The organism is Leptospira broomii serovar Hurstbridge str. 5399 (genome assembly GCF_000243715.2).
Taxonomy (GTDB): domain Bacteria; phylum Spirochaetota; class Leptospiria; order Leptospirales; family Leptospiraceae; genus Leptospira_B; species Leptospira_B broomii.
The window spans coordinates 348,529-406,199 of sequence record NZ_AHMO02000004.1 but is presented as its reverse complement, the minus strand read 5'-3'; the positions used below and the strand labels follow the sequence as shown (position 1 = coordinate 406,199).

Annotated in this window: 55 protein-coding genes (2 of these 55 only partly in view); 10 read left to right on the top strand and 45 right to left on the bottom strand. The window is 42.0% G+C overall.

What is annotated here, in order from left to right; all coding sequences use genetic code 11:
- Together LEP1GSC050_RS02035 and LEP1GSC050_RS02030 are read right to left on the bottom strand one after the other, a co-directional pair.
- Window positions 1-1,054, bottom strand: the 5' portion of a protein-coding gene (locus LEP1GSC050_RS02035) for a hypothetical protein (protein ID WP_020986923.1). The gene continues 29 nt to the left of window position 1, outside the view; the window shows 1,054 of its 1,083 coding nt (coding positions 1-1,054); its start codon is at window positions 1,052-1,054; its stop codon lies beyond the left edge, outside the window.
- Window positions 1,047-1,619 carry a gamma carbonic anhydrase family protein gene (locus LEP1GSC050_RS02030; protein ID WP_010569403.1) on the bottom strand — a complete coding sequence of 191 codons (573 nt, stop codon included), beginning with the start codon at window positions 1,617-1,619 and terminating at the stop codon, window positions 1,047-1,049. The genes LEP1GSC050_RS02035 and LEP1GSC050_RS02030 overlap by 8 nt, the downstream gene beginning before the upstream one ends.
- A 107-nt stretch (window positions 1,620-1,726) precedes the next feature.
- Between LEP1GSC050_RS02030 and lepB the strand changes: the two genes are divergently transcribed.
- Window positions 1,727-2,284: a signal peptidase I gene (gene lepB, locus LEP1GSC050_RS02025; RefSeq protein WP_010569402.1), complete on the top strand. Its 558-nt coding sequence runs from the start codon at window positions 1,727-1,729 to the stop codon at window positions 2,282-2,284.
- Here the strand turns inward: lepB and LEP1GSC050_RS02020 are convergent.
- Window positions 2,279-3,952: a hypothetical protein gene (locus tag LEP1GSC050_RS02020; protein WP_010569401.1), complete on the bottom strand. Its 1,674-nt coding sequence runs from the start codon at window positions 3,950-3,952 to the stop codon at window positions 2,279-2,281. The two genes, lepB and LEP1GSC050_RS02020, sit on opposite strands and share 6 nt — an antisense overlap.
- Window positions 3,953-4,137: 185 nt before the next feature.
- Here LEP1GSC050_RS02020 and gap point away from each other — a divergent pair, with 185 nt between their 5' ends.
- The 7 genes from gap to LEP1GSC050_RS01985 all read left to right on the top strand — a co-directional run bounded on the left by gap (window position 4,138) and on the right by LEP1GSC050_RS01985 (window position 10,519).
- A complete protein-coding gene (gene gap / locus LEP1GSC050_RS02015; protein ID WP_010569400.1) occupies window positions 4,138-5,145 on the top strand; it encodes a type I glyceraldehyde-3-phosphate dehydrogenase in 1,008 nt (335 codons plus the stop codon).
- A gap of 2 nt (window positions 5,146-5,147) precedes the next feature.
- The gene (locus LEP1GSC050_RS02010; RefSeq protein WP_040910921.1) at window positions 5,148-6,338 is read left to right on the top strand and encodes a phosphoglycerate kinase; all 1,191 of its coding nucleotides are present in this window, start codon (window positions 5,148-5,150) and stop codon (window positions 6,336-6,338) included.
- Between the two features lie 38 nt (window positions 6,339-6,376).
- A complete protein-coding gene (gene tpiA, locus LEP1GSC050_RS02005; RefSeq protein ID WP_010569398.1) occupies window positions 6,377-7,129 on the top strand; it encodes a triose-phosphate isomerase in 753 nt (250 codons plus the stop codon).
- A 172-nt stretch (window positions 7,130-7,301) separates the two neighbouring features.
- Window positions 7,302-7,688: a preprotein translocase subunit SecG gene (secG, locus tag LEP1GSC050_RS02000; protein WP_010569397.1), complete on the top strand. Its 387-nt coding sequence runs from the start codon at window positions 7,302-7,304 to the stop codon at window positions 7,686-7,688.
- Window positions 7,689-7,704: 16 nt separating this feature from the next.
- On the top strand, window positions 7,705-8,394 hold the full coding sequence (gene lenA / locus LEP1GSC050_RS01995) for an endostatin-like outer membrane lipoprotein LenA (protein ID WP_010569396.1): 690 nt from the start codon (window positions 7,705-7,707) through the stop codon (window positions 8,392-8,394).
- 5 nt (window positions 8,395-8,399) lie between these two features.
- Window positions 8,400-9,524, top strand: a complete 1,125-nt coding sequence (locus tag LEP1GSC050_RS01990) for an LIC_12097 family sensor histidine kinase (RefSeq protein ID WP_040910839.1) — start codon at window positions 8,400-8,402, stop codon at window positions 9,522-9,524.
- A 2-nt stretch (window positions 9,525-9,526) separates the two neighbouring features.
- On the top strand, window positions 9,527-10,519 hold the full coding sequence (locus LEP1GSC050_RS01985; protein ID WP_010569394.1) for a response regulator transcription factor: 993 nt from the start codon (window positions 9,527-9,529) through the stop codon (window positions 10,517-10,519).
- An 11-nt stretch (window positions 10,520-10,530) separates the two neighbouring features.
- On the opposite strand, the gene LEP1GSC050_RS01980 is transcribed toward LEP1GSC050_RS01985, so the two are convergent.
- The 17 genes from LEP1GSC050_RS01980 to LEP1GSC050_RS01900 all read right to left on the bottom strand — a co-directional run bounded on the left by LEP1GSC050_RS01980 (window position 10,531) and on the right by LEP1GSC050_RS01900 (window position 28,136).
- A complete protein-coding gene (locus LEP1GSC050_RS01980) occupies window positions 10,531-11,619 on the bottom strand; it encodes a WD40 repeat domain-containing protein (protein WP_010569393.1) in 1,089 nt (362 codons plus the stop codon).
- Window positions 11,616-12,872, bottom strand: a complete 1,257-nt coding sequence (locus LEP1GSC050_RS01975) for a CinA family nicotinamide mononucleotide deamidase-related protein (RefSeq protein WP_010569392.1) — start codon at window positions 12,870-12,872, stop codon at window positions 11,616-11,618. The genes LEP1GSC050_RS01980 and LEP1GSC050_RS01975 overlap by 4 nt, the downstream gene beginning before the upstream one ends.
- Window positions 12,869-14,632 carry an arginine--tRNA ligase gene (gene argS / locus LEP1GSC050_RS01970; protein WP_010569391.1) on the bottom strand — a complete coding sequence of 588 codons (1,764 nt, stop codon included), beginning with the start codon at window positions 14,630-14,632 and terminating at the stop codon, window positions 12,869-12,871. Before argS ends, LEP1GSC050_RS01975 begins: the two co-directional genes overlap by 4 nt.
- Before the next feature lie 19 nt (window positions 14,633-14,651).
- Complete coding sequence (locus LEP1GSC050_RS01965; protein ID WP_010569390.1) at window positions 14,652-14,909, bottom strand: hypothetical protein; 258 nt, start codon at window positions 14,907-14,909, stop codon at window positions 14,652-14,654.
- Window positions 14,902-15,675, bottom strand: a complete 774-nt coding sequence (gene recO, locus LEP1GSC050_RS01960) for a DNA repair protein RecO (protein WP_010569389.1) — start codon at window positions 15,673-15,675, stop codon at window positions 14,902-14,904. The genes LEP1GSC050_RS01965 and recO overlap by 8 nt, the downstream gene beginning before the upstream one ends.
- Complete coding sequence (ybeY, locus tag LEP1GSC050_RS01955) at window positions 15,648-16,058, bottom strand: rRNA maturation RNase YbeY (RefSeq protein ID WP_198012829.1); 411 nt, start codon at window positions 16,056-16,058, stop codon at window positions 15,648-15,650. The genes recO and ybeY overlap by 28 nt, the downstream gene beginning before the upstream one ends.
- A gap of 83 nt (window positions 16,059-16,141) precedes the next feature.
- Entirely contained in the window at window positions 16,142-18,550 is a 2,409-nt protein-coding gene (locus LEP1GSC050_RS01950) for an HD family phosphohydrolase (protein WP_010569387.1), read from the bottom strand.
- Window positions 18,551-18,554: 4 nt separating this feature from the next.
- Window positions 18,555-19,523, bottom strand: a complete 969-nt coding sequence (locus LEP1GSC050_RS01945; RefSeq protein WP_040910837.1) for a PhoH family protein — start codon at window positions 19,521-19,523, stop codon at window positions 18,555-18,557.
- Window positions 19,524-19,528: 5 nt separating this feature from the next.
- Window positions 19,529-21,334: an aspartate--tRNA ligase gene (gene aspS / locus LEP1GSC050_RS01940; protein WP_040910919.1), complete on the bottom strand. Its 1,806-nt coding sequence runs from the start codon at window positions 21,332-21,334 to the stop codon at window positions 19,529-19,531.
- A gap of 75 nt (window positions 21,335-21,409) precedes the next feature.
- Window positions 21,410-22,732, bottom strand: coding sequence for a replicative DNA helicase (dnaB, locus tag LEP1GSC050_RS01935; RefSeq protein WP_010418544.1), 1,323 nt, complete (start codon window positions 22,730-22,732; stop codon window positions 21,410-21,412).
- 10 nt (window positions 22,733-22,742) lie between these two features.
- Window positions 22,743-23,207: a 50S ribosomal protein L9 gene (gene rplI / locus LEP1GSC050_RS01930; RefSeq protein ID WP_010569384.1), complete on the bottom strand. Its 465-nt coding sequence runs from the start codon at window positions 23,205-23,207 to the stop codon at window positions 22,743-22,745.
- Window positions 23,208-23,218: 11 nt separating this feature from the next.
- Complete coding sequence (rpsR, locus tag LEP1GSC050_RS01925) at window positions 23,219-23,539, bottom strand: 30S ribosomal protein S18 (protein WP_010569383.1); 321 nt, start codon at window positions 23,537-23,539, stop codon at window positions 23,219-23,221.
- A gap of 15 nt (window positions 23,540-23,554) precedes the next feature.
- Window positions 23,555-23,995, bottom strand: a complete 441-nt coding sequence (locus LEP1GSC050_RS01920) for a single-stranded DNA-binding protein (RefSeq protein WP_010569382.1) — start codon at window positions 23,993-23,995, stop codon at window positions 23,555-23,557.
- Complete coding sequence (gene rpsF / locus LEP1GSC050_RS01915; RefSeq protein ID WP_010418535.1) at window positions 23,988-24,263, bottom strand: 30S ribosomal protein S6; 276 nt, start codon at window positions 24,261-24,263, stop codon at window positions 23,988-23,990. Before rpsF ends, LEP1GSC050_RS01920 begins: the two co-directional genes overlap by 8 nt.
- 161 nt (window positions 24,264-24,424) lie before the next feature.
- Window positions 24,425-25,699, bottom strand: coding sequence for a CapA family protein (locus LEP1GSC050_RS01910; protein ID WP_010569381.1), 1,275 nt, complete (start codon window positions 25,697-25,699; stop codon window positions 24,425-24,427).
- A 91-nt stretch (window positions 25,700-25,790) separates the two neighbouring features.
- The gene (locus LEP1GSC050_RS01905) at window positions 25,791-26,720 is read right to left on the bottom strand and encodes an NAD-dependent epimerase/dehydratase family protein (protein ID WP_232225635.1); all 930 of its coding nucleotides are present in this window, start codon (window positions 26,718-26,720) and stop codon (window positions 25,791-25,793) included.
- 6 nt (window positions 26,721-26,726) lie between these two features.
- Window positions 26,727-28,136: an SLC13 family permease gene (locus LEP1GSC050_RS01900; RefSeq protein WP_010569379.1), complete on the bottom strand. Its 1,410-nt coding sequence runs from the start codon at window positions 28,134-28,136 to the stop codon at window positions 26,727-26,729.
- A gap of 178 nt (window positions 28,137-28,314) precedes the next feature.
- Between LEP1GSC050_RS01900 and LEP1GSC050_RS01895 the strand changes: the two genes are divergently transcribed.
- Window positions 28,315-29,085 carry a glycosyltransferase family 2 protein gene (locus LEP1GSC050_RS01895; RefSeq protein WP_010569378.1) on the top strand — a complete coding sequence of 257 codons (771 nt, stop codon included), beginning with the start codon at window positions 28,315-28,317 and terminating at the stop codon, window positions 29,083-29,085.
- A gap of 8 nt (window positions 29,086-29,093) precedes the next feature.
- On the top strand, window positions 29,094-30,644 hold the full coding sequence (locus tag LEP1GSC050_RS01890; protein WP_010569377.1) for a glycosyltransferase: 1,551 nt from the start codon (window positions 29,094-29,096) through the stop codon (window positions 30,642-30,644).
- Window positions 30,645-30,654: 10 nt separating this feature from the next.
- On the opposite strand, the gene glf is transcribed toward LEP1GSC050_RS01890, so the two are convergent.
- The 25 genes from glf to LEP1GSC050_RS01765 form a co-directional block, all read right to left on the bottom strand.
- On the bottom strand, window positions 30,655-31,800 hold the full coding sequence (gene glf, locus LEP1GSC050_RS01885) for a UDP-galactopyranose mutase (RefSeq protein ID WP_010569376.1): 1,146 nt from the start codon (window positions 31,798-31,800) through the stop codon (window positions 30,655-30,657).
- Window positions 31,784-33,568 carry a glycosyltransferase gene (locus tag LEP1GSC050_RS01880; RefSeq protein ID WP_010569375.1) on the bottom strand — a complete coding sequence of 595 codons (1,785 nt, stop codon included), beginning with the start codon at window positions 33,566-33,568 and terminating at the stop codon, window positions 31,784-31,786. Before LEP1GSC050_RS01880 ends, glf begins: the two co-directional genes overlap by 17 nt.
- Window positions 33,569-33,724: 156 nt before the next feature.
- Window positions 33,725-34,564, bottom strand: a complete 840-nt coding sequence (locus LEP1GSC050_RS01875; protein WP_232225634.1) for an alpha-1,2-fucosyltransferase — start codon at window positions 34,562-34,564, stop codon at window positions 33,725-33,727.
- A gap of 316 nt (window positions 34,565-34,880) precedes the next feature.
- Window positions 34,881-36,011, bottom strand: coding sequence for a glycosyltransferase family 4 protein (locus tag LEP1GSC050_RS01870; RefSeq protein WP_010569372.1), 1,131 nt, complete (start codon window positions 36,009-36,011; stop codon window positions 34,881-34,883).
- Window positions 36,012-36,131: 120 nt separating this feature from the next.
- Window positions 36,132-37,010 (bottom strand): glucose-1-phosphate thymidylyltransferase RfbA, encoded by an 879-nt coding sequence (rfbA, locus tag LEP1GSC050_RS01865; RefSeq protein ID WP_010569371.1) that lies wholly within the window; start codon window positions 37,008-37,010, stop codon window positions 36,132-36,134.
- Window positions 37,007-38,068, bottom strand: coding sequence for a dTDP-glucose 4,6-dehydratase (rfbB, locus tag LEP1GSC050_RS01860; RefSeq protein WP_010569370.1), 1,062 nt, complete (start codon window positions 38,066-38,068; stop codon window positions 37,007-37,009). Before rfbB ends, rfbA begins: the two co-directional genes overlap by 4 nt.
- A gap of 1 nt (window position 38,069) precedes the next feature.
- Complete coding sequence (locus tag LEP1GSC050_RS01855; RefSeq protein WP_010569369.1) at window positions 38,070-39,371, bottom strand: glycosyltransferase family 4 protein; 1,302 nt, start codon at window positions 39,369-39,371, stop codon at window positions 38,070-38,072.
- Window positions 39,355-39,576, bottom strand: coding sequence for a hypothetical protein (locus tag LEP1GSC050_RS01850; protein WP_010569368.1), 222 nt, complete (start codon window positions 39,574-39,576; stop codon window positions 39,355-39,357). The genes LEP1GSC050_RS01855 and LEP1GSC050_RS01850 overlap by 17 nt, the downstream gene beginning before the upstream one ends.
- Window positions 39,573-40,529 carry a glycosyltransferase family 2 protein gene (locus LEP1GSC050_RS01845; RefSeq protein ID WP_010569367.1) on the bottom strand — a complete coding sequence of 319 codons (957 nt, stop codon included), beginning with the start codon at window positions 40,527-40,529 and terminating at the stop codon, window positions 39,573-39,575. Before LEP1GSC050_RS01845 ends, LEP1GSC050_RS01850 begins: the two co-directional genes overlap by 4 nt.
- Before the next feature lie 317 nt (window positions 40,530-40,846).
- Window positions 40,847-42,478: a hypothetical protein gene (locus LEP1GSC050_RS01840; RefSeq protein ID WP_040910917.1), complete on the bottom strand. Its 1,632-nt coding sequence runs from the start codon at window positions 42,476-42,478 to the stop codon at window positions 40,847-40,849.
- 13 nt (window positions 42,479-42,491) lie between these two features.
- Window positions 42,492-43,427, bottom strand: a complete 936-nt coding sequence (locus LEP1GSC050_RS01835; protein WP_010569365.1) for a GDP-L-fucose synthase family protein — start codon at window positions 43,425-43,427, stop codon at window positions 42,492-42,494.
- Window positions 43,428-43,485: 58 nt separating this feature from the next.
- On the bottom strand, window positions 43,486-44,598 hold the full coding sequence (locus tag LEP1GSC050_RS01830) for a DegT/DnrJ/EryC1/StrS family aminotransferase (RefSeq protein WP_020986941.1): 1,113 nt from the start codon (window positions 44,596-44,598) through the stop codon (window positions 43,486-43,488).
- A 2-nt stretch (window positions 44,599-44,600) separates the two neighbouring features.
- Complete coding sequence (locus LEP1GSC050_RS01825) at window positions 44,601-45,026, bottom strand: sugar 3,4-ketoisomerase (RefSeq protein WP_010569363.1); 426 nt, start codon at window positions 45,024-45,026, stop codon at window positions 44,601-44,603.
- Between the two features lie 113 nt (window positions 45,027-45,139).
- A complete protein-coding gene (locus tag LEP1GSC050_RS01820; protein WP_010569362.1) occupies window positions 45,140-45,946 on the bottom strand; it encodes a methyltransferase, TIGR04325 family in 807 nt (268 codons plus the stop codon).
- Between the two features lie 11 nt (window positions 45,947-45,957).
- Complete coding sequence (locus LEP1GSC050_RS01815) at window positions 45,958-46,869, bottom strand: glycosyltransferase (RefSeq protein ID WP_010569361.1); 912 nt, start codon at window positions 46,867-46,869, stop codon at window positions 45,958-45,960.
- A gap of 418 nt (window positions 46,870-47,287) precedes the next feature.
- Window positions 47,288-49,099 carry a glycosyltransferase family protein gene (locus LEP1GSC050_RS01810; protein ID WP_010569360.1) on the bottom strand — a complete coding sequence of 604 codons (1,812 nt, stop codon included), beginning with the start codon at window positions 49,097-49,099 and terminating at the stop codon, window positions 47,288-47,290.
- A complete protein-coding gene (locus LEP1GSC050_RS01805; RefSeq protein ID WP_010569359.1) occupies window positions 49,096-50,610 on the bottom strand; it encodes a capsular polysaccharide export protein, LipB/KpsS family in 1,515 nt (504 codons plus the stop codon). Before LEP1GSC050_RS01805 ends, LEP1GSC050_RS01810 begins: the two co-directional genes overlap by 4 nt.
- Window positions 50,607-52,064, bottom strand: a complete 1,458-nt coding sequence (locus LEP1GSC050_RS01800) for a capsular polysaccharide export protein, LipB/KpsS family (protein ID WP_010569358.1) — start codon at window positions 52,062-52,064, stop codon at window positions 50,607-50,609. The genes LEP1GSC050_RS01805 and LEP1GSC050_RS01800 overlap by 4 nt, the downstream gene beginning before the upstream one ends.
- A 6-nt stretch (window positions 52,065-52,070) precedes the next feature.
- Complete coding sequence (locus LEP1GSC050_RS01795; RefSeq protein WP_010569357.1) at window positions 52,071-53,024, bottom strand: accessory Sec system protein Asp2; 954 nt, start codon at window positions 53,022-53,024, stop codon at window positions 52,071-52,073.
- 144 nt (window positions 53,025-53,168) lie between these two features.
- Complete coding sequence (locus LEP1GSC050_RS01790) at window positions 53,169-53,957, bottom strand: hypothetical protein (RefSeq protein WP_010569356.1); 789 nt, start codon at window positions 53,955-53,957, stop codon at window positions 53,169-53,171.
- An 18-nt stretch (window positions 53,958-53,975) separates the two neighbouring features.
- Complete coding sequence (locus tag LEP1GSC050_RS01785; RefSeq protein WP_010569355.1) at window positions 53,976-54,809, bottom strand: hypothetical protein; 834 nt, start codon at window positions 54,807-54,809, stop codon at window positions 53,976-53,978.
- Window positions 54,806-56,092, bottom strand: coding sequence for an ABC transporter ATP-binding protein (locus LEP1GSC050_RS01780; RefSeq protein WP_010569354.1), 1,287 nt, complete (start codon window positions 56,090-56,092; stop codon window positions 54,806-54,808). Before LEP1GSC050_RS01780 ends, LEP1GSC050_RS01785 begins: the two co-directional genes overlap by 4 nt.
- On the bottom strand, window positions 56,089-57,150 hold the full coding sequence (gene pseI, locus LEP1GSC050_RS01775; protein WP_010569353.1) for a pseudaminic acid synthase: 1,062 nt from the start codon (window positions 57,148-57,150) through the stop codon (window positions 56,089-56,091). The genes LEP1GSC050_RS01780 and pseI overlap by 4 nt, the downstream gene beginning before the upstream one ends.
- Before the next feature lie 14 nt (window positions 57,151-57,164).
- A complete protein-coding gene (locus LEP1GSC050_RS01770) occupies window positions 57,165-57,656 on the bottom strand; it encodes a GNAT family N-acetyltransferase (protein WP_010569352.1) in 492 nt (163 codons plus the stop codon).
- Window positions 57,643-57,671: the 3' portion of a glycosyl transferase family 28 gene (locus LEP1GSC050_RS01765; RefSeq protein WP_232225633.1), read on the bottom strand. It continues 877 nt past the right edge of the window; the window shows 29 of its 906 coding nt (coding positions 878-906); its start codon lies off the right edge, out of view; the stop codon is at window positions 57,643-57,645. The genes LEP1GSC050_RS01770 and LEP1GSC050_RS01765 overlap by 14 nt, the downstream gene beginning before the upstream one ends.

Sequence of the window (57,671 nt, the reverse complement as noted above, 5' to 3'; positions counted from 1 at the left end):
AAAATGCCTCCACCGTAGGTCCCCATTCTAATTCTAAACCTTTGAAAACGGCATACAAAGTGGAAATATGAACGTTAGAATCTCCGGGGGTTGCCGCATATCCACGTATCTCTTTCCCCCTAACTTCTAATGATGCTAAAGGAAAAACCGCGTGAGAAAAGATTCTACCATACAATCCTCGGTCCCGTCCCGATGAAAAAATCGAGTTCGTTGATATCAGGTCAGTAACGGAAAGAAATGGATCCGTCTGAATTTTATTAATCACGTCCTCCAATTTTATTTCTCGCTTCAACTTGAGTCGGAACCGAATCAAATGCATATACGGTGAGTTAATCGTTATTGAAGAAGAACTCAAACTGATTTTAAAACCAAGACTAGCATAAACTTCGTTGAGGAGTCTCCCATGATGCGTTCCGGTCTCCGATTCAGGTAAGACTAATAAAGGCCCGGTCACGTGGGGATCGTTTTTAGCCATATCCGCGTCTCGTCGAATCACGAAGAAATCTGCCTCTTCCAAAATGGAAGGAAGTTCGGTCGCATTTCGTCCATAAAACGGACGAAGTATTCCGGCTAACGTGTGAGTATTGCAAGTAGAGATATGTATGAATCTATGAATTTTTTTTTCAAGAATAACCGCATTCTCAGGATAAAGAAACTGAGGACCGAATTTATGTTCGCTTCCCTGCGCTACGAATAATCGAATCCTATCATACAAAGCGGACTCATATTCAGGAATTCTATTTTCCGCAACGCCTGGCGGAGAAGAATCGCATAGAACATAAGAATTTTGAAGCGCTTCCTGCTTCGGTATCCATTTAGGAAAAAAGTTCCGAACATGATTTTCTCCGTCATCGACTAACTCGGCCCCCTTTTCTAAAAGAGAAAGAATTTGAGGTATCTCCGCCTTCCCGAGTTGATACGGTTCTACAAAAACGCGAAAACCTCCAAACTTAGCCTTTATCAACAATAAAATCGAGGCTAAAGGCCATCCGATCACGCCTGTGCCGCGTAGATAGACCCCGAGATTTCTTGGGGTTTCGTAAGAGTCAGGCATTTTTGTAAAAACTCGGCCGGGAATAATAAGGATCGTTCATATAATTCGTTTTGTATTTCACGTAATTCCCCGTAGTTCTTGTGATGATCTCTCGCTCCTTTTCGGTAATATCTCTTACGATCTTAGCTGGAGATCCCATGACCATCACTCCGGATGGAATAATTTTCCCGGGTGTGACCAGCGCACCGGCTGCAACAAACGAGTATTCGCCCAACTCGACTCCGTCCATGACGGTCGCTCCCATTCCGACGAATGAAAAATTCTTTAAAATGCATCCGTGAATTGTGGCTCTATGACCGATGGAAACATTATCTCCGATTTCGACCGGATATACATCTCTCGCTACATGTACAACCGTCATATCTTGGATATTCACATTCTCGCCTATGCGAATATAATTTACGTCTCCTCTTACAAGCGTCTGGAACCAAATGGAAGAATTCTTACCGATCGTAACGTCTCCGACTATTTGAGATCCCGGAGCTAAAAAAACGCTATCGTGGATATCCGGGCGTTTTCCCAAATATTCTAAAACCATTCCATATCCGCGTGCATCGCTCATCATGAAGAAATTCTCCCGATCCTTTCATTTCCATTTTCCAGCCCGTTAAGTCAGTCCACAAGTCGAAATTCCTTTTGACCGACTAGGCACTACGACAAAGGATGGGATGAATGTTTACGCCACGCAAAGGATTCGGAGAAAAAGAAAAGAAGTTCGATAAAAAACGATTCGCGAAGTTACTCGGATTTTCTTTGACGATCGGTCTGCTCCTAGCGTTGCTTCTCAGATCATGGATTCTTTTTCCGTTTATTCCGGATACTTCTGAAATGAATCCTGCGATTCCCAAAGGAAAAAGAGTCTATATCTATCGTTGGATTCAACCTTCCTCGTTATTTTTAGGAGATGTCGTTTTAGCGGAACATCCGACTCAGAGTGGAAGCGTGATTTTAGGAAGAATCGTAGGTAAGCCGGGGGATACTCTTTCCATGAAAGAGAAAGTTCTATTCAGGAATAATATACCGGAAACGGAAGGCAACCTACCCTACACGATTTCCCATCGAGACACTAGAAATCCCTTCCCCGCGTTACATTCGAATCGAGACAGTTTTTCGGCACTCTTAATCGAAGATAGAAATTTCTTTCTGCTTTGCGACAATCGTGACGATTGCCTGGATTCTAGAGACTTCGGCCCGATTCCATTCGAAAAACTCGTCGGCAAAGTATTATAGAATTTTTTTCTTTCGGAAGATTTCGAACGCGACCCCGGTCACATCGGAAAAGGCGGATATCGAATCGTAATTTCGTTTTAAACGTTCCGAGAACTCCGGCCATCTGTCTTTCTTGACCAAAAATCCCCTATTAATCGGATCCTCTGCAATCACGATAAGATCGAAATGAAATCGATCCATCTCCGAGAGAAATTTTTTACGAAGCTCTTCTTTTTGAATCGAATCCGCCCAAAGCCCGTAATCCAAGGTGAAATAAGAATCGAACTCCAGACCGTATCGTAAAATCGCCGCCAAAGAAAACGTCGCACTATCCAGCGGAACATAAGAGATCGTTTTCTTTTCGCTTCGTAATTCGGGAACGATACGATCCAACTCTTCATACAATCGAAACGGTTGCCATCCTTGGGCAAGACGAGGGCCTACAAGCCCGTTTCCCCTATATAGCTGCAGCGAAATATTCTGTTTTTTGAAATTGCAGTAAAGAATTCCGTAAAATAAGAAAATCGAAAAAAAGACGTTAACCATCCGAATCGACTCTTTATCGGAGAGAAATTTAATAAAAGTGGAATATGCTGCTCCGGCCAAAATCGCCGCCATACATTGCAAAATCACCCAGGTAGGAATCAGATAATAATGAAATCCCCGAATTTGAATCCAGTAGCTTAAAAGCCCTGCAAGTAAGGAAGGTAGGAGTAACGGAGCTTCTCGATATTTTTTTGTAAAAATAAATAAGAAGAGGACGATCAGGAAATATCCACCAAGCTTTCCATCTCTCGCGTTACTAAGCGGAATTAGAAAATCGGAAGCCGATAATGAAAATAAGGAGAGAATCGAAGATTCCCAAGAAGGCATAGGAAGCAATCGATTATGAGATCGAACGTTCGAAATCAGCGCATCCAGAATAGAAATTGTTTTTCCCGACGTCAAAATAGGCCAAAAAAGAAGAAGGAATACTGATAAGCCGGCAAAACAGGAAATGAGAATAGATAAATATTCCTTTCCGGAAAGACTCGGAGGCCTTTGTCCTAATTTCCTAAATTGCATTATAAATGAATAATATCTTTCTCCGAGCAGGATGATCGGAAACAAAAGGAAGAAGGGTTTAATCATCGCCGAGAAGACGGAAAGGGCGATTACGACCGGCAATCTTCCGAACAATCGCAAATATTCTTCCCTAGCCGAAGTATCTTCTCCTTTTTTCGGATGGAGAACATTCCAAAGCAAGAAAAGCGGAATGAGAAAGATTGTTTCTCTCTGAAAACTCCCGTACGGAGCCGCTTCCTCAGGCAACATTAAAAATAAGAATCCGCCGACGATCGCGGAGACGAATCCGGAACTTCGATATAAAAAGAAGAAAAGCAATCCTGAACAAATCAAAATCCAAACCAGCTCGGAAAGCCGAATCCCAAAATCGGAAGTTCCGAAAATGCGCAAAAGAAGTAAATTCGTCCAGTGTGTCCCCGGAAGATTAAACGAATAAAAATCGAGATACGGTAATTTGCCTAGACCGAATAAAACGGATTCTATGCGTAACTGAGATGCGTCTAAACTCAAATACGCCGGCCAACGCAGGAAGGATGAGTAGAATTCAAGCAGATTTGCCGCAAAACCGACGGCAATTCCGATGGAGATAAATACGAGAAGTAACCGGACTTTCTGTGTTTTCATTCTTGGGTTTCGCTAAGGAAGATCCGCTCTTAGTCCTCTTAATTTCAAGTTAAAATGATTGCTCTAAGTCCCTCTTTTCCCGTCAAAAAACGGATTTTCAGGAAGGTTTTATCCTAAAAATATGTTCCTGAGCGGGTTTTCAACGCGCCATCTCCACAGAAAGCCTAAGGAAAAAAGGGAAGAACATGACAAGAATCGCTATCAACGGTTTTGGAAGGATCGGAAGACTGGTATTTCGGGCCGGTATCAAAGATCCGAATCTCGAATTTGTAGCTATCAACGACCTCGTAACGCCGGATAACCTGGCCTATTTATTAAAATATGATTCAACCCATGGCCGCTACGACGGAACCGTCGAACACAGCGACAAAGAAATCATTATAGACGGGAAGAAAGTCCTCTGCGTTTCCGAAAGAGACCCTGAAAAGCTCCCCTGGAAAGATCTCAAGGTCGATTACGTCGTAGAATCCACCGGTTTATTTACCGATCGAGCAGGAGCAGAAAAACACCTCAAGGCCGGAGCCAAAAAAGTAGTTATCTCCGCTCCAGCAAAAGATAAAGACATCCCGACCTTCGTGATGGGAGTCAATAACGAGAAATACAACTCGGCAACCGACCATGTAGTATCCAACGCATCCTGCACGACCAACTGCCTGGCTCCGATCGTAAAAGTGGTTCTGGACAATTTCGGAATCGAAGAAGGTTTGATGACTACGATTCACGCAACAACGTCCACTCAACCTACCGTAGACGGTCCTTCGAAGAAAGACTGGAGAGGCGGAAGAGGAGCGATGCAAAATATCATTCCGGCTTCTACCGGTGCGGCAAAAGCTGTCGGTCTTTGCATTCCTGAAGTAAATGGAAAACTCACCGGTATGTCTTTCCGGATTCCCGTTCCGGACGTTTCCGTGGTAGATCTGACAGTTCGAACCGTAAAAGAAACGAGTCTAAAGGAAATTTCTGCAAAAATAAAAGCCACTTCGGAAGGTGCTATGAAGGGAATTTTGGGATACACCGATGAAATGGTAGTCTCCACCGATTTCTTGAGTTCGACACTTTCCTCGATATTCGATCACGATGCAAGTATCGAATTGAATTCCCGCTTTTTTAAGCTGGTTTCTTGGTATGACAACGAAATGGGATATTCCAATCGCGTTTTAGACTTAATTCGCTATATGGCAAAAAAAGGGTGATGATGCTTCAGCTACCTAGACTCGAGCACGAAGATCTTAAAGGTAAACGAGTCTTCCTCCGCGTGGATTTTAACGTTCCCATTGAGAACGGCAAAGTCACGGATTCGACCCGAATTGAAAAAACACTCCCGACTATCAAGCTCCTTGTAAAAAAAGGAGCCCGGATCGTCATCGGAAGCCACCTCGGTCGCCCGAAAGGAAAACCGGATCCTCAATTTTCGATGGAGCCGGTTTTTGAAGTCTTCAAAGGAATGACTAACGCACCTGTTTCTTTCTCGAAAAACGTCGTCGGAGATCAAGTAGTCAAACTCTCCAAAGATTTGAAAGACGGGGAAATTCTAGTTCTAGAAAATTTACGTTTTCATAAAGAAGAGGAAGAAAACGATCCTGGATTTTCCAAAAAACTCGCAGCATTGGCCGACGTATATGTCAACGACGCATTCGGAGCCGCTCATCGAGCCCATTCTTCTACGGAAGGAATCGCCCATCTCCTTCCGTCGTTTGCCGGCCTTTTGATGTATAAGGAAATCACTGAGCTATCCAGCCTACTTTCAAGACCCGCGAAACCGTTCGTTGCAATTATAGGCGGTTCCAAAGTCTCTTCAAAGATCAGCGTGATTAAAAATCTGATCGATAAAGTGGATCATATTTTGATCGGTGGAGGAATGGCTTACACCTTCCTCAAGTCTCGCGCGATTCCGGTGGGAAATTCCCTGGTCGAAAAGGATTTCGAAGTCGAGGCATTTCAACTAATCGAACGGGCCGGAGTTGCAGGAGTGGATTTTCAACTTCCTGTGGATCATATCATAGCCGATAAGTTCGATCCGAAAGCCAAAAGTAAAACCGTCGATAAGATGGGAATTTTGGACGGGTGGATGGGAATGGATATAGGACCCAAAACGATTTCAAATTACGAAAAAGTGATAAAGAACGCTTCGACTATCGTGTGGAACGGACCGATGGGAGTTTTTGAATTCGATAAATTTGCCGAAGGAACTATGGCCATTGCGAAAGCGGTCGCTAAGTCAAAAGCAAAAACCATCGTAGGCGGAGGCGATTCCATCGCGGCCATTAATAAGGCTAAAGTGGAAGACAAGATCACACACGTTTCTACCGGCGGGGGGGCTTCCCTAGAATTCTTGGAAGGGAAAAAACTTCCCGGCGTACAAGCTCTTCTTAAAAAAGCGGAGTAATCCGCTTTAGATTTTGATGATAGTCGAGGAAAGACGATATGCGACCTAAAATAATTGCTGGTAACTGGAAAATGAATCTCTCCGAAAAAGAGGCGCTCACATTGGCGATCGGACTCAAGGAGAAGTTGCCGTCGATTCAAAAGGACAAAAAGGCGATCGTCTTTCCGTCTACGATCCATCTTGCCTCAGTGTCTAGAATATTAGAAGGCTCGGCGATCGGTGTAGGCGCTCAAAACATCTACCCGTCTCCCCTCGCGGCGATGACGGGTGAAACGAGTCCGGACCACTTGAAAGAGCTGGGTCTCAAATTCGCGTTGGTCGGCCATTCGGAACGCCGCCAATTTTTAGGAGAAACGAATTCGTTTTGTAACCAAAAAGTCGGGTACTTAGCCTCCCATGAATTTACCGTTATTTATTGCGTTGGGGAAACCCTGGCGGAACGCGAAGCCGGTAAAACTTTCGAGATTTTAGGAAGGCAAATACGAGAAGGCTTGGGAAACATCCATAGCGATTTATTCTCCCGAATCTGGGTTGCTTATGAGCCGGTTTGGGCAATCGGAACCGGTAAAGTAGCCTCCCCGGCTCAGGCCCAGGAAGCGCATTCTTTCCTTCGGAAAGAAATTGCAGGACTTTTCCGGAATGGAACCGAAATCGCCGCTTCACTTCCAATCCTATACGGAGGATCCGTCAAACCAGATAACGTGAAGGAACTGCTATCCCAGTCGGATATCGACGGTGGATTAGTCGGCGGAGCCAGCCAAAAACTGGAAAGCTTCTTGGGTTTGTTTTAGCTTCTCCACGGATCCTGATACAATCCTAATCCTTTTAAGATTGCGGAAGGCCGAATCGGCAGGAACGATCCGGACGGGTTTTTAATTGTCACCAGAGATGCTCAGCGTAGCTTGGATCGTGGCGGCTTCTTATAAACCGCAAACCGACCCAATAACATAGGATTTTCGCAATATGGGATTTATTACTGGGACTATTCTTGTCCTCTTCGTTTTCGTGAGCCTTTTTCTAATTCTATTGGTCATGATCCAAACCGGAAAGGGCGGAATGGGCGGTGTTTTGGGCGGCGGGGCAAGCCAATCGGTATTCGGTTCTTCGACTGCAGATGTTCTAACTAAAGCCACTCGTGTTGCAGGCGTTCTTTTTTTGGCACTCTCTTTGATTCTTTCTTTCCTTTTTGCTAAGACTAGCGGATACAATACGACTCCGGTTCCGGAAGTGGTTCCAGCTCAATCCGCTCCGGTTGATGGAACCCCAGAGAATCAAGGAGGCTCCAATGCCCAGCCAGCTCAGCCGACTCCAAACCCCGCAACCGCTCCTCAGGGACAAACCAAGCCTTAAATTTATCCTGACAAAAATGCCGAGATCGATCGAAAGGATCGCTCTCGGCTGCGTTTTCTTAATTCTAATTTTTGCACATCCGACTTTCTCCCAATCCCAAGATCCCCAAAAATCGCAAAGTTCTAATACTGCGCAAATCCTAAATCAAAGGATTTTAAAAGCCTATGAAAGTCTAGGAGTCGCCCGAGAACTTTTAAAATTTGAAAGAATGGAAAGCCTCCCTCAAGGGACAGTCGTCACTTGGTTAGGAAATTTCCCCAATCGAAAAGGAGTAAAAATCACTAAATTCTCCGTAACCCAATCCCATCAGGTACCGGGCGGAATTGATCGATCGGAAGAAAAATCCATTTTGTTGGAATTTAACGGATCCACATTGTCCAAAGTCGAATCCGAAATCAAGACAGCTAATTACGCTACGGAGGATACGACTTCTGTGCGTATGACGGATAATACTCCGCTGGATAATAACGTGGACGACCTTATGATCCATGCCGATCGAAACGGCAGAGAAGCGGAATATCCTCTCAATTATCTTCCTGATGAAGGCGTAAATCGGGAACGATCGGAATTTAAAAAGGAATTTTATCTAAAATTGATCGAAGATTTTTTCATCCACGTCCTCCGAATTCAGGAAATGCAGAACCAACAAACGGCGAAAAATCAAAAAAAATTACTGCAAACTTTTAAAGAATCCCTAGAATATTGATTCGGATGTCATCCCTAATGGAAAACCTCCACGAGCGGGCGGAGGAACTCCAAGCAATTCTCGACGGTATTACGGAACCCCTCGTATTGATTGATTCTGGGTTCAGGATTCGTCGTGTAAACAGAGCCACTCTGGAGTTTTCTGAGGAGTCGGATTTCCCTTCGGTATTGGGAAGGAAATGCTATTCTCTCTTATACAATCGTTCTGCCGTATGTCCTTTCTGTCCAATGAAGGACCATTATGAAAACGAGTCCGATTTTAATCGCGAGTTCGAAGGTAGAAACGGCATCAGCCGCGAGATCTTCCATGTTTCGAATAATCAGAAAGAAACCTTATATCTGGATTTCTTTCCTATTAAAAAAGACGGGAATGTCGTATCGGTCGTCGAGAAAATCAGCAATATAACACGGATCAAGGAGAAAGAGGAAGAGAATCTCAGAATTCGGAACCTTGCCTCACTTGGAATTTTTATCTCCGGCGTAGCCCACGAATTGAATAATCCTCTCACAGGGATGAGCCTAACTCTCCAAAATCTTATGAATAATCTTTCAAGCCTGGATCCGGATTTTTTCCGGAAAAGACTCGAAATGATTAAGGAGGATTTAACTAGAGCGGCGATGATCGTAGCGGATATCATCAGTTTTGCCAAACCTGATAAGCTAGTGACTACTTCGGCCGATATTTATGAAACTATAATGAAGGCAAAGGATTCCGTTATCTGGGTTTACCCGGTTTTATCGAAGAACATCGAGTGGGAAATATTTTGCGAACCTGGGATTTATTTTCAATTCAATCCCGTAAAGATAGAGAGATTGTTTATAAACTTATTTAAGAATTCCCTACAGGCATACGACTATGGAGAAGGCAAGATCCGAATAGAAGTTCGAAGGACCAGAAATATGCTGCATATCTTCGTCGAGGATACGGCCGGCGGAATTCCCGAAAACATGTTGGACAAAATCTTCTCCCCTTTCTTTACTAAGAATAAATCGGGAGTCGGCACCGGCTTAGGATTATCGATCTGCCACTCCATCGTTAGGGAACACAGCGGAGAACTGACCGTCCGCTCCTATGATCGTAAAACTAGGTTTAGAGTTTCCCTTCCCCTAGAACAACCTCGAGGGAACTAGCTTTGTCCAAACATCGAATCTTAGTCGTCGAAGATATTCATTCCATCCGCGAAGCGATCAAGGATATTCTGACCCGCGACTATCAAGTATTCGATGCGGAAAATTACGACGAAGCAGTGCGAATTCTAGCTTCGAATCCGGTGGATTTAGTCATTACCGATATACGAATGCCGGGAAAATCGGGCTTGGATCTGATTAAGACGATTCAGAAAGATCACCCTAACGTTTTATACTCTTTGATGACGGCGTATAATATTAACGATTACATAAAATTCGCGTACGAGCACGATATCTGGAATATCATTCCTAAGTATTCCTTCCTGGATATTAACCTTATCTCCGTGATGGTTCATAAATTATTAAATAAGGATATCTTCGGCGTGGAAAAATATTTCGGCCCCGGATTTTCCTTAATGGACGGAGAGCTCGAAGGATTTAGCCAGCCTCCCGAAAACGGAGTCGTATTTAAAAAAATCAGCTCTGACGACGAAAGAAATTATTTATGCAATCGGATTGCAAAATATTTGATCGAAAAAGGAGCGCCTAACGCAGTCCATCAAATTCTGGAAGAGCTGACTTCCAATGCTATGATTCGCGCCCCTAGAGATTCCAAAGGAAATTCCAAGTACCAGTTCGAGCTACCGTCTCGAGACCTGTTGGTCCCTCTGGAGAATATTCAGCTCGCGGATACTGATTATTTTGAAATCGGATACGGGATCGCCGATAATTCTTATATAATCGTAGTTCGGGATCATTTCGGATCCCTGAATAAAAAAGAAATCTTAAAACGTTTAGACAGACATATTACAGTGGAAGACACGAGCGGACTCCCTGCCGGTTTGGCCGATTCTCACGGTAGGGGTCTGTATATATGCAGGGAAATTTCCGACCAATTGATTTTCAATATTGCTAAGGAGCGAAAAACGGAGATCATCGCGTTGCTCGATAAGAAGACTAACAAAGGTTACAAATCCCTCTCCATTTACGAGGCGTGAAGAAATTGGGCTTATCTGGCCTGCTCTTGAAAGAAAACAATCTCTTTAGTCCCTTCCATAAATGCCGCACCGACGATTCCGGGCGAAAATAAACGAAACGGCTTTTCAGACGAAGAAATCCTCTCTTCCCGAAGGGAAACTCCTTTCTCGTTTAGAAAATACAAAATCCCTTCCGCTTCTCCCGCAAACCAAGAACCGGAATGAAATACGGTTTGGTACACCGAATTCATCTTTGTCCTTTTCTTTTCGAAAAGTATCTTTCCTTTTTTTGAATACAATGTCAGCGCGTCAGGAACTCCGGCAAGGACCTCCCCTTCAGGAGAAACCGCAAGATTGATTTTATGAGGAAAAACTTTCCCCAAATTCCACTCTTCCTTTTCTCCTCCCTCTTGATCAAAGACGCGGATATAGTCCCTATTTCCTTTTAGAAAATGGACTGCGATCCTATTTCCGTCGGAAGAAACCGCCAGGCTCTTTGCAAAAACAGGATCCTTGTCTCCGATCGTTTTTGAAAACAAAAGATTACCTTTACCGTCCAAAAGGAAAATCTCCCCGCCGGAAAAGAGAACCGCGCTCTCTCCTCTTGAGAAAGACTTGGGAGAAAATGCAAGATCGGTAAGAAATCGTCCGTCCAGTTTTTTTATTCCTACCGAGTTTCCGTTAATATCGGAAATTAAAACCTGGTTATTATCTCCCGATAAAAATAGGATTATATTTCCGTCCGGATGAATTCGAGGATAACTTTTATATTCCTTAGTCCAAAGCAATTCTCCTGCTTCGGAAAAAAGTTCGACTGTCGATCCTATTTTTTTATAAGAAAGAAAACCCTTTGCGGTAATCGGATATTCGATCCGATTCGAATCATCGATAGAAGTTTCGGTTCCTTCGGGAATCCTTATATAGTTCGATTTGGTTTTATATCCGTTTAATCGTTTTTCCGGTTCAAACGAGGTTCTCGGATCGGGAAACATTCCGAGCTTTCCTTCCTTGCTCCAAGCCCAGGTCCTTTGAATCCCGCGCGCGGTGTCATAGGGATTACCTAGAAAAAAATAAAAACCCAAAAAGAAAATCAGAGTTAATCCTACAACCTGTGCAATCATACGTTCTTCCTTAAGCGATCGTAAAGCAGGTACAATGCGGTCGTAGCGACAGCGTCACGAAACAAATCCCTTTTGAACGGAAAGTAAAGTTCCTTAACCGTCGATCCTTTATCGCGGACGTATATTCCTATAAAGACCGTCCCGACCCTCTTGGTCTCCGTTGCACCGCCCGGACCGGCAATTCCGGTAATACTAATTGTTAAGTCGGTATTCAATACTTTTGCAGCGCCCTCCGCCATTTCTTTTGCAGTCTCGGAACTTACGGCTCCGTAAGTTTCTAAGGTTTCCCGGCGAACACCTAATTGCGCTTGCTTAACGGAATTTGCATACGATACGATGGAACCGATAAAATATTCGGACGACCCGGCCCGGTCCGTAAACAACTTAGCCACCAAACCACCGGTACAGCTTTCCGCAGTACCTACTGTCAGCTTTCTTTCTATCAACAATTTCGGTAATTCTTCGAACACGTCTCCGGTACAGAGATCACCGTACTTTTCCTGCGTGGCGGAGATTAGTTGATCGACTACCTTTCGATCGGAGGATTGATACGTGACGCGCAAAAATCCTCGTTTTGCGGCAACTCCCCAAACCGCTTTTCCTTCTTTTAGAGAAGGAATTCCTTGTATGAACTCCTGCTGAAACGTCGATTCGCTCATTCCCCAGATGAATAGGAAATCGGAATGCAATTCCGCTGGACGGAATAAACGCTTGAGGATCGGACTTAGCTCGTTGGAAAACATGGCCGTCATTTCTTTAGGAACGCCCGGCATACATCCAAGGTGAACGTCCGGCCCCAGCTCCGACCAAAACCCCGGTGCAATTCCGACAGCATTCGGTAGAACCTTGGATTTAGAAGGAATCGACACCTGGCGAACGGCAGTTTCCAAGTTTTCTTCGAAGCGTCTTCCCCGTAAACGATAGATAGCTTTTAGTCGATCCAAAGCTGTCGTATCCTGAACCGGTTGTGAGTTAGTCAGTCCGCATACGACCTCCAAAGTATAATCGTCCTCGGTGGGTCCTAAGCCTCCCGTCATTATGATAACGATAGGTCGATCTGCAGCGGCGCCGATCGTAAGAGATTTTAACTCGTTGCTAATTAGATCCGGAGAATCCGGGAGAACCAGAAATTTTTCGACGATAAATCCGAGTCCGAAGAGTTCGTTAGCGATCCATGATGAGTTTGTGTCCTGACTGCGACCTGCTGTAAGTTCCGATCCGGTAGAAACGACTATAAAACGTGGAGAATTCATGCTTCTTTGTCCAATCGCTCCGGAGCGGATACGCCCAATAACCCAAGTCCCAAAGATAAAACGGTTTGCGCCGATTTGCAAATTCGAGCCAAACCTAATTTAGTAGTCTCGTTCGCATCTTTCAACCGATTGTTTTTAGCGATATAGAATTGAGTAAAGGCTCTCGCTAAATTTTGAAGATAATTTGTAAGCCTATGCGGCTCCAAACTTTGTGCGGCATCGACTACTTCCTCCGGAAAGCGGGCTGCCCAAAAAAGTAAGCGTTTCCTTTCTTCCGTCATTTCCAAATTTTCCAATGCAGTTCGATCTGAGTCGCTGCCAACCTCCCTAAAAATAGACGAAACCCGAGCATGAGCATACTGCAGATAGAAAACCGGATTTTTGTCCGATTCGTCTTTCGCAAGATCCAAATCAAAATCTAGGGGGGAATCTAAGGAACGCATAGCAAAGAAATATCTCGCGACATCTTTCGCATGTTTTCCGAGATAACCGAGTAAATCCTCCATAGTCTGAAATTCACCGGCTCTCTTACTCATTTTCATTTTTTGTCCGGCCATTAATAAATTGACCTGTTGAGCGATTACGACTTGGAAATTTTCCTTAGCGAATCCAAGCGCCTGTACTGCTCCGGCCAGCCTAGCAATATAACCATGATGATCCGGACCCCAAATATCGATGATTCGATCGTAATTTCTTTCCATCTTATTTCTGTGATACGCGATATCCGCTAATAAATATGTGGGGCGACCATCGTCCCTAACCACCACTCTGTCTTTATCGTCTCCGTAATCGGTGGAGCGAAAGACCTGCTTTCCATCCTCCTCGAATATCTTACCGGATTGTTTTAAATCTTCCAGTACTGCCAAAACTTTACCGGATTCATGCAGACTAGTCTCGGAGAAGAAGCGGTCAAATTCGACTCCGAATAAATCTAAATCCTTTCTTTGCCAAACGAGATTAGATTCTACTGCCCAAACGGAACATTTTTCGGCGAGCAATCTGTATTGAGAGGTGTTTAATAGGTTTTTTATTTCCTCATCCGTCTTAGGATCGCCTAATAATCGCTTTGCGATTTCTTTCAAATACTCTCCGCGATAACCTTCCGAAGGAATTATATTTTTCGCAAGTAATTCCTCCATGGGAGTACCGTCTTCGGACTCCTGAACGGAGAAAGATTCCCCTAGTTGCTCCCGAATCCGAACAAGAGTGGATACTCCCAACAGAAAGACTTGGTTTCCGTAATCGTTTACATAAAATTCTTTCTCGACCTTATGTCCGACGGCCTTTAATACGTTCGCCATCGCATCACCCGTCGCAGCCGCTCTCGCCGAGACGATATTCAAGGGTCCCGTCGGGTTCGCACTTACGAATTCCAAATTTACCTTTTTGGAATGTGCCACTTGCGGAAACGCCTGTCCCGCCAGAACCGAAGATTCTAAAAATTGAATCAAATAAGAAGGGGAAATTCTAAAATTAACAAAACCGGGTGGAGTGCAATCTACCTTTTCGAATAGATCGGTTTTTTCCCGCAAAATTTCGACCAAACTAGCGGCGGACTCCATCGGCTTACGCCTCAAAAGTTTAGAATTCTCCAGGGCGAAGGATGTCGAATAATCACCGAAGGATTCTTCTCTAGAATATTCGATTCTGATTTTAAGCTCCGAAGGGTTAACGGAAGTCGCTTCGGCCTTGCAATAGACATCGATAGCTTCGTTTAGGGCGGAGAGTACGGTTTGTTTGATAGTTTCCGTTTCTTTCATTCTTACGGTTTTTGTTTTCCTATTTTTTGGAAGAAGTCCGATCCCAATCCGGGAACAAATGTTTGGACGAGATGATTTCCCAACTTTTATCCAAGGACTTTAATACCACATTCTTTTCCCTAAGGATACATTCAAGAGTTACGCAACTTCTACCTTCTTCCCGAAGATCCGGCTTCGGAATGGAATCTTTTTTACCCCACCGAATATCCAGAAGAATAAGAAATAATAGACCTATCGTATAGATGAGAACGAAACAAGTTTTAAAGACTTTATCCAAGAGTTTCTCCCAGGGATTCGTAAAGCATCGCCTCGGATTTTAATCTTCGGCCAAGCAGGGGCTTAAGCGCCCGGTTACTCAACCTATCCGCTTCCTTGAGGAGTTCAAGGGAAATCTTTTCTTCCTTTAAATCCTTGTATCGGCCACGAAGACAATCGAATATCAATCGGACCAAACCGACCCTATCAGGATTAGGGGTACGACAATCTCCGCAAATGACGTCGAAATGTTCATCCTCCAAACTACAGGAGCTCATTTCCCCCAACTCCTTCCCGCAAACCGAACAAGAAATTTCCTTGGAGATAAATCCCGCGACGTACAGCAATTTGAACTTAAAAAAAGGTAGAAAAATCGGACGATATCCTCCCTCGTCCAACTCCTTTAACGCGGCGTATAATAATTTATACTCTTGCGGATGGACGCCGCCTTCCGTCAAAAATGACGACACTAACTCGACTATATAGGAAACCAATACCGTCCCTGCGTAACCTGTTTTTGCATTATCGAAACGTTCTATAAGTCCGATTTCTTTTACGTTGAACGTGTCCCGTCCCTGAGTCATATAATAATCCAAAGCGGTTAACGATCCCGGCTCGACTGCGGCTATGGGACGTGATTTACTTTTCTTTATACCTTTAATCCGAAAACTCGCGACCTCGCCTTCCTCCGGTAGAAGTCTTAGGAAAGCGTCTCCTTCCGAAAGAATACGACTCTCCATCACGATCCCCTTTGTCTTTCTTAGAGCTCCAGAATGAGATCCAGACATAGATCCTCCTTCCGCTTCATCAACTCTTCGTCTTTAGGTCCCCGCTCATGATCGTATCCGATCAGATGGAGAAAACCATGCACGAGTAAGCGAAAGAATTCTTCCTCTTCCGTGTGTCCGATTTCCTTTGCTTGGACCTTGCAAGTATCCCAGGAGATTACGATCTCCCCCAAGCTCAAAATAGGTCCGAAGTCGAGTTTATTTTTGTTCGGAGGTAATGTCCAAGGTTCCATATCGAAACTTAACGGAAAAGATAATACGTCCGTCTCTTTATCTTTATTCCTGCGAACTCGATTGATCTCTCGGATCGCTTCATCATCGACTATAAGAATAGAAAGGGAGCATTCCGTTTGAGGAAAGGAAAATTCCAATAGTCTCTTTATTCTGGGCAGGAGTTCGCCGCTCGACAACCAGTATGGAACTAGGCTCTCCGGAATATCCGAGGAAAAATCGATCAAACTCGAACCTAAGAGGCCTTTCTCCCGGATTTAAGGAGAACGTTCTTATTCTTCTCTTCCAAAGCCTTCGTTTCTTCCGGCTTAGGATATTTAGGTCGAGAATGTAAGCTCGAAAGAAGGACCTCCTTAAAGGAGGATTTTACGACTTCCAAATCGCCTAGGGTCAGACCGCATTCGTCCAATTGGTTCTCGGCCAGCTTACTATTTACTATTTTTGTAATAAGATTTTCCAATGCTTCCGGAGTAACTTCCTCCAACGACCGGCTTGCCGCTTCCAGGCTATCCGCAATCATAACGATCGCCGTTTCCTTCCGCTGGGGTTTGGGACCGGGATATTGAAAATCTTCCTTTCTTAATTTCTTTCTTTGGGACGGAGAAAGTTCCGATAACGCTTTATGATAAAAGAACGCCATTGTGGACGTGCCGTGGTGCTCCGGAATAAAATCGATTACTTCCCGGGGAAGCCTGGCTTTCTTTGCCATTTCGATTCCGTCCAGTACATGATCGATTACGATCTTAGCAGCCAATGCCGGATTATTCTTATCGATATTCTCTTTCTTAGGAATCAAATGCTGATTCTCGACGAAGAAGCCGGCATTCGGAATCTTTCCGATATCGTGGAAATAGACTCCGACTCGCGTCAAAAGCCAATCCAACTCCAGATTCTGAGCCGCTCTTTCCGACATTGCCGCCACTAAAAAAGTGTGAGTGTAGGTCGAAGGAGCCTTCGTTAAAAGGCTTTGTAACAACGGATGCCCCGTATCGGCCAATTCCATCAGCTTAAAACGAGTCGGTATATTGAATACGTATTCGTAAATCGGTAATAATAATTGGGTCAAAGTGGAACAAACAAATCCGTTTACTAGACAGAGTAAGTATAATTTAAATATATTAGATTCCCATAAATCCCTTAAATGCGAGCCGGAAGGAACCGCGACCCAGTAATTTCTAGAATCGAAAAGGTAGCCTGAGGAAGAGATCAACATTTGAACCAAAGCCATATAAAATCCGGCCTTGATAAAATCGATGCGCTTACGCATTTTCCTGCCGTAAGTGGCCGCCACAACCGTCATTACGAACGCCAAAATGAAGGAGGTTGGATTGTATCTGGATGCGGCAAAAACGAAAAAGGCAAGGAAGAACCCGATGGCGATCGACAATTGCTCGTCGTAAACCATCGATAAAATCAGGCATACCATTCCGGTAGGAACGACTAGAGCGAAATAAAAAGCGGAATCATAACTATTCTCGAAATTATAGAAAGCTTTAGATGCAAGATACGCCCAAAGCACGAGCGCCCAAATCAAAGTAAAAACGATCACGTTACTGGAGACGTCGTTCAACCTTTTTGGATTATATTTCTTTAGAAAAGCATAGACGATAATTACGAAAATGGATTGAATCAGTAAAATTGAAAGTATGGAGGCTATATTGGCTCGAGTCGCGTATTTATTAACAATTAATAATTTTTGATAAATGTCCGGAGTGATGATCTCTCCTGCACGAACGATGATCTCACCGGCATTGATCCGACTGTTTACGGGCTCGGCGCGGTCCATCGCAAATTTCTTTTGAGCGGCGGTTTCCTGTGCGTTATACGTACAAGCCGGATTTGAATAGATATAAGTTAGTGAAAGTCTTTGAATTATCCCTAACAGCAACGGATCTATGGTTTGAAGTTTTTCGGAAGCGATCCTATTTAAGGTGATGATCGTCGCATCATCCCGGTAAAGAAACGTTCGGGGAATCACCAGGCTTCCCTCTAACGAAGAAACTTGTTCCTTATTGCTGCCGGCGCCGGTATTCCGAACCCGCGCTTCCACCGTCCGTACGGACGGATAGTCGGGAGGTGAATCCCGCAAAATGCAAAAATTGGAAAAAACAAGATTGCTATATTGAAGCACCATATCCCGGACACGCGCCTTACTGGGAGCTTTGAGAAGAGTTTCCAACTCTTCCTTGGATCTATTTTTCCAACGAGGGGCGATGTTTAGGAGCTCCTGCGCGCCCTTCCCTTCTGCGCTTGGGCGAAAATTGCGATAGTTTTCCATATCCTCTTGGATCGCAGGTCGAATCGTTTCCGTTAGAATGGCGTAATCCCTATCGAAAAAATTCGGAGCGGATTGGAATGCCTTCAACTTCTTAGCTTTGGTTTTTTCCTCATCTTCGTAAACGATGTCTTTCGTGGAAACGATCTTGTCCAAAGCGGTCTTACCTTCCGAATAAAGACCGTCCGGCGATAGATCGATTTTATCCTGACCGAAAAAGGGGATCGCAAGCATCCAGGTCACGACCAGCAAGGTGATTACCGTAAGCATAACTTGGAATTTTCTCACAAAAGAAATGGGGCGTACCTTGGTCAAGGTATCCGTAATCCATGCCATTCCGTTTTCTAAGTAAGAACTTAAGGAAAACATTTCTTTATAACTCTTCGAATTTCCTTACGATGGTTTCCACCAAAGGATGTCTGGTGATATCTTCCTTTCCAAAAAATATCTGACCAATACTTTCCGTACTTCTAAATAAATTTACGACTTTATCGAAACCGGAACGTCCGTGCTCCAAATCGATTTGCGTGACGTCCCCGGATATGCACATACGAGAGTTTCTGCCTAAACGAGTCATAATCATCTTAAGTTGGGACAAAGTGCAGTTCTGGGCCTCGTCCAAAATGATGAAACTTTTAGATAATGTACGACCTCTCATAAAGGCGACCGGAGCGATTTCTATCTTTGTTAACGCGATATATTCCTGGGTCTTTTCGAAGCCGATGCATTCGTTCAGAGCGTCGTAAACGGGCCGCAAATAAGGGTCTACTTTTTGATTTAGATCGCCGGGAAGAAAGCCAAGATTTTCTCCCGCTTCCACTGCCGGGCGCGTCAGTACGATTTTATCGACCATTCCGTTCTGTAAGAATCTGCACGCCATTGCAACGGATAAGAACGTTTTTCCGGTCCCCGCAGGGCCGATGCCGAACGTAATCAGGTTATTTAAAAAAGATTGAATATACTTATCTTGGTTTTTGGTTCTAGGATAAAGATGCTTACCGCGATACGTTGTAAGAATCTTTTCCGAAGGTTTAAAAGGCTCGTCCTCGCCTCTTCGTTCCTCCTTCTTCTTCTCCTTCGTAACCTGCTTTAAAAGGTAGGCGAAGTCGAAGGAATCCGTAAATTCCCTATCCGGACGATCTCTGTAATTCGTTTCAAGAAGACGAAAAAAATCTAACGCAAAATCGACCTTAGGAGAGTTACCTTCCAGTTGGAAACCGTTCCCTCTCGGGATCAAATCCACCTCTAATTGTTTTTCCAGGATCTTTACTCCGCTATCATTGATCCCGCAGATCTTGCGATAGAGATCCTGGCTCTCGAAAATAAATTGTTCTTTCCTGATGGGGTTTATACCTTTACTAGTCTTAACTTCAGTTCTTGCAGTTGCTTTTCCTCAACCGCAGAAGGGCATTCGCTCATCAAGCAAACTCCTTTCTGGGTTTTCGGAAACGCGATCACATCCCGAATCGATTTCCCACCCGTCATTAGCATTAAAATCCTATCGATTCCGAAAGCGATTCCCCCGTGCGGAGGAGCTCCGTATTCCAGAGCATCTAAAAGGAATCCGAATTTTTCTTTCGCTTCTTCGGTGCCGATTCCCAAAACGGAAAAGACTCTATTTTGAATTTCCTGGGAATGAATCCGGATGGATCCTCCTCCGATTTCAACTCCGTTTAGAACGAGATCATAGGCTTTTGCGAGTGAATTACCCGCACCTTTTTGAAGCGCCTCTTCGGAAGAAAAAATTTCCAAACTTTCGTCCCCTGGAGAAGTGAACGGATGATGTAGTGAATCCCAACGTTTCGCGTCCTTATTCCATTCAAACATCGGAAAATCCACAATCCAGGAAATATGGAAGCTTCCTTCCTGCGGTTTGTCAAATCTTTCCGATAACTTTAGACGTAATGCGCCTAAAGAATGGTTCACAATTCCCGCTTCATCCGCACCGAAGAAGACCATGTCTCCTTCTTTGGAACCCACCGCTTTTTGGATTGATTGTAAGCTTTCCTTAGAAAAGCGTTTTGTAATCGTAGATTCGAGGCCATCCGTTCCGTGCTTCATATAAGCCAGGCCCTTAGCCTTATAGTCCCGATTCAACCAGGCCGTCAGATCTTCGATTTCCTTGCGAGAAATGACCGACCCGCCCGGCACGCAAATCGCTTTTACAACGCCTCCGCTATTGACCGCGCCGGAGAAAACCTGGAAATCGCTGTCTTTTACGAATTCGGAAACGTTTACGAGCTTCATTCCGAATCTCAAGTCCGGTTTGTCGGAGCCGTATTCTTCCATCGCCTGCTTGTACGGCATCCGTGAAAAAGGACCCTTGAACGAAACGCCGAATACTTCCTGGAAAACTTTCGAAAATAGGCCTTCGATTTCACTTAGGATTTCCTCCTGGGAAACGAAGGCAAATTCCATATCTAATTGCGTAAATTCAGGTTGTCTATCTGCGCGCAAATCCTCATCGCGGAAACATTTTACGATTTGGAAATATCTTTCAACGCCGCCGACCATTAAAATTTGCTTAAATATCTGAGGCGACTGAGGAAGTGCGTAAAACGAATTCGGATTCAATCTGGACGGAACTAAAAAGTCCCGGGCTCCCTCGGGAGTCGACTTATTAAGAATCGGAGTCTCTATCTCTAAAAATTTTCTGGAATTCAGATAATTACGGATAGCGAATATGAATTCATGTCGTTTAATGATTCGATTTTTTAATTCGTCGCGACGAAAATCCAGATAGCGATATTTAAGCCTATGCTCTTCGGATATTTCCTCGAATTCATCCAGAGAAAAAGGAGGAGTTTTGGCGGCATTTAAGATCTGCAATTTATCGACTACGAGTTCTACCGTTCCGGTTTGCATCTTTGGATTGATGCTTTCAGGATCTCTCTTTCGCAGGATTCCTTGGACTGCAATCACATATTCGGAACGAATTTTTTCGGCAAGATGGAAGTCCTCGCCCAAAATTTCCTTCCGGAGAACGACTTGCAAAATTCCGGTACGATCTCTCAAGTCTACGAAAATGACTCCGCCTTGGTCGCGGAAGCGGAAGGCCCAGCCGAACAGTCCGATCGTCTTTCCTTCCTGTGCTTGAGTGGTCTCTCCTGCCCAGGATCTGTTCTTGTAATTATTTAGAATCCAATCTTCCAAAAAAATTCCATTCCTTTTATGAGTGTCTATAATTTCCGCGGTGCTTTCCTGCATTCTTACTGTCTGCTAAACGAATTAGATGTTATCAAATCTGGAAAGTTCGGGTCTGAAGGCAAGTGGAAAAGAACCGGTAGGTCCGGAACGGTTCTTGGCTACTATGATTTCGGCAGTTCCCGGCCTAACACTATCGTCTTGCTCGCCGTCCTTACCGGTTCCCCGATAAATGAATGTTACGATATCCGCATCCTGTTCGATGGCCCCAGACTCTCGAAGGTCGGCCAATTGAGGTCGTTGATCCTTAGATCTTTGTTCGATGGAGCGGTTCATCTGAGACAAAGCAACGACGGGACACCTCGCCTCTTTTGCGATTTGTTTCAAAGTACGGGAGATGGAAGCAACTTCTTGCTGTCTTCCGCCGTCTCGACTTTTAGGATCGCTCATCAGCTGAAGATAATCCACGATGATTAATCCCAAGGTCTCGTTCGTCAGTAACTTACGGATCCTTCCCTTAAAATCGTCCACAGTCAGCGCTCCGGAGTCGTCTATGTATATGGGTGCCGAGGTCACTTTTATAATCGCATCCAAAAGCTTGGGTGCATCTGACTTGGTTACTTCGGAGCGCTTTAGTTTATTGGATTCTACCTGGGCGTGGGCGCAAACGAGTTTGAGTAGGAGTTCCATCCTGCTCATCTCAAGAGAAAAGATTACGACAGGCTTATTATGCATTAACGCTACGTTCGAAGCAATATTCATCGCGAGCGTCGTTTTTCCGTTTCCGGGACGAGCCGCTAAAACCATCAGCTCGTATTCCTTCAAGCCGGAAGTCATTTCGTCGAACTGAGTAAAATTAGTTCGAAGGCCTTTGATCTGGCCCCGACTTTGCATGATATCCTTTATGTATTCGGATAAGGCGGCCTTGTCCTGAGAAACCGGAAGTAATCCCTTTACATCCGTCGCTCTGGAGACTTCGGTTAGGCTTCTCTCGATTTGGTTAAAGACGGATTCGTTCTCGCCGGGCTCTTTTTGAACTAATTCGAGAGCGCTATGTAAAAGTTTAGCGTAAGTTCTGCGTTCGGAAAGACGTTTGATTCTTTCCGCATAATAGCCTAGCGGATGCGAAACGACGGTATCTCGATAAAGAGAATAGATATATTCGTATTCTTTTTCCGGATCTTTAAGGAGAGAATTTTCTTTTAAGAAATTAAGAACGGAAACAGGATCGATTGCGGTTCGCTTATCAACCAGATCTAGAATAGCTTTATAAACTCGTCTATGAGTGTCATGGTAAAAGTCTTCAGCCTGAAGCGGAATATCTACCAAGTTTTCCGCTCCCTTTAAGAGCAAGAAACCCAAGAAGGACTTCTCGGATTCAAGTTCGAAAAGGGAGTCGGCTTGCATTTGGCTAAAATCAGCCTTCGGCTACGGCTTCTTCCTCTTTCTTCACGTTAACGGTGATTGTCGGGAGGATACCTTCCGCCAAGCGGACTTTCAATTTATAGGAACCCAAATTACGGATGGGTTCCGGAAATTCGATCTTACGCTTATCCACTTCATAACCGTCTTTCTTTAAAAGAGAAGCGACATCTGCTGCAGTGACCGCGCCGAACAATTTATCTCCGCCGCCGGTTTTAACGAAGATATCGAATTCTTTACCGTTCAAGCCCGAGGAAACGGATTCCATCGCCTTTTTACGTTTATCTTTTTTAAGATCCGCTAATCTCTTTTGATGGATCGCCATCTTGGTTTTGCCTTCGTCGGCGCGAACCGCTAAGCGTTGCGGAAAAAGGTAATTACGAGCGAATCCGTCCGCAACTTCCTTGATATCCCCGGCATCGCCGAGGTTTGACACGTCTTTTTGTAAAACAACTCTCATTCGTGCTCTCCTCAGTTCACCTTAAAGGGAAGAAGACCGATACTACGTGCTTTGCGAATCTCTCGAGCAAGAATTCTTTGGTATTTTGCGGAAGTACCGGTAATTCTGCGAGGGATGATCTTACCACGGTTGGTAATGAATCTTTCTAAAAGCTCTATATTCTTATAGTTGATCTGCTTTGCAAGTTCGGGATCCGCAGTAAAGCGGCAAACTTTCTTCTTATATTTATTCTGTTTTTTGGGAGGGCGGCCACCTTCGTGTTCCCCGGTGGGGATGCCGTCCATGGAAGCTTCTGCTCTTCCAACTTCTTCTTGTACTTCGTTCTCTGCCATTGTTTCGTGTCCTCGTTAAAAGGGTATGTCGTCGTCGGTTCCGGAGCTTCCGAACTCTTCGTGCGAAGAGGTTGCGTAGGAAGATCCGCCAGTAGTAGCGGATGAACCGTAGTCTCCGCCGCCACTTTCCTTTGCTCCGATCATCTGGAAGTTCTCCACGACGATCCGGATCCGGGAGGCTTTCTTGCCTTCCATGGTTTCCCAGGTATCCTGCTTAAGCCGTCCTTCGACGACGAGCTGCTTGCCCTTTTTGCAGTATTGCTGGATGATATCAGCTCCCTTTCCCCAAGCCTCACAGTCGAAAAAATGAGTTTCCTCTTTCTTCTCACCGTTGGAGACGTAGGTACGGCCGTTAGCCAGGGAAAAATTCACCAAGGAAGTCCCGTTCACCGTCTTAAATTCCGGATCTCGGGTTAGGCGCCCAACCAGGGTCACCCGATTGATATCGTTAGCCATTGAGCCGGACGATCATAGAACGGAGAAGATTCTGGTTTAGCTTGAAGTCTCGTTCTACCTTTTCGATTGCTGCTTGTTCTGCGTTTACCTTGAAATGGGTGTAGGTCCCGTAGTCCTGGTGTTTAATGGGATGCCAAAGTTTTTTTTGGCCCCAATCTTCTTCGGCGGTCACGTTGACGGAATGCTTTTTGAAGATGTCAACAACTTCAGTCTTAGCAGCTTCCTTCGCGGTAGAACGCGTAATTGTGGTTATCTCGTAGTTTCTCAAAAGTTTCTCCTATGGAAAAAGCCCGTCTGCGATTCGCGGCGAGCAGAAGAATCGGATTTTCCCCTATTTTTGTGCAGCAGGTCGAGGGGTCAAGTATGATATATCAGCAAAATTGCAAATTAGAAAGACTAATTTATTTCTTCCTACAAAGCCTAAGCCGCTTATTTCAAGTCCTCTAAATCAATCCAGCCTCGATCTCCTTCGATTCGAATCTTAGTTCCTAAATCCTCCGATAGAACGGCGATTTCCCTTAGAAATGCCTTAGCTTCGTCCCCTTCCAGCGGTCTCACTTGATGAATTGTCGTTTGGAATTTTCCAAAGATCGGCACAAGTTCGGCTCGAAGCAATTTTCCCTTTTTTACATGAAGTATCGCGATCAGGTTGTGGTTTAGATAGGTATTACGGCTTCCGAAAATAAGATTCCCCAGCGAATAGAATACGAGCCCTCGACCGATTTTCTCAATTCCTTGGGGAATATGAGGATGATGACCCACGATCACTTGAACTCCGTTTTCAAGTAAAAGTCTTGCCTGATCTCGCTGTTCTTTAGTAGGAAGAGGAGAGTATTCCACCCCCCAATGAAGCGACACGATTCTAAACCCCGAATCGAGGATGGTCGTTCTACGTAAAGGGGCAACCGCCCTTACTTTTTTGAACTTTCGACCTTTCTTTCTGAATTTTTCCGGAACGATTGGCGGATCTTTTTTTAAGCTCGGTAAGATGACCGACGGCTCGAAGTACAATACTCCGGGTTTATCACTCGCATAATTCTCGCGAGTTTCGGCTACGTTCGTAGCGGAATAAACGAGAAGCTTAGTTCCTTTTTTTTCGAGAGACCAAGGACCTAAAGCTTCATCCAAATTTTTACCGGCACCGATAAACGAAATCCCTCTGTTTTTTAGGAATTTTCTAGTCTCGGCGATCCCTTCCAACCCGTGATCCATGGCATGATTGTTTCCTAAAAAAACAAGATCCACTCCCAAATAAGACAAGGAGTCCAAATCTTTATCCTTCGCTTGGAACACATAAGACTTACCTAAATCCCAGGATTTTTCCGATACGACCGGGGTTTCTAGATTCAACATTCGTAAATCAACTTCTTCGAATATACTTTTCAATCCTTGGACTGGCGCTAACTCTCCCTTAGCTCGAATCGTATCGCGAATTCCCCAATTGAACATGACGTCCCCGCCGACGAGAACTTTTAAAACTTCAGGATCATCCTCCTGCCCGATTAGTTTTTCAAACCCGCTGCGAAGCTGGTCGGCAAACCCGGAAGTTTCCGACGCCGAAGTTACTGGAGGGGGTGAAGCGGGAGTTTTGGAAGAGCTAGCGCATCCTAAGATGAACGCGCAACCGAGCATGACCGATGGGAGAAAGACTAAATGAGATCGTGCTGAATTAAAGTATTTGCTGAGTTTGAAGCGGAATCCCATCGCCCGACCATTATGAAAGATGAACGGAATTTGGAAATAAGTTTTGAGGGAGGGAAAGTGGAGATTTAAAGGAAATGAGAATATGAAGAATTCAATTCGAAGCGTCTATCTTCGAATCGGAACAAAGGGCTCGTATTTCTTCTTGAATCGGTACTTTAGGATTCCAGCCCAGTTCAAGCAAAGGAGACGAATCGATCTCTAGGGATCCGCACAAGCGATCGATTATTCCGCCTAGTCCCGGTAATAGTCGCAAAAGACGGAGAATACCCTGAGGAAAGTAGAAGAGCGAATCTCGTACTCCGAGAGCCTCCGAAAAATACCGAAAGAGTTCAGGTGTGGAAAGCGAAGAATCGCTGACTAGAAAAATTTTATTGTCCGTACTTGCGTGAATCAAACTAAACAATATTGCATCGCAGAAATTTCGAACACCAACTAGGCTTCTTTTATTCTTAATCCCGGCGAACGGCAGCGGGATTCCTTTTCTTACGAGCCAAGTGAGTCGATTCAGATTTCCTTTTGCTCCGGATCCGACGATCAATGGCGGACGAAGAATCGTGTACTGTAGGAACTCATGTGAGCAAATGGAGCGTAACGTATCTTCCGCTTCCAACTTGCTTTTACCGTAGTCGTCTTCCGGTTTCGGTTCATCTTCGACTGTCAGCGGCTCGTCGGTCGGAGATCGTTCCCCCAAAGCCTTTACCGAACTGATATAAATGAATTTCCGAATCTTATACCGGATCGCAAACTCCGCTAAAAGTTTTGTAGTCTCGACGTTCGCCTTAAAGAAAGCAAGCTTCGGATCGTCGTCCTTATCATGAACGATATGAGCACGCCCTCCTAAATGCACGATTGCGTCGATCTGTCCCGATTGCTTCGACAATAGCCCGTCCAATTCTCCGGTATCGCCGGCTGCTAGGCGGTTCGAGGACACAACGATTGTTTGAATGCCCTGCGACTTTAAAAGCGGGATAAGGCGACTTCCGACGAAACCGCTAGATCCGGTAAGTAAAACTTTCATCATTATTCGTTAACCGAAGATAAAAAATCCGAGAAGAACTAGAGCTAATCCTAGCAATCCGATTCGAATCCCGATTTTCGCCATATCTTTTATCTCGAATCCGCCGACGGCATATGCGACTGCATTCGGAGGAGTGGAAACAGGTAAAGACATTGCGAGAGAGGCTCCCAAGGCCGTTCCCAATACTAGCTGGATCACATACGCCTCGTCGCCAGGCAAAAGTAGAGCCGCTACAGGTAGGGCTAATGGAACGAGCAAATTTGCGGTTGCCGTATTGGATAAAAATGTCGAAAGCAACAATCCGACCGAGAAGAAAAGTGCTAGAACCCAAAGACTTTCCCCGGGTCCGGCCTTTGAGCCGATCAAAGACCCGAACCATTCTCCCGCACCACTCTTTTCGATCCCGGTACCTAACGCGATCCCTCCCGCCACTAGAATCAATACGTCCCACTCTAGAGAACGAATATCATTCGAACCTAAAATACCGAAAGAAGTAAATAGGATCAGAGGCAGCATGGCCACGACTCCTGCAGGAATTCCGTGAAACGATTCGGACAGCCAAAGGCATACGGTAAAAAGGAAACTAGCTAACACAAAATGCAATTTATGTCTTGATGCCTTATCGTTCTCTTCGGCGAAGCTCAAAGAAAGCTTCAATCCGGTGCTGGGTGGAAACGCTTTCAAAATCCAAATCCATGCAAAAAACAATAATATCAGTAGCAAAGGAATTGCGACTAGCATCCAGGAGCCGAAAGAAATGGAATCTCCAAAACCATGATTTTTTAAATTAGCAAAAGCTATTATATTAGGCGGAGAACCGATCGGCGTTCCGATTCCTCCCAAATTCGCCGCGAATGGAATTCCTATTAAAATCCCTTTCCGAAACTTTTCATCCGTCGGCAAAATCTGCAATAAAGGAAACACTAACGCGATCATTAAGGAAGCGGTTGCGGTATTACTCATCCAAAGAGAGATACCTGCAGTAACTAGCATTAAACCCATTAAAACAAAACGGGGAGAATTACCGAAAAAAGGAAGAATTCTATTCGCCAGCCATCTATCAACCCCGACCTTTACGCATCCCTTGGCTAATGCAAAACTTCCCAAAAAGAGAATCACGGCAGAGTCGGCAATCGCAGTAAGAAATACGCTCGGCGCAAGGGCCTTAACGTTTATCGGTTTAAGCAAATTCAAAAATTCCCATTTCCCCGGATTAGAGAAGAGCAGAATTTCTAAAAAAATGACAAGCAGGGAAGTCGCATGTCCGGGAATCACTTCGAAAATCCAAAAACACGCGGCGAGCAACAATATGGAAAACATGGCTCCGACCGAATACGGAAGCCAGCCGAAATAGGAACAGAGAGGAGGGACGGCGGAGAGAAGGATCGAAACTAAGAGCTTTATGAACGTATGGGTCATATGATTTTAATCGAGGAAACGGAATAGGAACGTTCGGGAATTCCAACAACAAGTTCGTATTCTGTCAATCTTTAGTGCGGGAACTCCATCTTAATCTTTCATCGAATTAGTCGGCATAAAAAATTGTAGTCCGACGAACTCTGCGGAAAAAAATGACTTCAATTCAGAAGCTATCCTAATGACACAACTCGTATCCATCATCATGCCCGTTTACAACGCGGAGAAATTTATAGCAGCCAGCATAGAGAGTGTATTAAATCAGAAATACGGAGCCTGGGAATTGCTTTTGGTCGATGATCAGTCCAAAGATTCCAGTCGCGAGATTATGCAAACCTATTCGAAGAAGGATTCCAGAATCAAATCCATTTTCAAGGAAAGAAATTCAGGATCTGCGGATAGTCGTAATCAAGGAATTCTGGCAGCCAGAGGTCGTTATATAGCTTTCTTGGATGCCGATGATCTTTGGGACCCCGAATTCCTGAGCGAACAAATCAAATTGATGCAGGATGAGAAAGTGGCCTTTTCTTTTTCATCTTATCGGATCGTAGACGAATCCGATCGGGAGATTTTGAAGCCGTATATGGCGACCGGCGGGCCGATCACCTATCGGCAGAATCTGCTATATAATCGCGTAGGTCTTTTAACGGCGATCTACGACACTGAAACTCTAGGGAAAATGTATTTCGACGTAAGTTTAAAAAGTCTTCGAGACGATTATGCACTTTGGCTGGACATTCTTAAAAAGATCCCGTACAGCGTCGGAAACCCTAAAATACTCGCCAGCTACCGCGTAAGAAAGGGAGCCCTGACATCCAATAAGAAAAACGTAATTCTCCCCCACTTCCGAATGCTGAAAAATCGGGAAAAGCTCGGTTGGATTCCAGCCGCGTTTTATACTGGCGTATGGGGCATAGTAGCCTTGAAAAAATACTACTTTAATCGAATCTAATTTTACTCATGCAATTGTACGAAATCCGATTCGGCCCCGAAGATAAAACGGAAGAATCCGAACTTTATCTAAAAAGTAGAGGTCTCACATCGATTGTACTTGATCGTTTATTACTGAGTCCAGGAGCCAACGTAAGCTTCTGCACTTATTTCAATTCATTTTCGGTACGAAAATGGAAGAAATACACGACCGTCTCCGATCTAGAAATATGCTTTGAAGGAAAGGGAAAATTTTCCGCTCGAATTGTCGGAGCGAAATTAACGAAGGCGGGACTAAAATATGACGTTCTTTTAGAACAAGAATGCCAGGGAAATTTTAGCGGAAAGATTAATTTAAACCACATTGACTGCGATATATTGTTCCCTGAAATCATCTCAACGGAAACGGGTTGTGAAATATATGGCGCAGGCTATCATTCCGGCTCTACTAAAAGTAATGCACGACTCGCGATCGTATTCTGTACTTTCAAACGCGAAGACTTTATAAAAAAGAACCTAGAAAACCTGAAGACGGGAATATTCAATCACAAGTCCTCCATCCTAAAAGGTAACATTCAAACTTACGTCGTCGACAACGGACGGACACTAAACGATGAGAATGTCCCGGATTTTATACGCGTAATTCCGAATCCGAATTTGGGCGGCGCCGGAGGATTCACGCGAGGGATCATCGAGGTCCTTTCTGATTTTTCCTTCAGTCATATTCTTCTCTTAGACGACGATATTAAATTCTCCATCACGTCTTTGGAAATCGTTTATTCATTTATATTAATGCTCAAAGAAGATTACGCCGAGCATTTTGTGGGAGGTGGGCTAATCGATATAGAAATACCGTATCTTCAATATGAAAGAAACGCGGCGTGGAATGGCGTATCGACACGAATCAACGGAAGCAATCTCGATCTTAGAGTCACCGAAAATCTGATTCGAAACGAGATCGAAAATGGAGAGGAAGGATTATATGCGGGCTGGTGGTTTTGCTGCCTACCGGTAAAATCGGTTAAAAGATTAGGACTACCCCTTCCGTTCTTTCTAAAGGGAGACGACGTCGAGTATTCTCTGCGGAACGGGTCGAAAGTTCTTACCTTAAACGGTATCGCAGCTTGGCACGAAGCTTTTCCCAAGAAGGTGCGAAAATGGAATTACTATTATCAAATCAGAAATTATCTTTTCTTAAGCGTTCTTAGATTCGAAGAATACGGTCGAAGCGATTTCTTAAAATTTTCGCTTTATCGATTGATAAAGAACGCATTTTCAATGAACCGTCTTACATTAGAATACACCTTAAAAGCTTTATCCGACTTTCAAACAGGCGAACTACCAAAATCGGAAAATGCCGAGCTGCTCCAGAAGTCTGTCCTTGCACTGCAACCGACGCAGAATTCCTTGATCACGCTGGTTCTTAAGAGCCTGTTTTTAACGTTTCAAATTTGGAAAATTTTTCCGGCAATTTCCGCCAAAATCAGAAAGGACGCGGAGCGTTATTATAAATTTCCTTTTTGGTCCGAATATTTGAATTTGGATAATAAAAAGGATTCCGTAATCGACTTAAACCATTAAGCGAATTCTGTTATTTCGCTTTCCCGATAAATTCTTTCGCGACCGCCCTTGCCTCTTTAATCACGTGATGCATATCCATATATCTATATGTGGCTAATCTACCTAAAAAAGTGACCTTGGTTTGCTGCGCCGCTTCCGCTTCATATTTAGCGAATTTTTCCATATCTTCGTTTAATCTCTTAGGATAATAAGGAATATCATTAGGCGAAGTCTCCTTACTGAATTCTTTGAACCAGACGGTCCGTTCATGAACTTCCCATGGAGCGAAATGTTTATGCTCGTGAATTCGCGTCCAAGGAACCTCGACATCGCAATAATTTAATACCGCATTACCTTGGTAATCGCCTTCACCTTCATTGCGCTCGAAAGTCACCGTTCTATAGCCTAGTCGGCCGTGACGAAAGGAGAAAAACTCGTCAATCGGCCCCGTATAAAAAACATGATCAAAGCCGGCCAAATCTCGTTCCGGTAAAAACTTTCTTTCCAACTCCACACGTATATTCGAATGATTCAACATCTTGCGAACGATTTCAGTATAGCCTTCTTCCGGAATGCCTTGATACGGATCCGCATAGTAGTTATCGTCGTAATTAAATCGAACGGGCAACCGTTTCAGAATCGACGCGGGGAGTTCCTTAGGATCGCAGCCCCATTGTTTCCGCGTATAGCCGTAAAAGAAGGCTTTATATATTTTCTCTCCTAGAAATTTCAAAGCCTGTTCCTCGAAATTCGCAGGTTCATCGATATCGGACGCGGCTTGAGTCTTGAGGAATTTCTTCGCGTCTTCGGGTCCTAACTGAGTTCCGAAAAGTTGATTGATCGTATGAAGATTTACCGGTAACGAATATACCGTGCCTTGATGAACACCTTTAACCCTATTGATGAAGGGTCTGAATCGAACAAAGGAGTTCACATATTCCCAAGTATCCAGGTCATCCGTATGGAAAATATGAGGGCCATACTCGTGGAGCATAACTCCAGTCGATGGATCTCGATAAGTATTACAGTTCCCTGCAATATGGGAGCGCTGGTCTAACACGGTTATCTGAGGCCTAGGAGCTAGACTTTCGGATAGTTCATGAGCGACTACTGCACCGGAAAAACCGGCGCCTACGATTAGGATCTTACGAGAGTTTACGTCACCTGTCTGGTGCAAGCTTTTGTCTCCAAAAAGATTCAGAACTTAGTCCGCTAAATTCTCTACTCCAAAGCAAAGATAAACGGCGATGGTGAATAATAATTTCAAATATTATCCGCAAAGCGGATAGTGCAAGGCGAAAAGTTTTTCCAGCGCTCCTGGTTCTTACGTAGACTTCCGGGCGTCGTTCGTCAAAATCAAAAAGCAAGGAGCTTCCGGAGGAGTTAAATACGGCGCTAGCGACTCCTCGCGACCGATTCATGCGAGAGGAAAAAAAAGGGAAAGAAATTAAATTGATGCTAATTAAAGAAAACGGTAATAATACCGAATTAAATATAATTTGCATTGCTCTGTTTCGTTTTAGTAACGGCCCTCCCTTCATAATAGTTTCGGGAGAATATTTTCTAATGATCTCAAGATGTTTAGCTTCCATGTCCAACCCGTTCAATAAGGCCGGACCCGCTAAAATATCTTGTACCCCGTCAATAGCCGCTTTCAGCGTCTCATATTGGAATGTGAATAGATAAGTAAAAAAACGAACAGTATAAACTTTGATTAATGCCCAGGGTCCCCCTTTATTCAAAGCAAAGTGCAAAATTCCGTAATTTCTATAATTATAATATTCTACCCACGGATTAACTTTTGCATAAAATGGCTCGTGCCAAACAGCAATGCCCGGATAAGACAGGACCTTCCATCCGGATAGTGAGCGAGTCAGCCCGAACGCTATGTCATCGCCTCTAATAAAGAAAGGCGGATATAATTCAGCCGACTCAACCCTCTTCGCGCCAAATCCTGTAAAAAAAAAGCCCGAGTAATTCTTCACATTCCCGATATCGGCTATCGCGTAAGATTCCAAATTTTTCGGTCGACTCAAATCGATCCCTGCATAATAGGATGTGATCCGAGAATCATTAATGTGGAATTTCGCGCCCGCCTCTACAACTTCCTTCGGTCTTTTTAAATCGAGCATCGCTCCTGATAGCAGCAATTTCTCCGGTTTTTCCGATGAATCAAGAATTGAAATCAATCTAAAAAAAGATTCTGGATGGATAACTGCATCGTCGTCGCAAAATACGAAGTAATCATAATTTCCAATATCCTTCGCTTCAAGAAAGGCTCGGGCAAAACCGCCTGAACCGCCGTAATTAGGATTAAGAAATAGATGGTTCTCCAAACCTGCCGGCATTTGAGAAGGCAGAATAGTTCCGGCATTATCCGAAATAAAAACTGCAATTCTATCCGCAACGCCAGAATCTGCCAGCCAGGCTTTCAGATTATTGAATAGAAATTCTTCTCGTTTGTAAGTACAAATACAAACCGCTAATTTCCCGGATCTAAGTGCAGGTGATGCTTTTTTTAACTTTCCATCGGAAAATTTTAAATTACCTCCGGCCATCAGTATCGGATAGATAATCTCCGGTGATTCGGAATTAATTTCTAATTCGACTTTTATTAAAACCTGACCGTCCGAATTGTTTATATCTTTCGAAAAGAAAGTGAGCCTGTGGTCATTTCGAAACCGAAATTCGATGCGAAGATTACCTTTGCCCTCTATTAAACATTCAAAATAGTATTTCCCGCTACCGTAAATTTGAATCAGATGCCTTGGAAAAATCGCGTTAAAATAAGAAGCGAAGGAAAGAGATTCCCTTGCCGAAAGACTTATTGTCGAATTAGCATTTTTCGAAGCTGAAGAAACACTACTTATATCGGAAGAAGTCTCAAAAAAAAGAAATTCAGATCCTTTTAAAATAGGAGCGACAAACCTCTGAACCTCATGCATTATAAAGGGGTCCGATTATATTATTTATAGGCAACATAAAATTCTTATATTAGAAAATGTCTATATTAACGGTTAAATATTACCGTATTAAATTTGAAGTCCGACCTGTTGACGGGAAAACTACTGGCTCACAAGAATATGCGCGAAAAATTAGGATTAAAGAATAAATTTCTCGCCGGAAATTAAAGGAACTTCGACCCCATTCCAAGTCTCGATTATCCTGAACGATTCCAAGCGGACTTTCTCCGCTAATGAAAATATATGGAAAATTGGCACTCTTCCGGAATAGGAAGCCCAACCTGAAAAAGTACTAGGCGGTCCGATAATCAAGTCGCACTGCGACATGAAATATAAATCCTCCGCCATGCTCCCGTTTGAAATTTGAGTCTTTGCGGAAGGAATCGAATACCCTTCACCTTTTTCATCGGAAAAAATAATAAATAGAATTTTCTGAAATCCGGCTTCCTTCAAAGCCTCGCTTACTTCGGTCATTTTCTGTTTAATATCGCCTATTTCAAAAAAAAATTTTCCATTCAACCATTCTCGGTAATCCTTTCTTCTATGATGTACCGCGATAATTTTGTCAAATTGACCTCGAAGGATCTTAATTCTATTAACAACCGTACCAACCACTTCGTCCTTCAGGGCGAGAAACGCTAATATCTCTTCCCTCATCATAGGACTATTATCGAACTCCCCGATACGATAGCGCCAACCGGACATCAGTAAAATCTTAGATTTAAGCGTCTTTTTTAAAAAAATTTCCGAATCAAGATAAAACGTCTTGCCATGAAAATTCTGCACATTTGGTCCCGAGTCCGCCGCATCGGAATATTCGAAAAAATGCAAGTTCTCGGCAATCGTAAGTGGAAACAAACAAATCTTCAATTGCAATGCGGAAATTACTTTCAGATAAAAAGGATACCGCTTCCAATTTTTCGATCGAAGAAGAGGCGAATCCTTTAAATTAGCAGGGTAACTCGGGACAAAATCCACGTTAAATTCCCGAAAGAAATGAGCATATTCTCGGAAGGAGGGACAAATGAAAACGCAATCGTACTTTTTGCAGAATTGAATAAAATGCAAAAAAAGGATTAATCGATTACCGAGTTGCCCGTAAGTTCCCGCATAAATTACTATGCGCTTTTTCAATCGATTACTCAGCAAAAGCAATCGAATATATAAAAGAAGAATTGCGGGCGCGTGAAGCAGAACCCGCAAGAACAAAAGAATTTTCCCTCGGCTTATAATTCTACCTAATCGCAAATCATTTCTTCCAAATAGTCCGCTAAATAGACGATCTCATCCGACTTCAGTAAGTTTTACTGAGCGCGACTTTTCTATAAACGTTTGCAGTTCCGGCAATCGTTTTCTCCAAAGAAAAATCCAAGACTCTTGCATTACCCAATCGTAAAATTCTGCTTCGCTTTGAGCCATCTTTCCATGCCTCCTCCAGAGATTCGAGAAAGGAAGCGCCCGACTCAGGGTCAAAATAAAAAGCGGCATCTCCCCCTACTTCAGGCAAGCTACTACGGTTTGCCAAGAGAGGAACGCAACCGTTTGCCATCGATTCAAGAACCGGTAATCCAAATCCCTCATATAACGAAGGAAAAATAAAAAGATGTGCATTTTGATATAAGTACCGAAGCTGCGCGTCATCCACATCCATTTGAATGATTCTCGCTTCCATATTCGCTTTCCGAATTTTCTCTATCTCGATCCGATTAAATCTTCCGCCGCCGGCACAAAATAGAAAGCTGCCCGGATTCTCTTTAAAGAAAGTTGGAAGGTAATCCAAAAGGAATTGAAAATTTTTATATGTCCCCCGCCCTCCGACAAATAAAATAAATTTTCCCTCGGGCAAGAATACTGGTTCCCGTTTTAAGAATTTTTCTTTCTGATCGATCGACAAGAGTATCGTTTCGATTTTCTCTTCCGGGATTTTATATATCTTTAGCAGGTCCCTTTTAGTACATTCGGAAATAGCGATAATACGAGCGGCCTTTTCGATTAATGTCGGTTTATAATAGGTAGTTCGGTCGTCCTTAAAATCATCCGGATATTTTTCGTGAATTAAATCATAAACCGTTAAAACGAAAGGTTTATCCCTTAAAAAAGGCAAAAAGTAAGGAAAGTAGTAGGTGGGATGAAATACGTCGAATTCGACAGACATTAGACTCGCGAGCGAAAACGGAAGATTCGCATAACGAAGCAAACGTCGCTTACCTGGGATTCGAAAGTCATGAGGAAAAAAATTATTATAGAATTTAGGATTCCATGTTTCGCGGATGTATTCATTGGAGCTGAATTCGAGGCTTAATTTAGCCTCTATTCCAAAAGATAAATCCCTTCGAAACCCTTGTATCAAATTGCTAAAATATCTAGAAATACCTCCATGCTTCTGAAGGGAAAAAATCTGATGATCAAAAAGGACTTTCAGCATTTTTTAATGTGTACCCTAAATTTAAAGAATTCCGGCATTCATAGTAAATTATTGCATTCAATTACGCAAACGAAACACCCATATTCAAACTGCTAAGAAATACGTAAAAAAAGTATCTCTTTAAAAGATATTCTCGGTAATTATCCGTTGCAAGTATTGACCGTATGAATTCCCTTTTAAGCTTCCGATTATTTTTTCCACTTCCGAATAAGTGATGAAGCCCTTTCGATATGCAATCTCTTCCAAGCAGGCTACTTTAAGTCCCTGTCGTTTTTCAATCGTGCCAATAAATACAGAGGCATCAAGCAAAGATTCCGGAGTTCCTGTGTCTAACCAGGCAAATCCTCTTCCCATAACTTCGACTGTTAAATTGTTATTCTCTAAATAAACTTTATTAATATCAGTAATTTCCAGTTCTCCACGAAACGAAGGTTTTAAAGATTTCGCTATCTCTACGACCTTGTTATCGTAAAAATAAAGTCCAGTTACCGCAAAATTTGATTTAGGAACCGACGGCTTTTCTTCTAATGAAATGGCTCGTCTATCGTTATTAAATTCAACCACTCCGTATCTTTCCGGATCATGAACCGGGTAGGCAAAAATCGTACAAATATCCTTTTTTGAATCAGCCCTCTCTAACATTTCCGACAGCGCATTTCCAAAATGAATATTATCGCCTAAAATCAAAACCGATGGACTTGCTCCGATAAATTTTTCGCCAATGATGAAAGCCTCGGCAATACCGTTCGGATTCGGTTGTACGGCGTAATCGATTTTTATACCCAGCTGTCTGCCGTCTCCTAGAAGGGTCTTAAATAAGTGAATCGATTCCGGATTAGTTATCAGTAATATTTCCCGAATTCCCGCAAGCATCAAAGTCGCCAACGGATAATAAATCATCGGCTTATCATAGATCGGTAAAAGTTGCTTAGAAACGACTCGAGTAACCGGATATAAACGAGTTCCGGAACCGCCGGCTAATATTACTCCTTTTCTCATGTTAAAAGATCTTTCCTTCGCAAAAATTCCATCCTGTCGCTGTTTTTTCCGGTAATTATATCCTTCCACCAAGCTTCATTCGTTATATACCACTTGACCGTTTCTTCGAGCGCAATATCGAATGTGAACTTCGGTTTCCAACCCAACTCCATTTCAATTTTATTCGGATCGATTGAATAGCGATAGTCGTGCCCAGGTCGATCCTGTACGAAATGAATCAGCGATTTATAGGATACTTGTTGAGGAACGAGTCGATCCATTATTTGACAGATCGAAGTAACGATATCGAGATTTCTACACTCGTTCCGACTGCCTATATTATAACTTTCTCCACTTCTACCCTTTTCTAATACTAGGCGAAGAGCATCGCAATGATCTTCAACATATAACCAATCGCGAATATTATTGCCGTTTCCATACACTGGAATTTGCTTCCATTGCAAACAATTTATAATTATAACCGGTATCAGTTTTTCCGGAAATTGGAAGGGTCCAAAATTATTCGAACAGTTGGTCGTTACAACATCCATGTGATATGTATGGAAATAAGACCTTACCAAATGATCGGAAGCCGCCTTGGATGCTGAATAAGGCGAATTGGGTTTATAACTGGAATTTTCAGTAAATGACGGATCCGATTCGGATAAGGAGCCAAAGACTTCGTCTGTCGAAACGTGAATGAAACGGATCTTCTTTTGGCTCGCTATAATTTTTCTTTTAACTGATTCAAGAAGATTGAATGTTCCGACGATGTTTGTATGTATAAAATCACCGGGGGACGCGATGGAACGATCAACATGGCTTTCCGCCGCTAGATGAATAATTGCATCGAAATCGCTTTCAGCACAAAAAGATTCGACTTCAACTATATTAGAAATATCGATTTTTTGAAAGGAAAATCTCTTATTGGAAAACCAATCCGACAAATTATTCAAATTACCTGAGTATGACAATTTATCCAATACTACGACTTCGCAATTGGTCGCATTCTTCAAAATATTACCCACCAAATTGGATCCGATGAAACCTGCACCACCGGTTACTATAATTCTTTCCATTTTAATTCAAAAATATCTTAGCTGTCTCGGGCACTTTATTATTCGAGTATGCTTGCACCGTTTGGCGCTCACAACCTCTCCAATCGAATTTTTTTGCCTGAGCGATTGCCTTCCTGCTCAAGTCTTCTCTCAAAGTTCTGTCAGTTAAAACTCTCAATAGATTTCGGATTAGACCTTCTTCATCCGTAGGTTCCAATAATATACCGGCATTTCCGATAACTTCAGGAATTGAGGAGGAGTTTGAAACTATTACCGGAATTCCGCACTTCATCGCTTCTAATGGAGGCAATCCAAAACCTTCATAAAAGGACATGTAAACGAAGCATACAGCTCCACTATATAATTGAGCCAAATCGGAATCCGCCGCATATCCGGTTACTACAATTTTCTCTTTGATCTCGGTTGAAAGCTCGATTTCATTAAAAATAGCGTCGTAATTCCAACCTTTCGTTCCGACTAGAACTAAATCTGTATCCGGAACATCCCGCGAGATAACCAATTTCGAAAACGCCCGTATAATGACTTCTAAATTCTTACGAGGTTCGATAGTGCAGAGAGTTAATATATATTTTTTCGATTTTATTTCGTATTTCGTCTTTATCTTATCTATTGAATCCTGATCGGACACTTTATAGAAAGACTCTGAAGCGGCCAAATATGTTACGAAAACTTGAGACGGATCTATATCAGGTCTGTATTTACAAAAATCGGACTTTGTACATTCGGAAATGGCTATAACACTGGTTTCACGATCTATCGACCCGACTATCTTATGAATTAGATGAAACTTAGAATTTACGAAATATTTCGGATATAATATCGGAATTATATCGTAAATAGTAATCACTTTAGAAATATTTGATAATCTTATATACTCCGGGATTGGCAAAAAAGGGGAGTGAAAAATGAAATGGGAATTTAAGTATTGTTTTGGAATAGCTCTCCGCATTTTTTTTAACGCGAAAACCTTGTCGATAAATGCAAATAAAAAAAATAACGGAAAAAGAGTAGAACGAGTTCTCCACCATTCTTCCCTGAAATACTTACTGTATACGATTTTATAAAAAAGGGGAATTTCCCTTTTTTTGCCGGGATAAATGAAATGTGAGTCGCCATATCCTTTTTCCCTTAAATAAGAAATACAATTCTCGAAATTTCCGTCAATCGAGCAAAGGAAAAGCTCGACTCTCGGATCCTGAAATAATTGGGCTAATAAATTCTCGATTACTCGAAAAACGCCTGTTCTTGCTTTATTATCTTTCTGCGCCCAACCCAATACCGAAATATCAAATATTACTTTCATATCTCTCGAATTCTGCTTGGGAAACCGGAATCATAGAGGAAGACATAGCGATTCTCAATTCGACTGGATTTGAATATAAAATGCTCTTCCCGCTCCAAGTATTATGGCATACAATCCTAAGTACGAAAGAGTTCTCGATTTCCAAAACAGATACCATCTCATAACCGTAAGGTATCTTTTGCGTATGCTTAAAGTATTCCTTCACCGGGATCTCCCAAGAATTAAAGCGAAAATCCTATTTAAAGAGATGCGACCGTAGTTAAACCTCAAATCCAACGATAGAAAAATGAGAACGAATATCGAACGATAAATGAATTTGTTTTTCATGATGAATTTTATATTACTTTCGTTAATCCGTATTCCCACGTAGTGATAGAGCCAATGCTCCGAAACACCTCCAAAGAGATTATTTTGCATCATCAATATCTCAGAATGGACTTTCAGCCTAAAACTTGTTTTCGTTTCACCGTGAATTCTGGTGCAAGCAAGTATTCTCGAAATAAAATTCAACGGATATTTCTCTGAAACCCTAATCCAATATTCGTAATCCATGCAATACGCTAGCTTTTCGTTTATTTCTCCGACTTGATCAAAAACATCCTTCCTAATAAAAACGGAAGGTTGCGAAATATAACAATAATCGAATAGTCTTTCTCGGCTGAACGGCTCCGAAGGATAAGGTTCGATAACCAAATCGTCCGCTGTTATATGAAGACTTCCTCCGTATAAGAAATAAATATTAGAATCACGAAAGGCCGATGTTGCTGCTGCCAATGCGCCGGAAACATAGATATCATCCGAATTTAGCCAAGACAGAATTTTACCCTTCGACAGTAACCACCCTTTATTAATTGCATTGGCTTGGCCTTTATCTTTTTCACTAAACCATCTATAGCTTATACCTAAGCATCCAACGGATAATTCGTTATCTTGCCTCGGAAGATAATAGTCCAAACCGTCCATGCTTGCGACTATCCGCCCCGAAAGAACGGTTGATTCAATTTTCTTTATAATCTCGATGGATGAATCGTTAGAACCGCCATCCATAATAATATAATCGAGATAAAATTTGCCTTCTTGGGATAAAACGGAACGGATAGTTCTCTCGATGTACTTGGCTTGATTAAATGACGGGGTAACGACAGTAGTAATAGTCATTGAAACATTTTTCAAAATCTGAATAAGCTCAGATTTCTAACCGATCGTAATAATAAAAAGTTCAAATTGTTGAATTTTTTGAAGATTCAATCTCGATTGAACTCAATTTCATGATGTGAATGGATTGTTTTTCGCTAAATAATTTCTGAACGATAATAGAAATGCATTCATTTGCGATGCTAAAAATACGATTGAAGTGAACATTGCAATTCAGCAGATCATAAAGTTAATAATATGCTGGAGAAAGGCAACGATTAACCGACGGCTTACTACGATCCGGATCGTTATTTAATTTATTAGCTGAATGACTTAGCCGTTCAATTAATAAATCGACGTATACGAGCAAGGATATTCTTTAGAAATCTGCTCGGACTAGCGAAAGCATACTGCAACCAGTAGAACGGACTTCTCCGAATTATTTGAAAAATACGAGTTCCTAATTCATCCGATGTATGAAGTTTCCATTCGCCGAATAGACTTATCTTTACCGCGTCGACCGGGATCGGGATATTCAAAAAAGCTGGATTTAGACGGATAAATTCAACCCATCCCCCGCTTCGATGCAGACCATTGTGATGGATTGATTTAGTATCCACCGTAACCTCGGAGTTTAAGTTATCTATTAATTCAAATTTAATACTTTCCAAGCGTATGGAAAGGTATCCGAAATTAATCGGAGTCCAAGAAACATGAGTATAACGCGACGAAAATCTCCGTAAATCAAAATCAATTTCAAAGAAATTATTTTCTAAATCGAACGGCCCTACGCTTATTCCCCTGTCCCAATAAGTGGTATTTTCTTTTGCCGGGAAAAAGGTCGATTGACTTCGTTTTTGAAATCCAACCTGTTTGCCGTCAATTAAGGAATTTAATTCCGACAGTACATTATCCGAATATGTTAACCTAAAATTATTTCTGACCAGAAAGCGCACTGCGTCGATATCATCCAACGACGCGATCTTACCCGATAATATCGATAAAGCATAAAGAACGTCATTTCGATCCGATAATCTTCCCAATAAAGCTGCCGATTGTTTTGGAAAATATGTGCTTAAGCTATTTGGAAACCGTACCGCGTCGGTCTCTACACCGGCATAAAGATCCCTATATTCAAATAACTGAATTAGATAATTTTCATAAAAGTATTTATAAGCGTTATCGAATATTTCGTATCCGCCGGAATGTCCCCACCAAGCGTCGTTTAATATTTTGAAGTCGTGAAAATGATAAAATACAACGGGAAATTCTGCCTTTGATTTTAGATCTATTCCAAAAACCGAATCGTCCTTGAGGTAAAAACCGTATTGTTGAACGTTCCAGGAAGCAATTCCACCTCCCAAATGATTCAATACATGAACTCCTTCAAATCTATCACGCCAATCGTCCAGATATTTCTGATCGCCGAATTTTCCATCCTCGATCGTAGCGTAGCACCATTCTATGCACTTTTGCCGCCACCATTGGAGCGCTTTAATGCCTCTTATATCGTTTTTGAAGGATATAAACTGTACGCAATAAATTCCGCTTAATAGAGATTGATCGTATTTCGGAGTATATCTGTGCTCTGTCAAAAGTATCGAGCTATCGCCCATCTCATCAAGGAGAACTTTCGGATCCGAAAGAAACATCAAATCTGCGTCAATATAAGTACATTGATCCAGCTTAAATTCGCGGATACAATAGGCGATAGAAGATGGAGTGCAGGTCCAGCAATACTCCTGTATTGTTCGACTCTTCTTGGCTTCCAGCAATTCCTCGTCTTCGAATTCCTCTAAAGATATAGGTGTAACATTTGGAAGATTAAGTTTTTTTAAAGCTTCAAAAGTTTCGAAGTCGAAAGCTATCACATAAACGTGATAGGGAGTCGAACAAAATTTCTCCAGGGATTTAAGAAGTACTATTCCTCTCGAAAAGTATTTAGAATTAAAGAGCGTGCAAAAATTTAACATGAATCGAGAATTTTCACATCCTAACATTGCCGGAAAGGAAATCCTCGTACGTAGCTAAAATACCGTCGGCCAGCTTAGTTTTAGGAGTCCAACCCATAGACATTAATCTAGAGGAATCTAATAATTTACGCGGTGTTCCGTCAGGTTTAGTCGAATCTAGGACAATCTTTCCTTCGTAACCGACAGCCGATTTGACTATATTAGCCAAATCCGCGATCGAAACTTCCTGGCCGCTACCTATATTTATTGTTTTATCGTCTAAGTAATTATCCATTAAAAATACGCACGCATCGGCCAAATCATCTACGTGCAAAAATTCCCTTAAAGGGGTGCCGGTCCCCCACATAATGACTTCAGGTAAATTCGCTTCTTTAGCTTCGTGAAATCTTCTAATCAATGCAGGGATCACATGAGAATTCATTGCATTATAATTATCCCCCTTACCGTATAAGTTCGTCGGCATTGCCGAGATAAAATGCGTATGGTATTGTTTATTATAAAACTCGCACATCTTGACTCCGGCTATCTTAGCAATCGCATATGCTTCGTTTGTCGGCTCCAGAGCGCCGGTTAATAACGAATCCTCTTTAATTGGTTGCTCCGCAAATTTAGGATAGATACATGACGAACCCAGAAAGAATAATTTCTTTACACGATATACGTAAGAACTATGAAAAATATTGTTTTGAATCTGAAGATTGTTATAAATAAAATCGGCGGGATATGTATTATTTGCATAAATTCCTCCGACCTTCGCCGCAACCAGAAAAACATAATCTGGCCTTTCAGATTTGAAGAACGTTTCGACGTCTGCTTGACGAATTAAGTTCAATTCTTCAGAAGAATGACCTAATACATTTTGGTATCCCCTGGCAGCCAATGCCCTTGCGATGGCCGAGCCAACCATTCCGTAAATTCCGGCGATATAAATTTTAGCCGCTTTTTCCATATCAAAACACCGTTCTATTACTTTCTTTTTCTTAAAATAAGACTCGCGTCAATTTGAATTAGCGATAGCTATTCGAAGCCTCGACGACCGACTGGACCTCTTTCTCGGACGTGGCGAAAGAAATGGGCAAACTGACCTCGTTAAGATGTATTCGCTCGGTTATCGGGTATCCGGATATTTCGGGTTCCCATAAACCAAGCGCGGCAGCTTGTTTCATCGCAACTTGATTATGCGGGGCAATAGGATAGTGGACCTCGGTCTTGATTCCCAAGTTTAATAAATATTTACGGAAATTCTCCCTATCTTTGCAAAAAACTGGATAGATATGATAAACGTTCTCTTCCTCGGAACAATGCGTCGGTAAATCTATATTAATGTTCTTTAATTCACGATTGTAAATCGAAGCGAGCTCTCTCTTTTTGGAATTTATACTATCAAGATTCGTAAGCTTGATCCGCAAAAAAGCCGCCTGTATTTCATCCAGTCTGGAATTATAGCCTATAGTATCATTATGGTATTTGAGTTTAGATCCGTAGTTCCGGAGCTCTCTTATTTTTTCGGCTAAATCCTCGTTATCGGTTACGATCGCTCCAGCATCACCGAGAGCTCCTAAATTTTTGGTTGGATAGAAACTGAACGAATTTAAGATACCGAATGTTCCGCATTTTTTTCCCTGAAAACTAGCTCCATGCGATTGGGCACAATCTTCCAGAACAAGCAAACCGAAATCTGCCGCAAGTTTCATAATTGCGCTCATGTTACAAATACGACCGTACATGTGCACGACTTGAATCGCTTTAGTATTGGAAGTAATTTTTGCTGCTATTCGATTCACATCGATATTTAAGGTCCCCTGATCAGGTTCAACTAAGACGGGTCTATGTCCGGTTCTAATTATTGCGATGATCGTCGCTATATATGTGTTCGCTGGAACGATAATTTCGGAGCCTTTCGGAAGATTTAAAGCTTCCAAGGATAAAACCAATGCATCCAAGCCGTTTGCCGTACCTATGCAAAAGCGGTTACCGTTCCAAGCTGCGAACTCTTTTTCAAAATTTCCCACCGTTTCTCCGAGAATATACCAGCCCCCCCGTATTATCTTGCTGGCTTCTTCTTCTAATTGTTTAAAGAAAGGCTCATTAACCGCTTTTAAATTTTCGTACTCTATCAAATTCAAGATTCCAAAAGGCTAATAAACTCGTCGTAGTTTCTAATATAATCCGTTTCTGAATAATAGTCTGAAGCCACTACTAATATCACACAATCGGCGGAAAAATCACGCATAGTATGCCAAAGCATAGGCCCTAATCTTACACCTATGTTCTCTCGATTCATAATAATATCCTGCCGCTTTCGTCCGTCATCCAGCTCTAAAGTGAAACTTCCGTTAACACAGAAGATTACTTGCTCTAGACTTCTATGCGCATGCTTTCCCCGAATATTTGTCGAATTTTCGATTTTAGTTATGTAATAAACCCTTTTGATTAAAAACGGGATCTCGCGTTCTCCCTCTAAAACCACCAAGTTTCCGGAAGGTCCACCGCCCATATTCTTTAAAAAAATATAACCGGAATTACTAACAATTATTGATTCCTGCATAAAAGCAATTGTTCCTAATCTTGCATAACCTTTACATTATTCTATCAGCCAAAGAAAAGACCGCATTTTTCTTCAATATCTTTATGGATCAAAAGTGTCGGTTAAAAAACTGATCATCGTTTCACGAATATAAATGCCTTATATTTTGTATTCTCACCCTTGATCCCCAGGGGATCTATTGCTAAGAATTCTTCTTTAAGGGAGTATTTGGAATCCATAAATTCCAAAAACTTCTTTTCGTTAAAAAACCAGATCGGATATCTCGCGTCGTAAATTTCCGGAGGTACGCGTTCGATTAATATACGATCCGGATTTTCATCGAGAAAGAAAGGTGTACGATCTATAATGATATACGGTATCCCGTGCGATAATAAACTTTCAAGTATTTCATAAGGGTTGCAGAGATAAGGAAGCGAACTGGAAAGGATGAGCACATTCGGCTTTTCCGTCGAAACGCATTCCGAAGCGGTATGATAGAATTTTAAATTCTCATCTTGAAAATTTTTTATCCCCTCTTCTACAAAATGCGTTTGCTCAACGATAGACCATCTAAAGAAGCTTAACTTGTCCATGAATGTGCGATTTTGAAAGTAGGAACTACCCAACGAACCTCCGAAATCCAAAACGCTTAATCTACCAGATGAAGAAGCAGCCGCGTAAAGGAGACCGGTCAGAAGAGGAAAAGAATACTCGATTCTATCAAATAAGACCGAATCTCGCTCATAGATCGCTTCTCCGGATTTAACCTTAAGAAGCGATTTTTTTACCTGATTTAAAATGTTTGGCGAATCGTATCCCTCACATTCATTAAGCGCATCCTTCCATGATTGAAAATTCCCGTAAAACCATTCATGCTCGTTCGTCTCTTCCAGAAAATAGCGGGAAAGACGTCTCAAAACTTTACCGAAAAAACGCTTCAAACTTGCGAATCCTATTTTAAAATAAACGAAACAATGCGTCGAACGAATCGCTTTACCGCAGCAATACTTGTTTGTTTGCCTCTAAAAAAACGAGAAATCTTCTTTTTAGCCGCTATAGATTCTTTGACAGGGAGATTGGAAACGAATTTCATTCTATCTACGGAAAGTTCAGGTGAGAGCAAAGGATCCAGGCCCGAATGAGTCCCTGATAAATCCAAGCCAATATTCTGAACCAAAGATCGTCCAGGATAAAGACAAAGCAGGCCTTTTAAGAAACAATCTGCATACCAACGAATAGCCCAAGAATCGTTTTTACCGTTTATCTGATCTCTTAACATTTGAGTGTATGGGAAAGAGCCTAAGAAATCAAAATCGTATTCTAACTTTTTAACCTGCAACTGCCCGAGGAGATCGGAACCGTCTTGGTTGAAATTTTTCCAGACTCGCTTCCAGCTCGCCCAGCCCCAACAATCCGCGCCTTTTAAAAAAAAGAAATCGGGAAGTCCTGAGACAGGATATATATACCCGTGTATGCATCCAATCCTTTCATCATTTTCGAAAGTAGTCAGATAAAAATTCATATATTCTAAAAATTGAGGATGTATTACTATATCGTCTTCTAAGACGATAATGGAATCGTAATTCGATAGAACCTCGGCCACTCCGGTTAAGATCGACTTCGCTAACCCCAAATTGCGTTCCCGAAAAATTGTTTTAACCGACTTAAATCCGGAAATCTTGCTGGCGAAACTCCTTACTTCTAAAACGGATTCGAGATCCTCCTCCCCCTTAGGACCATCGCAAAATAATAGCAAATCCGAATCCTTAGCCTCGGAATTTTGTAATAGTGCATCAATCGTTCTTTGAGTATGACCGACTCGACGATAAGCGAAAAGTGCAATAGGCGCTTTATTGATATTCAAAGTACGGCCCTTAAACTAAGAAGCAATGATAGCGAAATAAATTTAAAAAACTCGATCGATCTTACTTCGCTCTGTAAAAGAGCGTGCGTCCGGTATAAGCGATTAGATTGTATCGCTTTTCCAACAGAAAATTATGAATAGGACTTTTACTTGGATTGTCAGGATCAAAATCGAGCACTTCAATGAGGAGAAATTCGGGTCGATAAACTTCCCAATCATTCGATTGTAAAACCTCTTCCTCATGATTTTAAATACTCGTTTTTAGCATTCTAATTTTCTCAGAAAGACATTTCGACTTTAAGATAACTTAGCAATCGGCAATTTAGTGATGATCGAAGACAGTCGATCATAAAAACATTGGCTAAATTACGATTATTCAAAACGGAAAAATAAAATTAAATAGTAAACCGGAGTAATATTACTTAGATAACCAAGACGACATATTACGATAAAGATTCTTATTCGTGCCAGATTTAGATTTCAATTCGTCCGAAAAAAGGACTTTGAAAATTCGCTCCATTTCTTCCTTTATATATTTCATTTCTTGGGTAGTCGAAAAATTACTCTCCGCCAAAGAAAGTTCGAGCTTACTTTTAAAAGAATTTTTCAACATCAGTTCTAACGGACGACTCTCGACCATATTCTGTTCATAATGTAAATCAAAGAATTCCATCGGAAATGATCTCTTCAATAAGAGTAAGTTCTTTAAACGGGAAGAAAATTTCGACGCAACCAACAACCAAACGGTTTCCAATTTACTTTTCCAAACTTGTAATTTAGAGAAGGAAAAAGAAGCGGATTCCTTGTAATGGAAAAAATTCGAAATTTTAAATGTACCTGCCGTAAATTTCATTTCGTACCAGCGAAATGCCTTAACTATTCTTTCGCCGTTCCAGCCTTGTTTAAGAGCTTCATCAAGCTTTTCAAAATAATTTTTTTCGTTGATACAGGTTATATTTAGATCTTCAGGATATAAAATTAAGTCGGGAGAATACAATAGTACCGGAATTCCTAATAACGTCATCTCTTCACCGACGCTCGACCAAGCATTTAAAAAGACGTCGGTCTCTTTTGCTAAATCGTATAACGATATATTATCTTCCGGCCAATTTATTTTTACGTTTTTAGGGAGATCCTGAAGCAGCTTTTCCAATTCTCTCGCATGTTGCGACTTAACCGAGTCCCTCTTATTCGGAAATTCCCTCGGATGAACTCGAATAATTAAATAATTATCGTACCTAGTCTTGAAATACTCGATCGTTGAGCGAATCCATTCGGCTTGATTGGCAAAGGTAACATTCGTATCCTTAATACTAACTCCGGCGCAAGCCGAAGCGAATCGCTCGTCGTTACTACTCATTGTAGCCGAAACTATTTTGCATCCTTCCGGAATTTTAAATGCCTTTCTGATACTTACGCTTTCACTTAAATTTGAGGAATATACGAGAAAATGGTTTCCGCGAAGCAATTCGAAAAAATGATTTCCAACGTTTAAAACAGCTTCGGGGCTAATTGATTTTTCTCGATAACTGGGCCAATACTTCACTAATTCTTTCCTATACTCGAAAGTATAACCCTTGAAGATGATCATCCGCGAGAGTCGATCGGAAATATTTTCGCCGGCATGGAGAAAATAGAATGGAATGCCTTTCGCCTCGGCCGATTTAGCGAACGAGTGATTAACGACATACAAAGAGTTGTATACAAACAGGACGTCGGGTCGCTCCTCTACTAAAATTCGCTCGGCTGCTATATGCGTATGTAAAGCATTTCGAAAAGCGATTCGGTAAAAATCCTCCTCTTTAGGAGAGAAAGATAAATTTCCTTTTTTGGTCTGTAGAAGGAGTTCATACAGCGAAATCCGACCGAGAGGAATACCCTCTCTAGTGTAATCGAGCAATTCGGAAAAATTTCCCTTCGAAAGCGAACTTATAAATTCCCTTTCCTCAGCAGTAATCTTTTTCCCGATTTCGATTTCGCGAAATTTAAATCTTGTATATAATAGTTTACGGCGCGCATGACAATTATTGCATGCTGAAGACTTGGAATCCATACTCGATTCCTGGTCCATCCCTAATGAACTCATAACCGTACAATATTCGTTGTAAAGTGAATCGCACGTAATATAAACGATTTCATGCCCGAGTTTTTGCAAAGATTCCGCGATCAGAGCTTCGGGAAATGAATGTACCCATATTGCTGAGTGAGGAGCAAAAAAGAGAATCTTCAATAACTTTCGCTCCTACTACTTCCCTCTTCCAGAAGTTTCCGAACTTTCCCTGAAAGAGAACTACTCAAAGCCTCAATATCGCTCTCGTAGCTCACTTTACTTTCTTTGCGATATTCGATATCTATGTTTCCGCGAATAATTGAATCATCGAGTATTTTTAAGAAAACTAATAGATCCGTCTCTGATGCAGCTTCAAAATCCGCTGAAAATAAGCGTTCCATAACTCTACGACAGTCATCGCTGGAATTAATTTTCATGACTCCCGGAGCATATTTAAAAAAAGTATGACCAAATAATAATACAGGTTTATATCTAAAAATAGCCTCCCAACCAACGGTTCCGCTAGCTGTCGCGACTCCAATACAATTCGAAAGTAAATTCTTGGAGCTAAATTCTCGAGAAATAATTCGTACGGATTTAATCTTTGCTATATCTCGATAAAAACCGAACTCGCGCTGGCTCAAATCCTGATTAGGATGCTCCTTCACGTATAGCAGAACGTCATCGGGAATATGGAACGCCAACATTTCAAGCATTAGCCTTTGATCCACGAATCGCCCTGCCATCGGAGATGTAGATAATTCAGGTTGCAAATGCAAGGGAACATAAATATAACGATCATCGCTTCTCGGAATATATTCCAGTTCTCTTAAAGACCGAACGGCATCGTTTTTGTATCTTTCGACTTTGTACGCAATTCTATATCGAGTAACAAACGAATAAATGGAATCTATATTCGGAAAAAGAAATATTCTGAATATTTCAACCGTAAGCCTCGTCAATGAAGAGGCAATTTCTCTTATTTCCGAGAACCATCTTAGCCCTAAGCTGGGCTTTTCCTTTCGCATGTAAAATGGAACGTAATCTTCATTCGAATTTCGCTGTGCAGTTAATTCTAGAAGAATTCTTTCCGACAGCTCAATCGAATAAGATCTCTGCTTCTTCAGTTTTGCATAAAGGGCTTCTCGATCCCGCTCATAGTTAGGAAACGGATCAGTCCAGTCCGACATTAGAAAGGTAATATCTGACTGAAATTGGTAGAAAAAAAACGTAGCGATCCCTTTCTTTTTACAAAGCCAATAAATGATAAAATCGATGATTTCGTGCGGAATATTCAAAGAAAGAAAACAATCAAATTTACGTTCGCTCAAAATGTGATTCCAGTAACGCAAATGCTCATAGTAAATTTTCTTTCGAAGATTGTAGGGCCAGGAGGTCGCCACATTTAAGGACTTTCGGTCCATCATTCGATAAACCTCCACCTCGCAATCCCGCATCGATTCAATTAAAGGCTGATCAAGCGGTGCGATAACGTTCCAGTCGACATCTGAATAACCGAGAGAAATACTGTGCCAATCATGAACTCGATACTCTCCGATGAAATCGTTTTTAATTGAATTCGATTCCGAGTTACCGATGATTTCGCAATATTCTATTTTAAATGCCCGGTTTAAATCCTCGATCATTGGAAGATGATGAGAATTATATAATCCGTAAATAATAAGATTCATGAATGGCGCAAAGTTAATAACTTATCGATGGATTTACAGATGCCGTCGACATTGGACTGCTGATCCGTTTCCCCGTCTAGCATATAATCCGGATCTATATTGCCAAAGAACGCATATTCTTCCAGAGCCTTCAAAAAGGGTTTAATACGGTCGACAGCGACGGGATTGGGAGTATTAAAAAGACGATATATAGCATCATCACAATCTTTAGCAGATCTGATCTTAAAAACTCCGGGTGCATCCTGATAAAAAGTATAACCGAACAAAAGAACAATCTTCCCTTTTAGGAGAGCTTCCCAACCTGCCGTTCCGGTACAAGTCGCAACAGCGGCGCATCCCTGAATCAATTTGAAAGTATCATAATCTCTTGAAATTATTTTTACAGATTTCAATGATACCAAGGTCCGATAGAAAGATTCATCTCGGTATTTTAAATCCTGGTTCGGATGTTCCTTAATATATATATAGCAATTTTCCGGTAAATAAGCGTTTAACATTTCCGCAATAAGAACTTGGTCAATAAAAACGCCTGCCATCGGCGAAGTTGACATTTCCGGCTGCAGATGAAGAGGTAAATATATATATTTCTCGTTCGGGACCGGATCGGAGCAGTGATTTCGATAGAAATTCTCGATGCGCATTATGCGTTTTCGATCGATAATCCGCTGAAAAAGCGAAAGGTAATTCTGTAACTTCCGCTGAAAGTCAAAAAGAAGTCCAATCAGACGCCAAGGCTTCAATAAAATGACCCGGATTACTCTCGTAAGCAACGCGATTTTATTAAATCCACCTTCGTTTAATAAATTCGGGGCAGCATTCATCATGTAGAAAGGTTTCTTATTTTCCGTATTTACCACATAAGTTTGCCACTCCAACTCCATTCTATTCGAAAGATTCAAGTTTTCCCGAGCGCATTGCCATTCGAAAAGTTTAACGATGCCTGGAGTTGGATCTTTCCAATTTTGCATAAAGAAGGAAAGCCCGGGCTGGAATTGATAGAAAAAGATAGTCTGGATTCCCTTCCTTATACATAATGAATATATAATATAGTCGTATACGACGTGAGGAATATTCGATGAAATAAAAAGCCCGATATCATCGGTTTCAATGACATGATTCCAATAACGCAAATGTTTTAAATAAACCGATTTTCTCTTATTATAGGACCATTCCCCCCGAATTTCGTCCCGCTCCATCATTTTAAGAACTACCCCCTCGCAATCGGAAAGCTCTTGTAGGAGATCTTCCCCAACGGGAAGGAGCTCATCCTCCGGGGTGTCATAACTAAATTCATGGGATAATACCGCGCACGCGTAGTATTTAGCCTCGACATCTAATGGAACTTTATTCGTTTCAAAAATTACATGACATTTCGAAGGTTTGAGACGATCAGTTATGTATGATATAACCGGAAAATATTGGGTTTTATGAAATCCGTTTATAATTAAATTCACGAGATTTTAAACTTTTTCCTTTTTCATTTTAGTCATAAAATATGAGCGAACATTTCTCGATACATTTAGTAGATGCAGTTTTTCTAAAATAACTCTTATTACTCTCCTAACGCTCCGATACCTTTCGGATTTTTCCTTATCCGGTAAATATTTAAAAGAAAGATACCTCTTCGGTAAAATTTTCTGATTGTTAAAAATCCGATGGATCACGTCCAAAATTACCGCCTTTGTGCAATAGTCGCTTCCGTGACCCCCGACCAGCCGAAAATCAGAATATTCCGTTCCGCCCAGAGATTTCCAACGAGATACGATAGGCAGAACCTGTTCACTATGAACGCCATAATCATCCTCGCAGGAATGAATAAAAAGGATGGGTAATTTCTTAAATCGATCCCAAGCATCGAGTAAGCGATTCACTTGTCTAGTATAGATATAATTATCTACGGACATCGGATTTCCATCAGGGCAAATAAAAGCAACATGATCGAAGCGACCTTGTTTTTCCGCACAAATATCCAGGTCAATGTGCGGGCTTATCGATATTATGCCTTTGACGTCGAACAATAAACCGAATTTTAGTGCTGCTGTTGCGCCCATCGAGGACCCGACAGTTATAATGTTATTATTAGAAATTTGAAGTTCATCAATTGTGCGTTTTATAATTTTGAGCATCGCCCGCTCGACAAAAAAATCACCGTGTTCTCCAGTATAGTAAGTACCGTTCTTGCTGAAACCGAATTGATCGCAAAGAAAAAGAGCATTGAAATCTTTTTGAAAACCCAACATTTTCAAACGATGGAAGTAGCCCTGATAGTTTTCCTTGTATTCCTTTCGATCACCCCAATCTCCGAAAAATGCCGTAAAATGAATTACCAACTTTTTCACATTTTTACGGGTTTTTAGAATATAATAAAAATCACGACCTTCTTCATCCGTATATTTCGATATCACATGTTCCATCGTGCTTTATTCGCTCCAATTTCGAATGTTAAAAGAATAGCTTTGTCTATAAGGAAGCGGAGGATTTTAAGAGGTAGGACGGTGCGATCCACGTAAAACCATTATACGTCGAAATTAGCACCGCCAATTTCGGATCGGTTTGTTTTAGGTATGCAAAGCAGTATATGTTCCGTCGGGGTAATGGGAAAAGAGGATGGGTTTCTCATTTCCCCTAAGCGTATCAGATGCAATGTAGACGTATTCATTTTCGCCCAACATTTTTCGGTCGAATTTAACATTTCGAACTCCGAACGCCGGAACGGATTCTTCGGAAGAAATTACTTCTTTTCCGTCCATATTCATGACTATAAGATTTAAATCGGCCTTTCTCGGACTTGGATTCATTTGAAAAAGCTCAATGGACGAGATGGAGGAGACCTTTATTAAAAATTGTGAATACCAGAAATTGGACTTCCCCTCCGAAACCGGAACGGGGGCTACCGTTTGAGGGTGAACCATCGCTAAATTACTGTAATCCGCGGAATGATATAGAGTGTAAAAATGCGACGTCAGTCTTCCTAATTTTCGCAAATGAAATTTCTGAACGAATGAAAGTTTTGATTCCTTAATATTAGCGAAAAAAAGTCCCCGATTCGGCAGCTTTTTGGAATAAAATCGCTCAGGAGAAATTTCCATACTTCCGTACTTTGCCAATTTTATATCTTTTGAGAAAACTTTATTTCCGTCTTGATCACTCAAGCTAATTTCATACCAGACTTTGCCGATTCGCGAAGGTAGTAAGAAAGATGGGTAGTTAGTTATCGAAAAACTTGTGCGTCGGGTCTCATCATTTATAAAAATTTGCGTAACCGGCGGACTCAATCGTCCTTTTTGGCTATCCTTAATTTCTAAAAGGGCTCTATAAATCGGTCGTAATAAATCTTTAATAATCACGGTTTAATCTCCATCAAATCAAAAGAGTAAGGCTCTCGATCTCACTTCTTTCATACTTTGGCTTACGAAATAAACCGGGGCCAAAGAATGTTCCAACGCGGCATTTTTTGTCTTTTCGTTAATCGTTATCGTTTCGATCGCAAATAGACTATTACCGCCCCGCGCAGTTAACGTTAATAGAATTGGGGAATCGCTTAATTCAATTAAAGATCCAATTTCTGACTTCACGTTAATATAGAAGGTCGAGTTGTACGGAATTGAAACGGTTTTTCTCAAGAGCAACGCACCTGAACCGTTAAAAAAACTTAATTCCATATTCTGAGGAGATTCGCTTCGATTTTTCGATCCCCTATAATTGGCAAGGACGACGAAAGAATTCAAGTCTTTAGATACATAAATTTTATGGTTGAGAAGAATTATTGGAGGATACTCGTCAACGAAACGAAGCGGCAATTGATCGTAAATGACCGCCGGTAGCGATTTTGTCATTTTATTCGAATAGACTATTTCGTGTTCCTGCTCGAACCATACATTCGGTTCGGTTAATATTTCAGGAATCACGACCATCAATTCTGCTTTTTTTGCGTTCTCGCCGTCCAACGCATCTGTCGGCTTTACGCTTGAAAACGAGTTAAACGGAATATTTCCGTATTTCGGATTGGAGAAAAGGGAATTTCCGTTTATATCGAAAATTTCCAAGCCGTAGCTGATTCCTTTTTTCTTTTCGCCAGCCAAAGGATCGAACGGATTTCTTAGAGTATTTCTTAGTAGTACCTCCACTTCGAAGTCCAAACTTCGACAGCAAGCAGCGAGAAACAAACCCTTAGACAAAATCGCAGTCTCTATACTCATGATGTGTGCTCCCACTTATAATTGATTATGATGGGACCTGAGACTTTCGCAGTCTGTCTTGCCAAAGGACCATTATACTTCAATTTTTTTAAATCACCTTCGACCGTAAAGCTCCCGACATCTAGCGCACCTAATAATGGAGCTTCATAATCAACCCCTCGAACCGCCAAAAAAACAGAATACATTTGGCCAGGCATTAACGGCATTTCCTTAAACGTGCATCTAAGAACTCCTGTCCCTTTTTTGATATTAGGTCTCCGACCATCGTAGAGCATACTGCCCATAAAAAGCGCTCCCGAAATACCGGTCACGCCGACGGTAAAGGTGATCGTTCCCATATCTTTAAGCGCTTCATAAGTGATTTCAACACAAAGATCGCTTAACATAGAAAAGATATTTTTCACTCTATCGTTTTTATCTAAAAACCTGACTCTTTTTATAATTAAATTACCGTCCAAACTACGGATCTTAGATTGGATCTGTGAATCCGCAAGAGAATCCAGATAATTATTAACTACCTTCTGAGTATCTCCGAACTCTACCAACCTACCTGTTCTTAAGTGGGCGACCTTGTTGCATAATGCGAGTATGGAATTTAAATTATGACTTACGAATAAAATCGTTCTTCCTTGGCCGCCGACTTCAGAAATCTTTTGCATGCATTTCTTTTGGAACTTGGTATCGCCGACCGCTAATACCTCGTCTAAGATCAAAATTTCGGACTGCAAATGTGCCGCGACGGAAAAGGCCAGCCTAACATACATTCCGCTTGAATATCGCTTTACTGGAGTATCGATAAACTGCTCTATTTCGGCAAAGTCGATAATTTCCTCCATTTTCGATCGGATTTCTTTTTTAGACATTCCTAAAATAGCACCGTTCAAATATATGTTTTCCCTACCTGAAAGTTCCGGATGGAAACCAGTTCCTACTTCCAGCAGGCTGGCAATTCTACCGCGAACTTTAATAATGCCGGTTGTTGGCGCCGTTACTCGTGAGAATAATTTTAAAAGAGTGGATTTACCGGCTCCGTTACGACCGATGATTCCGATGCGGTCGCCGGCATTAATCTCGAGATTGATATCCTTCAACGCCCAAAATAAGGGATTTTTATCTTCCGAATCCTCGATTCGATAATCATGGTCTTCGCGAATTACTTCGTTAGGATCATCTTTCTTCCTTACTTTAGCCCACCAACTTTGAAAATCCTTCTGGAACGACCCGGTCCCGAACGTACCTAGTCGATACTTTTTAGAAATAGATTCCGCCTTTATTACAATCATTGAAAGTTCCTAATCATGCCGAATTGTAGAGGAGTTCCCGCTCTAAAATCCTCCAAAGCCGTTTTACCTAAAATTCGTTCAAAATATTTCGGATGCATTCCAAAGCCTGGCCGAATGGACCTCACATTCTCGCGAGTAAATTGATCGCCCTTCTTAATATCTTTTACTATAAATAGAGAACGAGAGAATTCCCGGCTCGTTATGACCTTTTCCGATAAGTCGTAATTTATTGAACCGATGGCCTTTTCCACGTTGCGGATAGCGTCTACCATTGTTCTAAACTCGCCCGGTTCCATGGAAAAAGAAGAATCGGGGCCTCCTATTTTTCGGTCCAAGATAAAATGTTTTTCGACGACTTTCGCCCCCAGGGCAACTGCCGCGACCGGCACTGCCCAGCCTTCAGTATGGTCTGAAAGTCCTGCGACTACGCCGAAAGTTTCAGATAAATTCGGAATCGTTTTAAGATTTATTTCCTCGTAAGGGGCCGGATAAGAAGAGGTACATTTTAAAATAATAATGCGATCGTTTCCTGCCTCGCGACAAGTTTGAATCGCTAAATTAATATCATCTATATAAGCTATACCTGTGGAAATGATAATAGGCTTTCCCTTACTCGCAACGTATTTGATCAGAGGGATATCCGTAATTTCAAACGAAGCGATCTTATAAGCTGGGACGGACATTTTCTCCAGAAAATCTACGGAACTTTCATCGAAAGGAGAAGAGAATATTTCTAAGCCTATCGACTTTGCGATTTCTTGTAATTTCGGCTGCCAGTCCCAAGGAGTAAACGCTTCGGAATATAAGTCATACAGAGTTTTTCCGTCCCAAATTGTCCCTTTTTGAATTTTGAACCATTCGTTATCGGATTTCAGTGTAATTGTATCCGGTGTGTATGTTTGCAATTTTATGCAGTCCGCGCCCGATTCCTTCATCGCGTGCAACGTTTCGACCGCTAAATTGAAATCCTGATTATGATTTGCCGAAAGTTCGGCGATAATGAAACAAGGATCATCTTTACCGCCGACAGATTTATTACCTATCTTTATAGATTCCACAAATAGGATCCTTTTTATATTACTTTTTTCATTAGTATATATTGTTTATCATTAAGCTCAAAATCGGAATCGTAAACGAATGCCGCTTTAGAAAAAGACTTTAGCGAAGGAATGTTGTCTTTACTAATCTGAGCAAGAATTGTCCTTTTTTTCGCATTTTCGGATATGTACATCTGACTGGCCGCCTTTAAAATTTCGGCTGCCAAAGATCGCCCTCTCGCCTTCTCAGATAAACTAATACTAATTATGGCCTCTTCCTGGCTTGTTGCTTGAAATCGAACCTGACCCAGAAATTCGCCAGCGGCATTCGTGATTATAAGAAATAAATTTTCCGGACTGGCCTTGATTTTTGAATTATACCATTGCACGTGAACATCCCAGGGGATCGCAGCCGAGTTAAGACTATTTTCCCGAACTTCTCGACTATTAGAAAGATCGTAAACTTCCTTAATATAGTCGATATTAGCTTTTATTAAAACAAAATTCTGCAATTTAGTTCGATGCAACGATGGTTCTTACCA

Coding starts and splice junctions, on each gene's coding strand:
- LEP1GSC050_RS02030 (WP_010569403.1), bottom strand. CDS start 1,619: ATGATGAGCGATGCACGCGGATATGGAATGGTTTTAGAATATTTGGGA.
- lepB (WP_010569402.1), top strand. CDS start 1,727: ATGTTTACGCCACGCAAAGGATTCGGAGAAAAAGAAAAGAAGTTCGAT.
- LEP1GSC050_RS02020 (WP_010569401.1), bottom strand. CDS start 3,952: ATGAAAACACAGAAAGTCCGGTTACTTCTCGTATTTATCTCCATCGGA.
- gap (WP_010569400.1), top strand. CDS start 4,138: ATGACAAGAATCGCTATCAACGGTTTTGGAAGGATCGGAAGACTGGTA.
- LEP1GSC050_RS02010 (WP_040910921.1), top strand. CDS start 5,148: ATGCTTCAGCTACCTAGACTCGAGCACGAAGATCTTAAAGGTAAACGA.
- tpiA (WP_010569398.1), top strand. CDS start 6,377: ATGCGACCTAAAATAATTGCTGGTAACTGGAAAATGAATCTCTCCGAA.
- secG (WP_010569397.1), top strand. CDS start 7,302: ATGGGATTTATTACTGGGACTATTCTTGTCCTCTTCGTTTTCGTGAGC.
- lenA (WP_010569396.1), top strand. CDS start 7,705: ATGCCGAGATCGATCGAAAGGATCGCTCTCGGCTGCGTTTTCTTAATT.
- LEP1GSC050_RS01990 (WP_040910839.1), top strand. CDS start 8,400: ATGTCATCCCTAATGGAAAACCTCCACGAGCGGGCGGAGGAACTCCAA.
- LEP1GSC050_RS01980 (WP_010569393.1), bottom strand. CDS start 11,619: ATGATTGCACAGGTTGTAGGATTAACTCTGATTTTCTTTTTGGGTTTT.
- LEP1GSC050_RS01975 (WP_010569392.1), bottom strand. CDS start 12,872: ATGAATTCTCCACGTTTTATAGTCGTTTCTACCGGATCGGAACTTACA.
- argS (WP_010569391.1), bottom strand. CDS start 14,632: ATGAAAGAAACGGAAACTATCAAACAAACCGTACTCTCCGCCCTAAAC.
- recO (WP_010569389.1), bottom strand. CDS start 15,675: ATGTCTGGATCTCATTCTGGAGCTCTAAGAAAGACAAAGGGGATCGTG.
- LEP1GSC050_RS01950 (WP_010569387.1), bottom strand. CDS start 18,550: ATGTTTTCCTTAAGTTCTTACTTAGAAAACGGAATGGCATGGATTACG.
- dnaB (WP_010418544.1), bottom strand. CDS start 22,732: ATGCAAGCCGACTCCCTTTTCGAACTTGAATCCGAGAAGTCCTTCTTG.
- rplI (WP_010569384.1), bottom strand. CDS start 23,207: ATGAGAGTTGTTTTACAAAAAGACGTGTCAAACCTCGGCGATGCCGGG.
- rpsR (WP_010569383.1), bottom strand. CDS start 23,539: ATGGCAGAGAACGAAGTACAAGAAGAAGTTGGAAGAGCAGAAGCTTCC.
- LEP1GSC050_RS01920 (WP_010569382.1), bottom strand. CDS start 23,995: ATGGCTAACGATATCAATCGGGTGACCCTGGTTGGGCGCCTAACCCGA.
- LEP1GSC050_RS01910 (WP_010569381.1), bottom strand. CDS start 25,699: ATGGGATTCCGCTTCAAACTCAGCAAATACTTTAATTCAGCACGATCT.
- LEP1GSC050_RS01905 (WP_232225635.1), bottom strand. CDS start 26,720: ATGATGAAAGTTTTACTTACCGGATCTAGCGGTTTCGTCGGAAGTCGC.
- LEP1GSC050_RS01900 (WP_010569379.1), bottom strand. CDS start 28,136: ATGACCCATACGTTCATAAAGCTCTTAGTTTCGATCCTTCTCTCCGCC.
- LEP1GSC050_RS01895 (WP_010569378.1), top strand. CDS start 28,315: ATGACACAACTCGTATCCATCATCATGCCCGTTTACAACGCGGAGAAA.
- LEP1GSC050_RS01890 (WP_010569377.1), top strand. CDS start 29,094: ATGCAATTGTACGAAATCCGATTCGGCCCCGAAGATAAAACGGAAGAA.
- LEP1GSC050_RS01880 (WP_010569375.1), bottom strand. CDS start 33,568: ATGCATGAGGTTCAGAGGTTTGTCGCTCCTATTTTAAAAGGATCTGAA.
- LEP1GSC050_RS01870 (WP_010569372.1), bottom strand. CDS start 36,011: ATGCTGAAAGTCCTTTTTGATCATCAGATTTTTTCCCTTCAGAAGCAT.
- rfbA (WP_010569371.1), bottom strand. CDS start 37,010: ATGAGAAAAGGAGTAATATTAGCCGGCGGTTCCGGAACTCGTTTATAT.
- rfbB (WP_010569370.1), bottom strand. CDS start 38,068: ATGGAAAGAATTATAGTAACCGGTGGTGCAGGTTTCATCGGATCCAAT.
- LEP1GSC050_RS01855 (WP_010569369.1), bottom strand. CDS start 39,371: ATGAAAGTAATATTTGATATTTCGGTATTGGGTTGGGCGCAGAAAGAT.
- LEP1GSC050_RS01845 (WP_010569367.1), bottom strand. CDS start 40,529: ATGACTATTACTACTGTCGTTACCCCGTCATTTAATCAAGCCAAGTAC.
- LEP1GSC050_RS01840 (WP_040910917.1), bottom strand. CDS start 42,478: ATGTTAAATTTTTGCACGCTCTTTAATTCTAAATACTTTTCGAGAGGA.
- LEP1GSC050_RS01835 (WP_010569365.1), bottom strand. CDS start 43,427: ATGGAAAAAGCGGCTAAAATTTATATCGCCGGAATTTACGGAATGGTT.
- LEP1GSC050_RS01825 (WP_010569363.1), bottom strand. CDS start 45,026: ATGCAGGAATCAATAATTGTTAGTAATTCCGGTTATATTTTTTTAAAG.
- LEP1GSC050_RS01805 (WP_010569359.1), bottom strand. CDS start 50,610: ATGAATCTTATTATTTACGGATTATATAATTCTCATCATCTTCCAATG.
- LEP1GSC050_RS01795 (WP_010569357.1), bottom strand. CDS start 53,024: ATGGAACATGTGATATCGAAATATACGGATGAAGAAGGTCGTGATTTT.
- LEP1GSC050_RS01785 (WP_010569355.1), bottom strand. CDS start 54,809: ATGAGTATAGAGACTGCGATTTTGTCTAAGGGTTTGTTTCTCGCTGCT.
- LEP1GSC050_RS01780 (WP_010569354.1), bottom strand. CDS start 56,092: ATGATTGTAATAAAGGCGGAATCTATTTCTAAAAAGTATCGACTAGGT.